This window comes from Actinoplanes sp. NPDC026623 (assembly GCF_040638275.1).
GTDB lineage: Bacteria > Actinomycetota > Actinomycetes > Mycobacteriales > Micromonosporaceae > Actinoplanes.
Window position 1 is genome coordinate 1 of the sequence record NZ_JBEZXZ010000008.1, and the last position, 56,454, is coordinate 56,454.

A 56,454-nucleotide genomic window follows, 5' to 3' on the forward strand; every position below is an offset into this window, starting at 1 on the left:
TATGTTTGCTGCGCGTTTTTCATTTTCGCCGCCCCCCCACATTAACCCCCTAAAAACACCTAAAAACCCCCCCCCGGTCAAAACTCGGGGGGGGGGGGCTCCCCCCCCCCCCCCTGGGCCCCCCCCCCCCCACCGCAGTGGGAGCTGGTGCCGTCCGATGGCCCGGACGGCACCGGGATGCCTGGTGCGTCAGGCCGACTCGGCCAGCGTGGCCTTGACCGTCTCCCGCTGGCCGTTGCGGGTGAAGTCGATCGTCAGCTGGTCGCCGACCTTGGCGCTCTGAATGATGGCGACCAGGTCGTCGGAGTCGTTGACGGGCTTGCTGCCCACGGAGAGGATCACGTCGCCCTGCTCGATGCCGGCCTTGGCCGCCGCGCTGTTCGGGGTGACCTCCTTGACCAGCGCGCCGCCGCCCTCGGCCTCGGTGACGCTCACGCCGAGCGCCGGGTGGCTGACCTTCTCGCCCTTCATCAGCGACTCGGCCACGGCCCTGGCCTTGTCGCTCGGGATGGCGAAGCCGAGGCCGATGTTGCCCGAGCCCGAGCCCGAGGTGGCGATCGCGGAGTTGATGCCGATGACCTCGCCGTTGGTGTTGACCAGCGCGCCGCCGGAGTTGCCCGGGTTGATCGGGGCGTCGGTCTGCAGCAGGCCCGACATCGAGGTCGCGCCGGAACTCTGCTGCTGCTGCTCCTGGCCGCCGAACGGGTTCTGCGGGGTCTGCTGGTCCTCGCCGCCGGCCCGGATGGTGCGGTCCTTGGCGCTGACGATGCCCTCGGTCACCGAGCCCTCGAGGCCGAGCGGGCTGCCCAGCGCGAGAACCGTGTCGCCGACCTGCATGTTGGCGCTGGAGCCGAACTTCGCCGCCGTGAGGCCGGAGACGCCGTCGGCCTTGATCACCGCAAGGTCCGTACGCGGGTCGGTGCCGACGATCTTCGCCTGGGCCTTCTTGCCGTCCGCGAAGATCACGGTGACCGTGTCGCCCTGCGCGGTCGCGACCACGTGGTTGTTGGTGACGATGTAGCCGTCCGCGGTGAGGATGACGCCGGAGCCCTCGCCGGTCTGTGTGGTGATGGACACAACGCTGTCCTTGACGGCCGCCACGATCTCGGCCATCGACGAGTGGTCGACCACGCGGGTGACCGCCGAGTTGCTGGTCTGCACCGAGCCCGGGGCGTCGTCGTGCAGCGCGAGCGCGGAGGCCGCGCCGACGCCGCCGGCGGCGAGGGCGATGAGGACCGCGGCCGCGCCGGCCACGAAGATCTTGCGGCCCCGGCCGGACCGCGCGGGGTCGCGCTCCTCGGTCCCGACGGCCTGCGCCCAGGCCGGGACCTCCGACTGCGGCGGTACGCCGCCGCCGGGCGCCCAGGTGCCGGGCATGCCGGCCGGGCCGTGCGCCGAGGGCTGGGACTGCGGGGCGTAGGGGCCCGGGTAGGGGTGCTGGTGCGGCTGGGCGGTCTGGTAGGGCTGCTGGCCGTAGGGAAGCTGCTGGGTCGGGTACTGCCCGGTGTGCTGCCAGGGCGACGCCTGCCACCCGCCGGACTGAGGAGCACCCGACTGCGGGATGCCGGACTGCGGCGCGGCCGACTGCGGCGCGGCCGGCTGCGGGATGCCGGGCTGCGGTGCCGCCGGCTGGATCGGTGCCTGCTGCTGGGCCGTGACGTCGGACTGTTCCCGCTCCGGGTTGCTCTCGCGGGAGGTGTCCGCCGGCCGGTGCGACTGCTCCTCTGACGGGGAGTTCTCGTGCCGCTGCGGGTTGGTCTCGTACTCGCTCATGGGAACAACCATGCCCTCACCCGCTCCGATTGACCTGTGTTGACCCTGAATGTTCTCTGTGAATGGGGCAGGACGGCGGAAGTCATGATTCGTCGGGAACCAGCGCGGGCACCGAGACCCGGAAGGTCGCGCCCTCGCCCGGCTCGCTGAGCACCTCGACCGTGCCGTGGTGCGCCCGTACGATCGCCGCCACGATGGCCAGACCCAGGCCCGTACCGGTGGCGCTGCGGTCCGTGCGCCGGGTCCGCGCCTCGTCGGCCCGGTAGAAGCGTTCGAAGACGTGTTCGCGCTGCTCCGAAGAGAGCCCGGGACCGGTGTCCCTGATCTCGACAACGGCCCGGTTGCCCGTTTCCGGATAGAGCGAGAGCGTCACCGACGCCTCCGGCGGCGTGTGCACCAGCGCGTTGGTCATCAGATTGCCGATGACCTGCCGCAGGCGCGCGTCGTCGCCGTAGGCGACCAGCTTCTCCGGCGACTCCCGCACATCCAGCTCGATCGTGCGCTCGGGCGCGGTGGCCTGCGCGGCCTGCACCGCGTCGACGGCCAGCACCGTCAGCTCCACGGGCGCCAGCGCGATCGGCCGCTCCCGGTCCAGCCGGGCGAGCAGCAGCAGGTCCTCGACGAGCAGGCCCATCCGGGCGGCCTCGTCCTCGATCCGGCGCACCAGCTTGGCGACGTCCTCCGGGTCGCCGACCGCGCCCTGGCGGTACAGCTCGGCGAAGCCGCGGATGGAGGTCAGCGGGGTACGCAGCTCGTGGGAGGCGTCCGCGACGAACTGCCGCATCTTCTCCTCCGAGCGCACCGCGCGGGCCTCCGACGCCCGAGCGGCCTCGGCGGCGTCGCGGGACTGCGACTCGGCGGCGCGGGCCGCGGTCTCGGACAGCGCCCGGGCGGTGAACGCGGCCTCGATCTGGGCGAGCATCCCGTTCAGGGCCCGGGAGAGCCGGCCCAGCTCGGTCCGCGGCTCCTCGACATCCGGTTCGGGATCGGGTACGCGCTGAGTGAGGTCGCCGGCGGCGATGGCGGCCGCGGTCCGCTCGATCTGCCCGAGCGGAATGAGGCTCTGCCGCACCACCGCCGCGCCGACCGCCGCGAGCGCGAAGAGCACGCCCGCGCCCACCAGCGTGTCGACCCAGATCAGCCGGCTGATCGCCGCGTCGATGCCCTGCAGCCGCTGCCCCACGTGCAGCACCGTGCCGTCCTTCATCCGGGTGATCAGCATCCGCCACACCACGCTGCCGTCGGTGGACCTGACCGTGAACGGCTTGTTGAGGTGCTTGGCGACGTCCTTCTGGCCCTTGACCAGCGGCGGCAGCTGGGTGCCCCGCAGCGAGTTGTCGTACTTGAGGTCGCCCGGGTCGCCGATGCCGTCGACCGAGGTCGCGTACACGTAGTAGTCGGCGGGCATGATCACCCGCTCGTCCCCGACGAGGCTCTCCAGCGTGACCGTGAACCCCACCAGCCCGGTGTCCAGCCGGCTGATCATGTAGCTGTGCAGCGCGTACGTGCTGGCGGCGCTGATCAGGGTCAGCGCCGCGAACACCAGCGCGAGGACCGCGGCCACGAGCTTGGTGCTCAGCGGCACCCGGCGCAGGCTGTTTTGCAGCGGGACGTGGCCGCGGAGCCGGTCGGAGAGGGTGGCAGTCACGAGGTTGCTCAAGCCGCCGGTTTGCGCAGCACGTAACCGACGCCGCGGAGCGTGTGGATCAGCCGCGGCTGCACGTTGTCCACCTTGCGCCGCAGGTAGGAGATGTAGGACTCCACGATGTTGTCGTCGCCCCGGAAGTCGTACTTCCAGACGTGGTCGAGGATCTGCGCCTTGGAGAGCACCCGGTTGGCGTTCAGCATCAGGTAGCGCAGCAGCTTGAACTCGGTCGGCGACAGCTGCACGCGCTGCCCGGCCCGGTAGACCTCGTGGGTCTCCTCGTCCAGCTCCAGGTCGGCGAAGACCAGGCGCGAGGGCTCGTCGTCGCCGGCGGAGGTGCGGCGCAGCACGGCCCGGATCCGGGCGGTGAGCTCCTCGAGGCTGAACGGCTTGGTCACGTAGTCGTCGCCACCGAGCGTCAGGCCCCGGATCTTGTCCTCGGTGCCGTCCCGGGCGGTCAGAAAGACGACCGGCGTCCGGGTGCCGCCCTCGCGCATGAGCCGGATGACCTCGAAGCCGTCGAGGTCGGGCAGCATCACGTCGAGGACGACGAGGTCGGGAGTGGCGTTCTTGGCCGCGCTTACGGCGGCGCTGCCGCTGGTCGCGGTGCTTACATCGAATCCGGCGAAGCGCAGGCTGGCGGAGAGCAGCTCGAGGATGTTCGCATCGTCCTCGACGACGAGGAGCTTCGCCTCGCTCTGCTTTCCCTGGGTCTGAGAAGCGGCCATGGGACCATCTTCACCCAGTGGCCTGCACTTACGCTGCGCAGTACCTGAAAGTTTTCTGTGAGGCAGCTAGGCGGCAAGATCAAATGTGCCGAGCGGCAATCCGGTCGTCGCCTGCGCCGCCCTGGCCAGCGATCGCCGATCCGCGCCGGCCGCGGGGTGCAGCGGGGGCGCTCCGACGAGGGTGACCGTCAGCCCGCGCGTTCCCGCCACTCTCCGGACCGAGGACCACAGCGTGTCGTCGCCGACGAATGCCGCCGCCGGCGACGCGTACCGGATGGAGATTGGCACGACCGGGGCACCCGCGTCCACCGCCGCCTGGAACACGGCCGGCCGGAAGCGTCCGCTCTCGGCGCCGCAGAACGTCGTACCCTCCGGAAAGGCCGCGACCGAATGGCCGGCCCGCAGCGCCGCCGCGATCTCGGCGACCGTCGCCGGCAGGCGCTTCGGCCGGGTCCGGTCGACGAAGATCGACCCGCTCGCGACCGCGAGCGCGCCTATACCCGGCCAGCCGCGCACGTCGTGCTTGGCCAGCAGCCGGACCGGCGCCACCGTGTGCAGCGCGAGGATGTCGAGCCAGGAGACGTGGTTGGCCACGAGCAGGCTGCCGGGCCGCGGCGCGGGGCCGCGCCACACCAGCGAAACCCCGAGGGCCGCGAGGATGCCGCGGGACACCGCCCGTGCGGCGGCGTGCCGCCCGAACGGCGCCAGGACAAAGGCCCAGATGAGTACGCCGAACAGCGCCGACAACCGCAACACCCGGGTGGCGGCTCCCACGGTCCGCTCGCCCCCGGGCCGGCACCGCGGACCACACGCCGAGGTCGGCTGCCAGATCGCCGAGGTCATCGGATCGCCCCGAGGAAGTGCCGCCGGTAGCGCGGGTCCATCCGGTCCATGGAGAACAGCAGGTAGAAGTCGGCGGTCCGGAAGTCCGGGTCGTAGGCCGGCTCGCCGCAGACCCAGCTGCTCAGCCGCAGATAGCCCTTGAGCAGCGGCGGCGGCTGGGTCTTCGGGTCGCCGACGAGTTCGGTACGGGCGAGCCAGGAGTTGCGCGGCCGGACCCGTAGCGCGGGCGGCGAGAGGTGCCGGGCCGAGACCCGGGCCCAGACCCCGGCCGCGGTCGCCCCGCCGTCCTCGAGGCCGACCGACGCGCAGCCGCCGAGCCAGCGCAGGTTGTTGAGGTGCAGGTAGCGGGCGAGGCCGGCCCACATCAGGTTCACCACGGCACCGGAGCGGTGGTCCGGGTGCACGCAGGAACGCCCGGTCTCGACCAGTTGGTCGCGCAGCGGGCTCAGGCCGCTGAGATCGAACTCGCCGTCGCCGTAGCGCCGGCCGGCCCGCGCGGCGCCCCGGGGCGTCATCATCCGGTAGGTGCCCACGACCTGGCCGGTCGAATCGTCGCGGACGATGAGGTGGTCGCAGAAGTCGTCGAACTCGTCGACGTCGCGGCCGTCGGAGGTGGCCCCGCGCAGCGTCGCGCCGAGCTCGCCGGCGAAGACGTCGTGGCGCAGCCGCTGCGCGGCCGCGATCTCCTCGGCGCCGGCGGCGATGAGCAGTGAATAGCCGCTGGTCCCGGTGGAGGCGGCGGCGGTCATGAGTACCGTCATGAGACCTGTGTAAGGCCCGCATCTGCCGATGGCGTGTCGGTCCAGGTGGCGGCGGATGACCGGTACGTGAACGGATTTGTGCACGGCTCGTCCCGCGTGTCGCACCCGTGTGAGAGCGTCGGTGACATGCAGATCGCCTCCCGCTACAACGGTCCGCCCGGGTCGGGCAACGGCGGCTGGTCCGCCGGCGCGTTCGCCGTGGCGGCGGGCGCGGGCGCGGACGGCCGGGCCTTCGAGGTGACACTGCGGGTGCCGCCGCCGCTGGACACCCCGCTGACCGTCGCGGACGGCAAGGTCGCCGGGCCCGACGGCACGCTGATCGCCGAGGTGGTGCCGGTCCCGGACGCCGGCACCGGGGTGCCGCCGGCCTCTCTCGCCGCCGCCCGCGCCGCCGCCGACGGCTACCCGGGCTTCGCCGATCACCCGTTCCCCACCTGCTTCGTCTGCGGGCCCGAGCGCCCGGACGGCCTCCGGATCTTCGCCGGCCCGCTGGCCGACGGCCGGATGGCCGCACCCTGGGTGGTCCCGCCGGACGTGTGCGTGGAGACGATCTGGGCGGCGCTGGACTGCCCCGGCGGCTGGTCGGCGCTGCAGTCCGGCCAGGTCTACCTGCTCGGGCGCATCGCGGTTGCCGTCGACGCCCTGCCCGAGGCGGGCAGCACCTGCGTGGTTGTCGGCGCGGCGGCGGCGGTGCAGGGCCGCAAGGCCGTGGTCGATTCCTCGGTCTACGCACCGGACGGCGGCCGCATCGCCACCGCACGGGCCACCTGGATCGCGGTCAAGGCGGTAGGTTGAGCCACCCAGCCGAGCGGGAGGATTGAGCGTTGCCGACAGACTCCGAGGAGATCGTCGTCTCCAGCCTCACCAAGCACTACAAGGCGCTGCGCGCCGTCGACAACCTGTCCTTCACCGTGCACTCCGGGCGGGTCACCGGCTTCCTGGGCCCCAACGGCGCGGGCAAGACCACGACGCTGCGCATGCTGCTCGGCCTCGTCACGCCGACCGCCGGCACGGCCACCTTCTCCGGCACCCGCTACGCCGACCTCGACCAGCCGATCCGCCACGTGGGCGCGGTCCTCGAGGCGTCCAGCGCGCACAAGGGCCGCAGCGGCATCAACCACCTGCGGATGATCTGCATCGCCGCCGGGCTGCCGCCGGAGGCGGCCGACGAGGCGCTCGCCCGGGTCGGGCTGACCCCGGCGGCCAAGCGCAAGTTCAAGGGCTATTCGCTGGGCATGAAGCAGCGGCTCGGCATCGCCGCGGCGATGATCGGCAACCCGCGGGTGCTGATCCTCGACGAGCCGGCCAACGGCCTCGACCCCGAGGGCATCCGCTGGCTGCGCGACCTGCTCAAGGCGCTGGCCGCCGAGGGCCGCACGATCCTGGTCTCGAGCCACCTCCTCAGCGAGATGCAGCAGCTCGCGGACGACGTGGTGATCATCGCCGCGGGCCGGCTGATCCGGCAGGGCCCGGTCGGCGAGGTGCTCGGCTCCATGTCCGGCGACAGCCAGGTCCGGGTGCGCACGCCGCAACCCGGCGTGCTGACCGCCGCGCTCGCCGCCGAGCGGGCCGGCGTGACCACACTGCCCGACGAGGCGCTGCTGGTCACCGGCCTGGACGCCGCCAAGATCGGGCACATCGCCTTCACCGCGGGCGTCGAGTTGCACGAGCTGGCCGGGGAACGCGCCGACCTGGAACAGGTCTTCCTACAGCTCACGGCCGGAAAGGCGGGCATCCGATGAACCTCGTCAAATCCGAGCTGTTCAAGATCCGGTCCACCTCCACCTGGTGGATCTTCGGCCTGGTCACGCTGGTGCTCTGGGCGCTGGCCCTGCTGGCCAACTGGGCCAGCAGCAGCATCAGCGCCGGCGTCGACCCGGCCGAGCAGGGGCTGAACCCCGACGAGACCGAGCAGCTGCGGGTGGCGAACGCGGCCGTCAACGTGGCGACGAACCTCTACACGAGCGGCCAGTTCTTCGGCGTTCTGATGGTGATGTTGCTGAGCGCCATCGTCGTGACCAACGAGTTCTTCCACCTGACGGCCACGACAACCTTCCTGGTGACGCCGCGCCGGGAGCGGGTCGTCTACGCCAAGCTGGCCGCCTCGGTGATGTTCGGCGTCGGCTTCTGGCTCGCCTCCACCCTGCTCAACCTGCTCTTCGTGCCGTTCATCCTCAAGGCGCTTGACATCGGCACGCAGCTGGGCGAGCCCGCGATCTGGCGGGCGATCGGCCTCAACGCCCTCGCATACGCCCTTTGGGCGATTCTCGGGGTGGGCGCTGGGGTGCTGATCCGCAGCCAGCTCGGCGCGACCATCACGCTGACCATGGTCTACGTGGTCGGCTCCTTCGGCGCGTCCCTGTTCTTCGCCCTGCTCTCGCCGCGGCTCGGCGACTGGTTCAGCAAGCTGCAGGTGCTGGTCCCGCCGCTGGCGTCGCAGCTGATGATCTCCGGCACCGAGCTACCGGGCAATCCGCCCCGCTGGGTCGGCGCCGTCGTGCTGATCGGCTACGCGGCGTTCGCGGGCGTTCTCGGCACGTGGCTGATAAAGAGGCGCGATATCACCTGATCGTGTTCGGCAGGTAACACGTCTCCCCTGCGCCCTGGCAGTTCGTCACACACTGGACGTCCGGATGGCCGCGCGAATCTCACGGCGTAGCCTTGACGGCGATTCCTTTCGTCCCGTGTGACGAATCGTCGCGTGCTGACAACATGGTGAAAGAGGCGAACACGGCAGTGTCGACCCAGCAGACTTCGAATGACAATCCACTCGCGGACTTCGGACCCAACGAGTGGATCGTCGACGAGATGTACCAGCGCTACCTGGCCGACCCAGCCAGCGTCGATCCCGCCTGGCACGATTTCTTCGCCGACTACAAGCCGGCCATGGCCACGGGCTCGATCGCTACCCCTGACGAGGCGACCGCCGCCAACGCGAAGGCGACCGCCGCGAAGGCGGGCACCGACGCCCCCGCGGCCGCGACCATCGCGCCGGAGAAGCCGACGGTCCCGCCCGCACCGTCACCCGCCGCGGCCGCACCCGCCAAGCCGGCGGCCACGCCGAAGTCGGTCGCGGCGAAGACCCCGGCACCGGCGGACTCCTCGAAGGTCACCACGCTGCGCGGCGTCGCCGCCCGCATCGTGCAGAACATGGACGCCTCCCTCGAGGTGCCCACCGCGACGTCCGTGCGCGCCGTCCCGGCGAAGCTGCTGGTCGACAACCGCATCGTGATCAACAACCACCTGGCCCGCGGCCGCGGTGGCAAGGTCAGCTTCACCCACCTGATCGGCTGGGCGCTGGTCCGCTCCGTGATGGCCCACCCGGAGATGAACAACTCGTTCGCCGAGGTGGACGGCAAGCCCGCGCTGGTGCAGCCCGAGCACATCAACCTGGGCATCGCCATCGACCTCGCCAAGAAGGACGGCAGCCGCGCCCTGGTCGTGCCGTCCATCAAGAACTGCGAAAAGATGGACTTCCGCAAGTTCTGGCAGGCATACGAGGACGTGGTCCGGCGCGCCCGCCGCAACGAGCTGACCATGGACGACTACGCCGGGACGACGATCTCGCTGACCAACCCCGGCGGCATCGGCACCGTGCACTCCATCCCGCGCCTGATGACCGGCCAGAGCGCCATCATCGGCGTCGGCGCCATGGAATATCCGGCGCCCTACTCCGGCATGTCCGACGAGACGCTGACCGAGCACGCCGTCAGCAAGGTCACCACGCTGACCAGCACCTATGACCACCGGGTCATCCAGGGTGCGCAGTCCGGCGAGTTCCTCAAGGCGATGCACCAGTTCCTGCTCGGCGAGCAGGCCTTCTACGACGACATCTTCACCTCGCTGCGGATCCCGTACGAGCCGGTGCGCTGGGTTCGCGACGTCGCCCGTACCTCCGAGGGGCAGATCGACAAGGCCGCACGGGTGGTCGAGCTGATCCACGCGTACCGGGTGCGCGGTCACCTGATGGCCGACACCGACCCGCTCGAGTTCGAGATCCGCCGGCACCCCGACCTGGATGTGCTCCAGCACGGGCTGACCCTGTGGGACCTCGACCGGACGTTCCCGGTCGGCGGCTTCGCCGGCAAGCAGAAGATGAAGCTGCGCGACGTGCTGGGCGTCCTGCGCGACACCTACTGCCGCCGGGTCGGCATCGAGTACATGCACATCCAGGGCCCCGAGGAGCGGCGCTGGATCCAGGACCGGATCGAGATCAAGTACACCAAGCCGGACCCCGAGGAGCAGAAGCACGTCCTCAACCGGCTGAACGCCGGCGAGGCGTTCGAGACGTTCCTGCAGACCAAGTACGTCGGGCAGAAGCGCTTCTCGCTCGAGGGCGCCGAGTCGCTGATCCCGCTGCTCGACGAGGTGCTGCAGGCGTCAGCCGAGGGTGGCCTCGACGAGATGGTCATCGGCATGGCGCACCGCGGCCGGCTCAACGTGCTCGCGAACATCGTCGGCAAGCCGTACGAGAAGATCTTCAACGAGTTCGAGGGCCAGATGGACCCGAAGTCGGCTCACGGCTCCGGCGACGTCAAGTACCACCTGGGCCAGACCGGGAAGTACACGACGCCCGACGGCACGAGCTCGACGACGGTCAGCGTGGTGGCGAACCCGTCGCACCTCGAGGCCGTCGACCCGGTGCTCGAGGGCATCGTCCGCGCCAAGCAGGACCGCCTCGACCTCGGCCTGCACGGCTACACGGTGCTGCCGGTCCTGGTGCACGGCGACGCCGCGTTCGCCGGCCAGGGCGTGGTGGCCGAGACGCTCAACCTCTCCCAGCTGCGCGGTTACCGCACCGGCGGCACGATCCACGTGGTCGTCAACAACCAGGTCGGCTTCACCACCGCCCCGGAATACAGCCGCTCATCGCTCTACTCGACCGACGTGGCCCGGATGATCCAGGCGCCGATCTTCCACGTGAACGGCGACGACCCCGAGGCCGTCGTCCGGGTGGCCCGGCTGGCGTTCGAATACCGCCAGGCGTTCAACAAGGACGTCGTGATCGACCTGGTCTGCTACCGCCGCCGCGGACACAACGAGGGCGACGACCCGTCGATGACCAACCCCCGGATGTACCAGATCATCGACACCAAGCGCTCGGTCCGCAAGCTCTACACCGAGGAGCTGATCGGCCGCGGCGACCTCACCGTCGACGACGCCCAGGAGCAGTTGCGCGACTACCAGGCCCAGCTCGAGCAGGTCTTCAAGGCCACCCGGGACTCGGCCGGATCCCCGCCGCGCCCGCGGCCGGCCCGGACCGACGAGCCGGAGCCGCAGGTCGACACGGCTATCGACGCCGCCGGCGTGCGTGCGGTCGGCCAGGCGCACCTGGATCTGCCGGAGGGCTTCACCCCGCACAAGCGGGTCCAGCAGCTGCTGGACCGGCGCGCCAAGATGTCCGCCGACGGCGGCGTCGACTGGGGCATGGGCGAGCTGATCGCGTTCGGCTCGCTGCTGAACCAGGGCGTCACCGTCCGGCTGGCCGGCCAGGACTCGCGCCGCGGCACGTTCACCTCGCGGCACGCCGCGATCGTGGACTCCGAGACCGGCAACGACTTCCTGCCGGTGTCGACGCTGGCCACCGGCAACGCCCGCTTCTTCGTGCACGACTCGCTGCTCAGCGAGTACGCGGCGATGGGCTTCGAGTACGGCTACTCGGTCGAGAACCCCGAGGCGCTGGTGCTCTGGGAGGCGCAGTTCGGCGACTTCGTCAACGGCGCCCAGTCGATCGTGGACGAGTTCATCTCCTCCGGCGAGGTGAAGTGGGGCCAGCAGTCGTCGCTGGTGCTGCTGCTCCCGCACGGCCAGGAGGGGCAGGGCCCGGACCACTCGTCGGGCCGCCCGGAGCGGTTCCTGCAGCTCTGCGCGCAGGACAACATGCGGGTCGCCAACCCGACCACCCCGGCGAACTACTTCCACCTGCTGCGCCGCCAGGCCCTGTCCCCCAAGCGCAAGCCGCTGATCGTCTTCTCGCCGAAGTCGCTGCTGCGGCACAAGCTGGCGGTGTCGTCGGTCTCCGACTTCACCACGGGCAGGTTCCAGCCGATCGTCGGCGACGCCGGCGTGAACGGCACGCCGCTGAGCGACGGCGAGGTGAAGCGGGTCCTGCTCTGCTCGGGCAAGGTCTACTACGACCTGTTCCAGGCCCGGGCGGAACGCGGCATCACCGACACGGCGATCATCCGGATGGAGCAGATCTACCCGCTGCCCGTCGAGGAGCTGAAGGCCGTGCTGAACCAGTACCCGAACGCGGAGGACTTCGCGTGGGTGCAGGAGGAGCCGGCCAACCAGGGCGCCTGGTCGTTCGTGGCACTCAACCTGCTCGAACACCTCGACGGCGTACGCCTGCGCCGCATCTCGCGCCCGGCGGCGGCCGCACCGGCCGTCGGCTCGGCGAAGATGCACGAGGCCGAGCAGTCGGCCCTGGTCGAGGCGGCGCTCCCGCGCCCGTGACCGTCTGTTAGAAAAAGGGCGCCCCGCAACACGCTGCGGGGCGCCCTTTCACCTGTTGGGAGAGACCGTGTACTTCACCGACCGTGGCATCGAGGAACTGGTCGAGCGGCGCGGCGAGGAATCCGTGACGCTGGAGTGGGTCGGCGAACAGCTCCGGAACTTCGTCGACGCCCACCCGGAATTCGAGACGCCGATCGAGCGCTTCGCGACGTGGCTGGCCCGCGCCGACGATGACGACGAGGAGTAGGCCGCGAGACCGGGCCGCGCGACTGTGCCGGGCCGCGACTGTGCCGGGCCGCGACTGTGCCGGGCCGCGACTGTGCCGGGCCGCGACTGTGCCGGGCCGCGACTGTGCCGGGCCGCGACTGTGCCGGCCGCGCGACGTTGAGCGGGGCGCGACGTTGAGCGGGGCGCGACGTTGAGCGGGGCGCGACGTTGAGCGGGGCGCGACGTTGAGCGGGGCGCGACGTTGAGCGGGGCGCGACGCCGGGAGCCGGGGCCGATCCGCCGCGTCGAGGCGGACCTCGGCGCGGAGATCGACCGCGATGCGTGGTGGGCGAAGATCCCGGCGATCGCGGCCATCCTGGAGCACGGCCTGAACATCCCGGCGGGCGTGACGTTCCTGGTCGGCGAGAACGGCTCGGGAAAGTCGACGCTGATCGAGGCCCTGGCCGCGGTGCACGGCCTCAACCCGGAAGGCGGCTCGCGCGGCGCCCGGCACAGCACCCGGGTGACCGAGTCGCCGCTGGGCTCCGCCCTGCGGCTGATCCGGACGCCGGGCCGGACGGTGAACTCCTACTTCCTGCGCGCGGAGACCACGCACGGCCTCTACACCTATCTGGAGGAGCTGCCGGGCCCGCACCCGGACACCGACCTGCACGACCGCAGCCACGGAGAAGGCTTCCTGGAGCTGCTGGACCGCAAGTTCCGGGGCTACGGCTTCTACCTGATGGACGAGCCGGAGGCTCCACTGTCGTTCACGTCGACGCTCGGCCTGCTCGCCCGCCTGGACGCGTTGCGCGAGAAGGGCGCGCAGGTCGTGGTGGCGACGCACTCGCCGGTGCTGACGGCGCTGCCGGGCGCGACGATCCTGGAGCTGGGCGCGCACGGAATCCGGCGGGTGAAGTGGGACGAACTGGAGATCGTCGCGCACTGGCGCCGCTTCATGGAACGCCCCGACGGCTACCTCCGCAACCTGCTCCAGTAACCGTCGCCGGGATCGCGATCCCACCGTGAGCCGGCAGCTGCCCAGCCACGGCGGCGACCCCACGCTCGGCCCTTGCCATCACACCCCGCCCAGCCACGCCGTAACCCCGTCCCCCGCCCCCCGCCCCCGGCCCCGGCCCGGCCCCGGCCCCGCGCTCAACCCGCGTCCAGCCACGCCGTGACCCGCGCCAGACCTCGACCCCGACCCAACGCTCAGCCCGGGGCCAACCATGCCGTGACCCGCGCCCGCCCCGGCCCCACGCTCAACCCGCGTCCAGCCACGCCGTGACCCGCGCCCGCGTCCGCGCCGACCCAGCCTCACGCTCAACCCGGGTCCAGCCACGCCGTGACCCCGCGCCCGGCCCTAGGCTTCTGCCCCGGGCTCGCCCTCGCGCGACGCGGTCTCAGCGGTAGGCGGCTGCCTGCAGGGCGAACAGCTCCGCGTAGAGGCCGTCCCTGGCCATCAGGTCCCGGTGGGTGCCGGCCTCCGCGATGCGGCCGTCCGCCACCACCAGGATCAGATCCGCCATGCGCACGGTGGAGAAGCGGTGGGAGACCAGCACCGTGATGCCGCCCGTGCGGCCGCCCACCTCGCGGGCGGACTGCGCGTAGCGCTCGAACAGCGCGTGCTCGGTCAGCGGATCCAGCGCCGCCGTCGGCTCGTCGAGCAGCAGCAGGAGCGGTTCCTCACGCATCATCGCCCGGCTCAGCGCCACCCGCTGCCACTGACCGCCGGACAGCTCCTCGCCGTCCTCGTATGCCTTGCCCAGATGCGATTCGAGGCCGTCGGGAAGGCGGTCGATCACCATCTGCGCGTCCGCCCGATGCACCGCCGTGTGCACCGCGCCGGGGTCGTCGACCCGGGGCAGGTCGCCGACGCCGATGCTCTCCCGGGCCGGCGCGTCCAGCTTGACGAAGTCCTGGAAGCCGGCCGCGATGCGCTCGAGCCACCGGTCCGGATCGATGCGGCGCAGGTCGACGCCGTCCACGGTGATCTCGCCCGAGGTCGGGCGGTAGAACCGGGACAGCAGCTTGACCAGGGTGGACTTGCCCGCGCCGTTGTCGCCGACGATCGCCACCGTGGTGCCGGGCGGGATGTGCACGGTGACGTCGCGCAGCACGTCCGTGTCGGTGCCCGGGTAACGGAACGCCACGCCGTCGAAGTTGATCCCCTCGGCCAGCACCGGCGGGACCGGCCGGTCCGGCACGATCGGGTCGGCCGCCAGCGCCGTGGCCCGGCGCAGCCAGCGGACCCTCGCCAATGTCCTGGCGTTGCGCTGCAGCGCGCCCGCAACCGCGACCACGCCGGCCGCCTGCGCATTGGTCTGCACGGCCAGGGTGATCACGAGGACCACGTCGCCGACCGATCGCTGCCCCGCGATCGCCGAGCGGACCACGACCACGACCGCGGCCACGTAGCCGATTGCGAAGACCAGCTGCCCGACCAGACGCAGGCCGAGCCCGAACACCTCGGCCCGGCGCAGCCGGACCTCCTCCTCGCGGCGGGCGCGGGCCTGGCGCTGCCGCAACACCTGCTGCAATCCGAACAGGCGGATCTCCTTGGCCGCGGCCGAGCTGACCGCCAGCTCGAGCAGATGCCAGCCGAGCCGCCGCACCTCGGCCGTCGCCAGCTCGGCGCGCTCCAGCCGGGCCTCGGCGATCCGTCCTGCGATCAGCGGCGGCACGGCGAACAACGGCAGCAGAAGCAGCCACGGCTCGAGCCGTGCGAGCAGGAAGGCGGTCAGCAGGATCTGCGCGGAGAGCGTGATGGCCGTGAGGACGGTCTGCACGCCGCCGGCTATCTCCCAGCTCTCCTTGCGCAGCAGCTCCATCCGGTCGGCGTAGTCCTGCCGCTCATGCTGGTCGATCGCGGTCGTGCCGTGGGCGAGGCCGCCGATCTCCCGCTCCACGCGCAGGTGGTGCAGGTCGGCCAGCTCGAAGAAGAAGATGTGCGCGAAGTGCTCCATCGTGAGGCTCAGCAGCGCGACCAGTGCCACGGCGACGGCCGACCAGACCGCGACGGTGGTGTCCCCGCCGAGCGCCGCATCGGTGGCCACCGAGAGGAAGACCGCGATCAACGGCGCGCTCACGTTGCCGATCAGCATCAGGAGCGCGGAGATCAGCAGCCGTTCGCGGCTCGCCTTCCAGGAGGAGCCGAGCACACCGGTGATCCCAAGCCATAGGTCACGCATCGGCGGCCTCCTCGATCAGATCGTCATCGGCGCTTCCGGCCCGCGGACCGATCGCGTCGCCGCCCGGCCCGACGCCGCCCGCGGCCGCGCCCTCGCCGCCCCGCCCGACGCCGCCCGCGGTCGCACCCTCGCCGGCGAGGGCGGGGTCGTCGGCGAGCGCATCGCCCTCGGGCGCGCCGTCGGCGAAGCGGGCGGCCTGAAGGGTGAACAACTCCGCGTATCGGCCACCCGCGGCGAGCAGTTCTCCGTGGGTGCCGGACTCGATCACGCGGCCGTGCTCCAGGACCGCGATCCGCTTCGCCCGGCGGACCGTGGAGAAGCGGTGCGAGATCACCACGCTGGTCGCGCCGCGGGTCAGGTCGAGGAAGCGTTCGAAGAAGGCCACCTCCGCGCGCGCGTCGAGGCTGGCCGTCGGCTCGTCGAGCACGAGAACCCGGGCGCCGCCGTCGACCGCGATCAGCGCCCGGGCGATGGCGATGCGCTGCCACTGGCCGCCCGAGAGGTCGGCGCCGTCGGTGTATTGCCGGGAGAGCGGGGTGTCGAGCCCGGCCGGCAACCCCGTCACGAACTCGAGGGCACCGGCCCGGCGCAGCGCGTCCTCGATCGGCGCGTCGTCTCGCAGGCCCCCCGCGCCGAAGCCGACGTTGTCGCGGACGGGGAGTTCGAAGTGGACGAAGTCCTGGAAGATCGCGGCGATCTTGCGCTGCCAGGCCGCGCCGTCGAAGGTCCGGATGTCGACGCCGTCGACCGTGATCCTGCCGGACTCGGGCTCGTAGAGGCGGGCGAGCAGCTTGACCAGGGTCGTCTTGCCGGCGCCGTTGAGCCCGACGATGGCGAGCGAGTCGCCGGCCGGGATGACCAGGTCCAGCCCGTCGAGCACCGGCGGCGCGTCCGGGGTGTAGCGGAAGGTGACGCGCTCGAACCGGATCTCCCTGACCGGCAGCTCGGCCGGCGGGAGCTCGCTGCCGCCCGGGTCGGCGGCCGCGGCGGTCAGCTCTCCGAGGCGGTTCAGCGCCTTCTGTGCATTCATTCCGTACTCGGTCTGGACGTCGGACTCCGCGATGAACGCGCCGATCCGGATCGAGGAGAGCGCCGCCTGCATCACGATCATGAACGCGCCGATGCCCAGCACTCCGGTCGCGGTGGCGCCCGCCGCGGCCGCCAGGGCGCCGCCGAGCAGCACGAACGCGCTCAGCGTGTAGAGCACATACGGCCCGTAGAAGATCCGGCGACGCTGCTGCCAGACTGGCAACGAGCTCGCCATGAAGGCCCGCGCATAGCGCTCGCCCACCCAGTCGAGAAGGCCGAAGATGCGGATCTCCTTGGCCGCGACGGCGGTGAAGAGCAGGTCCCGGAAGTAGAAGCGCTGCCGGCGGACCCGCTGATGCGACATGAAGATCCGGCCGAAGACGGAGAGGCCGACCCGGTAGCCGAAGCGGATGATCAGGCCGGCGAGCAGCACCGCGGCGCCGGCCCACGGGGCGTACACGATGGCGACGACCACCGCGGCCGCGACCGTCTGCAGGTAATGGGAGAGCAGGGCGACGAAGCCCGCGCAGGCCGCGCCGGGTGACCAGGTGGCCATGCGCAGCATGTTGACGCCGTCGGCGGCCTGGTCGAGCACCTCGGGGTCCTCGAGGATGGCGATGCCCGGGCCGGCGAAGGAGTCGGCCATCAACCGGTCGCGCACCCGGTCGTCGATCCGCCGGCGCAGCACGTCACCGAGGAACGCCTGCACCGGCAGCAGCAACTGGACGGCGAAGAAGAGCGCCGCCGCGGTGATCAGGTGATCGCGCAGCTGCTGCCAGGCCGGCGAGTCGACGCCGCCCTCGACCGCGGCCGGGACGCCGGCGATGACCCCGGCCGTGGCCAGCACGAAGCCGATGGGCAGCAAGCCCGCGAGGACCTGGAGCAGCGTCGCGCTGCCGAGAGCGGCCGCACCGCCGCTGGGCAGCAGCCGGACCATGACGCGGCGCTGGGACCAGCGCCCGCGCATCCCGCTGGTGAACTCGCGCCACACCGACCTGCTGACCAGGTCGTCCACGCTTTGATCGACCATCACCACCCCCGAGGTATCGATCAGGAGCACGAACCTACCGGTTACCACCGACGAGAATCGCCCCGATTTCGTCGGCACCGACCGGCGGACCCATTCAAGGAGATCGAATTCGGCGCCGCGGAACCGGCGGCGGCGCGGTGAGGACGGCGAACGGCAGTTATCCACAGGCTCGAGCGACCCCGGGGTGGGATCATGTGCTGCCCGGTAGGTTGAGGGCGTGGCAAGCAGCGTCTATGTTGCCGGGCTCGGCCCCGGCGTCGGCAAGGGCACGGTCGCACTCGGGCTCGTCGAGCTCCTGTCCCGGCAGGTCGCCCGGATCGGTGTCTTCCGGCCGCTGGTGCACGGCGCCGGCGCGGACCCGCTGCTGACCCTGCTCACCACCCGCTACCCCGTCGTCGCGCCCTACGCGGAGTCGTTCGGCGTCACCGCGGCCGAGGCCGGCGCGCTGGTCGCCGACGGCCGGCGCGAGGAGCTCATCTCCCGGATCGTCGAGCGTTACCGCGAGCTCGAGCGGCACTGCAGCTCGGTGGTGGTGATCGGCAGCGACTTCTCCGACGGGCAGGACGACGGGCACGACGAGCTGCCCCGCGAGCTGGCCTTCAACGCACGCCTTGCGACCGAGTTCGGCAGCGTGGTCGTCCCCGTCGTCGGCTGCCAGGGCCGGCGCACGGATCTGAACGCGACGGTCCGCTCGGCCTACCACTCCCTCGTCGACCTGAACGCGACGGTCCTGGCGGTCATCGCCAACCGGGTGCCCGACGGGGTGGCGCCCCCGGGCGGCCTGCCGGTCCCCGTCTGGGCCATTCCCGAGGTTGCCGCGGTCGCCGCGCCGACCGTCGCGGAGGTCGCGGTCGCACTCGATGCGACAGTCGTGACCGGCGGCGAGGCGGCCCTCGACCGCGACGTCCTCGACTACGTGGTCGGCGCCGCTCACGTTCCGGCCCTCCTCGACCATCTGACCGACGGCGCGCTGTTGATCACCTCGGGCGACCGGGCCGACCTGCTCGTCGCGGCGAGCGCCGCACACGCCGCCGGCAACGTGACGCTCGCGGGCCTGGTGCTGACCCTCGGGGAGCTTCCCGACCCCCGCGCCGTCCGGGTGATCGAGCGGCTCAACACCGGCCTGGCGATGCTGGTCGTGCAATCGGACAGTTACCACACCATCAGCGCGGCGGGCCGGATCGAGGCCGAGCTCAGCGCCGGCACCCCCCGCAAGGTGGAGGCCGCGCTCGGCGCGTTCGAGACCCATGTGGACATCGCCGAGCTGACCCGGCTCCTCGACGTCACCCGGTCCAGCAGGGTGACGCCGCTGATGTTCGAAAACGACCTGATCGACCGGGCCCGCACCGACCGCCGCCACCTCGTGCTGCCGGAGGGCACCGACGAGCGCATCCTGCGCGCGACCGAGACCCTGCTGCGGCGCGGCGTCGCCGATCTGACCCTGCTCGGCGACCCGGACGAAATCGCCAGGCGGGCCCGCGAGGTGGGCGTCGAGATCGGCGCGGCACGGCTGGTCGATCCGGCCACCAGCGGATGGCGCGACGACTTCGCCGAGCGGTATGCGGAGCTGCGCAGGCACAAGGCGGTCACCCTCGACCTGGCCTACGACGTGGTCCGTGACGCCAACTACTTCGGCACGATGATGGTCGCCGCCGGACTCGCCGACGGCATGGTCTCGGGTGCCAGCCACACGACCGCCGCGACGATCCGGCCGGCATTCGAGATCATCAAGACGGTGCCCGAGGTGTCGGTCGCGTCCAGTGTGTTCTTCATGCTGCTGGCCGACCGCGTGCTGGTCTACGGCGACTGCGCGGTCAACCCCGACCCGGACGCCGCGCAGCTCGCCGACATCGCGCTGTCGTCCGCGCAGACGGCGGCCGCGTTCGGGATCGAGCCGCGGGTGGCCATGCTCTCCTATTCGACCGGCAGCTCGGGCTCGGGCGCCGACGTGGAGAAGGTGGCCGCCGCGACCGCCCTGGTCCGTGAGCGCCGCCCCGACCTACCCGTGGAGGGTCCCATCCAGTACGACGCGGCAATCGATCCTCAGGTGGCGGCCACCAAGCTGCCGGACAGCGTGGTGGCGGGCAAGGCGACGGTGTTCGTCTTTCCCGACCTGAGCTCGGGCAACAACACCTACAAGGCGGTGCAGCGCTCGGCGAACGCCGTGGCGGTCGGGCCGGTGATGCAGGGCCTGCGGAGGCCGGTCAACGACCTGTCCCGGGGCGCGACGGTCAAGGACATCGTCAACACGGTGGCGATCACGGCGATCCAGGCCGCCTCATGAAGATCCTGGTGATCAACAGCGGCTCCTCCTCGGTGAAATACCGGCTCTTCGACGGCACGGCGACGCTGGCCAAAGGCCTGATCGAGCGGATCGGCGAGGAGGGCGGCGAGGTGGCCGACCACGAGGCGGCCCTGCAACGGGTCATGGCCTCGGTCGACCTCGCCGGGCTCGACGCGGTCGGGCATCGTGTCGTGCACGGCGGCACCGAGTTCGCCGACGCGACGGTCATCGACGACAACCTGGTCGCGGCGGTCGAGCGGCTCATCCCGCTCGCGCCCCTGCACAATCCCGCGGCGCTCAGCGGCATCGCGGTCGCCCGCAAGCTGCTGCCGGACGTGCCGCAGGTGGCGGTCTTCGACACCGCGTTCCACCAGACGATCCCGCCGGAGGGCTCGGCCTACGCGATCGACACCGCGCTGGCCGAGCGGTGGCAGATCCGTCGCTACGGATTCCACGGCACGTCGCATGCCTACGTGGCGCGCAAGACCGCCGAGCTGCTGGGCCTGCCCTCGGCCACGGCAAAGGTGATCACGCTGCACCTCGGCAACGGGGCGAGCGCCTGCGCGGTCGACGGCGGCCGCAGCATCGCGACCTCGATGGGCATGTCGCCGCTGGCCGGGCTCGTGATGGGCACCCGCAGCGGCGACATCGACCCGACGGTGATCTTCCATCTGCACCGGGTCGCGGGCCTGCCGATCGACGAGATCGAGCGGTCGCTGACCCGGTCCGCCGGCATGCAGGGTCTCACCGGCGACAACGACATGCGAGCGGTGGAGCATCGCCGGGAGCAGGGAGACCGCGCGGCGACGGTCGCCTTCGACCTCTACTGCCGGCGCATCAAGGAATACGTGGGCATGTACCTGGCGGTGCTGGGCCGCGCCGACGCGATCACGTTCACGGCCGGCATCGGGGAGAAGTCCCCGGAGGTCCGCGCGGCATCGCTGGCTGGGCTGGCGGCGCTGGGCATCGCGATCGACGAGGACCGCAACGGACGCGGCGACCGGATCATCTCGCCGGAGGGCGCGGCGGTAACGGTGTGCGTGGTCCCGACCGACGAGGAGCTCGAGATCGCCGAGCAGGTGGCCGCCATTCTCCCCCGCTGAGCAACGCCCGGCCAGCCCCGACCGCCCGTGCGGCCCGCGCCCGTGCGGCCCGCGCCCGTGCGGCCCGCGCCCGTGCGGGTCTGGGGCAGCTCGGAAGCGGGCAGCGCGAACAGGGAGACACGGAAAGGCGACGCGGGCGAGGCCCGCAGGCCGGAGCCCGCGATCAGCCCGGCCCGCGCCCAGCTGAGGATCAGGTCGGCAGGGTTCCGGTCAGCCCAGCGCCAGCCAGGCGATCAGCGCGATCAGGACGATCGCGGCGACGCCCACGCCGATGATCAGCGGGGTTTTGGACGGGGCTGGCGGCTCCTGCGGAGTCTTCTGCGTGAAGGCGCGGAACGCCTCGGTGTTGCCGCTCGGGTCGACGGTGTTGTCTGGCATGCGCACGACCATAGCGAAGCCGGGCGGCTCCGCGACAGGCCGTCCTGCTCCGTAGCAGGGCCTTCGCCCTTCGGCCGGGAATTTCACCCGTCCGTGGGAGTGTCCCTCGCCGTCCAGGCTGACCTGACGAGGACCGAAGGGACCGGAGGACACCGGCGGGACTGCAGGGAACGGCGGGGCCGGCGCCCGCCGTCGCGCCTGGGTGACGGCACGCGCGATCACGCCGGTCCGGTTCGCCTGGCCAGGCACAATTGGCGCATGAGACGCCAGGCAGTCGCGCTGTTGCTCAGCGCCGCGGCGCTGACGTCCTGTTCGGCCGAGCCGAGTTCCGCACCGGCGGAGACCCGGCCGACGGCAGCCGCGACGGCGGCCACAGAGCCGGCCACGAAGCCGGCCACGGCGGCGCCCGCCGGGAAGGCGCCCAGCGGCAAGTTTCCCGTCAAGGTCAGGAAGCTGGAGCTCAGCCGGGGCAAGGACCGCCCGTTGCCGACCACCGTCTGGTATCCGGCCACCGGCAAGGGACCGTTCCCCGTGATCGTGTTCAGCCACGGGCTCACCTCCCGGCCCGAGGCCTACAGCCGGCTCCTCACCCGCTGGGCCGGGGCGGGCTTCGTGGTAGCCGGCGCGGCCTACCCGCACACGTCCGCGGGCGTCGCCGACTTCGACGTGATCGACCTGATCAACCAGCCCGCCGACGCCTCGTACGTGCTGACCGAGGTGCTCGCCCTCGATATCAAGGCCGGCGATCCGCTGCGCGGCCGGCTCGACGAGCAGCACGTCGCGGCGGCCGGGCACTCCGGCGGCGGCATCACCACGATCGGCATGCTCAGTGGCGGCCGGGACGACCGGCTCGACGCCGCGGTCGTGCTGGCCGGCCGCCAGGTGCTGCCGGTGCCGTTCTCCGGCCCGGCGGTCCCCGTGTTCTTCGTGCACGGCCGGCTCGACCGGACCATCCGGTACGCCGACGGCCTCGCCGCCTTCGAGGCGGTGCCCTGGCCCAAGGCGATGCTGACCATCCCGGACGGCGGACACGTCACCACCGACGGCAGGGACTTCAACCTCGTCGCCTCGGCCACCACCGACTTCTGGCGCTGGAGTCTTTACGGCGACGCCGACGCCAAGCGGCGGCTCGAACGCCACAGGAACCTCGAGAGCGACCTGTAGCCGCCGCCTAGTGGAGGTGGTCGACGGCCACCTTGCCGAAGATGTCGCCCGAGTTCAGCCGGGCGAAAGCGTCACCGATCGCCGAGAAGCCGTACGTCGAGTCGATCACCGGGCGGATGTCGCGGTCCACGCACAGTTCGAGCAGTTCGGTCAGCTCCGCCGCGGTGCCCATCGTGCTGCCGAGGATCTCGAGCTGCATCATGAAGACCCGGCGCAGGTCGACCTTGGGGAACGGGCCGCCGGTCGCCCCGCAGACCACGATCCGGGCGCCCGGCGCCGAGCCCTTCAGCGAGTGCTCGAACGTGGGAGCTCCCACCGACTCGATCACCACGCCGACCCGTTCCGGGAGGCGGGCGCCGGGTTCGACAGCCACGGCACCGAGCTCGGCGACCTTGGCGCGCTTGGCGGCGTCGCGGCTGGTCGCGTACACGCGCTTGCCGAGCGCGACGGCGAGCACGATCGCCGCCGTCGCCACCCCGCCGCCGGCGCCCTGCACCAGCACCGATTCGGCGTCCGCGACGCGGCCCCGGGTCATGAGCATGTGGTACGCGGTCAGCCACGCCGTCGGCAGGCACGCCGCGTCCAGGAACGAGATGCCGGCGGGCTTGGGCACGAGGTTCTCGGCGGGCACCGCCACCCGCTCGGCCAGCGTCCCGGGCCAGCGTTCGGAGAGCAGCGAGAAGCCGCGCGGGTCCTGCGGGTCCCGGATGACCGGGTAGACGACCACCTCGTTGCCGTCGGTGTCCACTCCGGACGCGTCGCAGCCGAGGATCATCGGCAGCCGGTCGGGCGGCAGGCCGACCCCGCGCAGCGACCAGACGTCGTGGTGGTTGAGCGAACTCGCCCGCACGTCGACAGTCACCCAGCCTTCGGGCGGGGACGGCTCGGGCAGGTCACCGACCGTCAACGCGGCGAGTGGCTCGTCGGGCTTGGTCGCACTGGCATAAGCGGCTCGCATACCGGCAGCTTAAAGCGAAACCCCCGGACCCCGCGGGGCCGAGGCACATTGAGCACCTCGGCCCCGCGGGATCACGAGGATCCGGCGGACCGGCCCGGGACCGGCGGGTCCGCTACAGCGACGACGAAACGACCTCGGGGGCGGGTGAGGTCAGCGACGAGGCCAGGGAGGGTCCGGCGGAGGGCGCCGGCGCGGGCGGGGCGGGGCGGAACCGTGCGACGCCGTCACGCTCGGCGGCGCGCGCGACCGCCGCGGCCACGGCGGGGGCGACCCGCGGGTCGAGCGCCGACGGGACGATCGCGTCCGCCCGTAGCTCGCCCGCAACGACCTCGGCGATCGCCTCGGCCGCCGCGACCCTCATCCCCTCGGTGATCCGGGTGGCCCGGGCGTCCAGCGCGCCCCGGAAGATGCCCGGGAACGCCAGCACGTTGTTGATCTGGTTGGGGAAGTCGCTGCGTCCGGTCGCGACGATCGCCGCGTACCGGTGTGCCAGGGCCGGCGGCACCTCCGGGGTGGGGTTGGCCAGGGCGAAGATGATGCCGCCCGGCGCCATCCCGCTCAGCGCGCTCTCGTCGATCTGGCCGCCGGAGACCCCGATCAGCACGTCGGCGCCGATCAACGCCTCCTTGATGCCACCGGTACGCCCGGAGTAGTTGGTCGACCCCGCCAGCTCCAGCTTCGCGCCGGACAGGCCGGGGCGCTCGGCGTGGATGATGCCCCGGGAGTCGCAGACGATGACGTTCGCGCCCTGGATGCCGGCCGTGATCAGCGTGTTCGTGATCGCGACCCCGGCCGCGCCCGCGCCGCTGATGACCACCCGCAGGTCGGTGAAGCGGCGGCCCAGCAGGGAGGCCGCGTTGCGCAGTGCGGCGAGCACGACGATCGCGGTGCCGTGCTGGTCGTCGTGGAAGACCGGGATGTCCATCGCCTCGTCGAGGCGCCGCTCGATCTCGAAGCAGCGGGGTGCGCTGATGTCCTCGAGGTTGATGCCGCCGAAGGACGGGCCGAGCGCCTTGACGACGGCGATGATGCCCTCGACGTCCTGGGTGTCGAGGCAGATCGGCACCGCGTCGACGCCGCCGAACTGCTTGAACAGCACGGCCTTGCCCTCCATGACCGGCATTGCCGCTTTTGGACCGATGTTGCCGAGGCCCAGAACGGCCGAGCCGTCCGTGACCACGGCGACGGTGTTACCGGTCCAGGTGTAGTCCGCGGCGAGTTCGGGAGATTCGGCGATCGCCTCGCAGACCCGGGCGACGCCCGGGGTGTACGCCAGCGACAGGTCGTCACGGCTGGAGAGCGGAACCGTGCACGAGATGGCCATCTTGCCCTGCTTGTGCAGGTCGAAGACGGGATCCGCGGCCAGGGCAGGGTCGAGCTCAAAACTGAAGAAAGACACGAGGGCTCCAGACAACGCATCGAAACGTCGGATTGCCAGCCGGTCGAGAAGCGCGAGTCTGCGCGGACCGACGTGCGATGCGGGGGTCACCCGGGATAAAGCAACCGCAAGACTTCGGTGTGCTGCGGTTACTGGACATTAACTTAGCCGACCCGGGCGGGGCCAGTAGCGAAACGCCACGAGGCCGATGACATCCGCCACCCCGAACGCTCGGGAGTCGTCCGTCACGAACTCGTTGTCACCCCGCAGCCACCATCCGCCGTCCTGCTCGTGCAGCGCGCGTTTCACGACCAGCAGGTCCGGCCGGGTCCGGAAGCGGGCGACGACGACGTCGCCCGGCCGGGCCCGGGTCGAGCGCCGGACCAGCAGGGCGTCTCCGGTCCGGAGGGTGGGTGCCATGGACGGCCCATGCACCTGTACGGCGAAGAGCGGCAACTGCCAACTCATGGCATCACTCCCGCGTCGAGTGTGGGCACAACAGAAAGGGGTAATGTCAGCATCGGATCATCGCAAACGTATGAAGGGGTCCTGATGCGACTTCCGCGTATTTTCACGCCGCGCACTCTGGTCAGCGCGCACTGCGACCTGCCCTGTGGGGTGTACGACCCGGCGCAGGCACGCATCGAGGCGGAGTCGGTGAAGGCCATCGCTGAGAAGTACCAGGCGAACACCGACCCCGAGTTCCGCACCCGCGCCATCCTGATCAAGGAGCAGCGCGCCGAGCTGGTCAAGCACCACCTGTGGGTGCTCTGGACCGATTACTTCAAGGCGCCGCACTTCGAGAAGTACCCGAACCTCAACCAGCTCTTCAACGAGGCCACCAAGCTCGCCGGCGCCGGTGGCGCCAAGGGCTCGATGGACCCCGCGGTTGCAGAGCAGCTGCTCGGCAAGATCGAGGAGATCTCCAAGATCTTCTGGGAGACCAAGCAGGCGTGAGTTCCGCAACGGTCCGGCCGGCACGTCCTGAGGACGTGCCGGCCGTTGTCGCAATGGTGCACGAACTCGCCGATTTCGAGCGCGCCGCCGAGTCCTGTCACCTCACCGAGCAGCAGTTGACGACCGCCCTGTTCGGCCCCCGGCCCGCCCTCTTCGGGCACGTCGCGGTCGACGCGGACGACGTTCCGCACGGCATCGCGCTGTGGCATCTCAACTTCTCGACCTGGGTCGGTACCCACGGCATCTACCTGGAGGACCTCTACGTCCGCCCGCAGGCCAGGGGCATGGGCGCGGGTGGTGCCCTGCTCGCGGCGCTCGCCGCGGAGTGCGTGGCGCGCGGCTATCAGCGCCTCGACTGGGTGATGCTGGACTGGAATCCGGCCGCCGAGTTCTATGCTGCGATCGGGGCGAAAGTGATCGAGGGCTGGTTGCCGTACCGACTGACCGGCCCCGCGCTCCTGCAACTCGCCGAGCGCTCCGTCCCGGTCAGGGGCTAGAGTTCCGACCATCGGGAGGATGGGGTCGGTGACTCAGCTGCAGACAACGCATCCGGAGCCGGCGTTCGGTGACGACGTCGTGCTGCTGACAGTGCCCGCCGACGGCGGTTACCTCGGCGTGCTCCGCACAGCCACGGCCGGCCTCGCCGCGCGCCTGCACTTCGCGCTCGACGAGATCGAGGACCTTCGCATCGCGGTCGACGAGGCCTGCGCGATGCTGCTGGCCATCGCCACCCGCGGCGCGGAGCTGGAGTGCCGCTTCGCGGTCACCGACGACGCCCTCACGGTCGAGGTGACGGTGTCGACGGTGCGCGGGGCGCGGCTGCCGTCCGAGTCGTCGTTCGCCTGGAAGGTGCTGACCGCGCTCACGACGCTGGCCTCCGCGGAGGCGACCGGCCGGCACGCGACCATCCGGCTGCTCACCCGCCGCACGGAGATCTGATTTCGTACGGGCCGAGCCCCCGCACGGGCCGGATTCAGCGTGCGTTCGCCATCGCGATGTAGTCGAGGTGCCGGCGGCCCACGTCCATCGCGGCCTCCGAGTCACGGCCCTTCACGCAGGTCAGCAGCTCGCGATGATCGGCGTCGACCCGCGCCCAGTAGCCGTCGGGCAGGCTCTCGACCAGCTCCTCGCCGTAGGTGACGTGGTAGAGCGGGCGCGTGACCAGCTCGAAGAGCGGGTTGCCGGTCGCCGACGCCACCGCGGCGTGGAACGCGGCATGCGCGGTCAGCATCGTGGCGAGCTCGTCCAGGTCGGGGTCGAACATCGCCCCGCGCAGCTCGACCAGGTTCTCGTCCGTGCGCCGCATCGCCGCCAGTCCCGCGGCCGGGATCTCCAGCGCCCTGCGCAGCTCGAGCAGATCGGCCATGCCGACCTCCGCGGAGTTGCTCAGCAGGGTCAGTCCGGTGGAGAGCGCCTCCGACAGCTGATCGGCGTCGGGATGCGCGACGAAGCTTCCGCCCGTGACCCCCCGGGTCGTGACGATGAGGTGCTGGCTGGCGAGCAGGCGTAACGCCTCGCGTACGGTGCTGCGGCTCACGCCGGAGCGCACGCACAGCTCGGGCTCGGGCGGCAGGCGCTCGCCCGGCTGCAACCGCCCTGACGTGATCTCCTCACGAAGCTCGTCCGCAAGGAGCTGGTACGCCGGTGGACGCACCGTCGATCCCGCCACTTCCCTCACCCCCCTCGTGATCCGCCCACTCAGAGTAGGCCTTGAAACGCGAACGGGGAGTGGCGTTCAGTCGAGTCCGAGGGCCCGGGTGGTCGGCGGCAGCACGCAGAGCAGTCCCACCGCTACGCCGAAGGCCATCATCGGTGCGCCGATCCACGCCGAGTCGGTCTGCAGCAGGAAGCCGCCGGCGGCGATGACGAAGAGCTGCACGACGATCGCGGGCCCGCGGGCATGCGCGGAGCGGCGCCCGAGCGCCCGGGCGACGAGGAACACGGCGACCGCGCCGACCGCCGTGAATCCGGTCAGCGCCACCGCGATCGCGATGCTGCTGAGATCGGCCGTGAAATCCAGCACCATCAGGTACGCGGTGAGCACCACAAGCGCGACGGCCTCCGCCAGAAGCAGGCGTACCGCCCAGACGAGCGTCGCCGGGGAATCCAGTTGTCGGGGAGTCACCGCTGTACGATACCGGCCTGTTCGGAGGCCCCCTGGGAGGTACAGTGCCGCCCATGCGAGCGTTACTGGTGGTCAATCCCAAAGCCACCACGACGAATGAGCGCAGCCGTGACGTGTTGGTGCGGGCCCTGCGCAGCGAGGCCGACCTGACGGTCGAATACACCCGCAAGCGCGGCCACGCGGCGGCGCTGGCCAGGTCCGCGGCCGAGAGCGGCGTGGACGTGGTGGTGACGCTCGGCGGCGACGGAACCGTAAACGAGGCAGTGAACGGGCTGATGACCTCGGAGCCCGGCCTCGCCGCCCGCGGCACCTCTCCGGCGTACCGGCTGCCCGCGCTCGCGGTGGTGCCGGGCGGCTCGACCAATGTCTTCGCCCGCGCGCTCGGCCTGCCCCGCGACTGGGTCGAGGGCGTCGGTGTGATCCTCGACGGGTTGCGCTCCGGCCGGCACCGGGTCATCGGGCTCGGCCGGGCCGACGACCGCTACTTCACCTTCACCGCCGGGCTGGGTCTGGACGCCGCGGTGACGCGCCGGGTCGAGCAGGCACGGCTCCGCGGGCGCAAGTCGACCCCTTCGCTCTACGTACGCTCGATGATCGGGCTGATCTTCTCCGGCGAGGACCGCAGGTCGCCACCGCTCGCGATCGAGCGACCCGGCGAGGAGCCGGAGACCGGGCTGGGCACCGTCATCGTCCAGAACACCGCACCGTGGACGTACGTCGGCGACCGCGCGATCAACCCCAACCCCGACGCCTCGTTCGACCGGGGGCTCGACCTGCTGGCCGTCCGTAACCTGCATATAACAAGCACAACACGGACAGTGACCCAGATGGTGGCCCGCAACTCCGAGCCACACGGCAAGCACGTGCTGCGGCTCCACGACCAGGCCGAGTTCACCGTCATCGCCAGCCGCCCCCAGGCGTTCCAGCTGGACGGGGACTACCTGGGCGAGCGCCAGAAGGTGCACTTTCTGTCCGTCCCCGAAGCCCTGCGTGTGATCTGCTGAGGGATCGGGCAAGCCTGGCCCCGGGCGTCCTCACGATCCGTTACAGAAAGACGGGCAAAAGGTCGGCAAGAGGCTGCGCACCGTACTACATTGATGGGAGCGTTCGTCCGCGGGTCCTGGGACATGCCTCAGAACCGGACAAAGGGGTCGTGAGTTAGCTCACGCGCTCGGAGAATTTCCGAGCGCTACCCTTGACATCGTGGGAGTTCGTGAAAGCATTCACAAGCGATAAGAAGTAACCCGATGCCGCTCGCGCACGTTCCTAATCCAGAAGGCGCGGAACGGCTTCACGAACAAAGCTTGCTCACGCACCGGTAGTCGAACGGACGCTCTCCGTCGGTCCTGTGCGGACGCAGATAAAAGTAAGTGGCACCATTTTCTCTACCCAATCCGAAACAAGGAGTGTTGCCGCCATGGACTGGCGTCACCATGCGATCTGCCGCGACGAGGACCCGGAGCTGTTCTTCCCGATCGGGACGTCAGGCCCCGCACTCCTGCAGGTAGAGCAGGCCAAGGCCGTTTGCCGGCGCTGCACCGTGACCGAGTCGTGCCTCTCCTGGGCGCTCGACTCCGGTCAGGACGCCGGCGTCTGGGGCGGTATGAGCGAGGACGAACGGCGCGCCGTGAAGCGCCGCGGTGGCCTTCGGGTCAGTGCCCCTACCGCCTGAACAATCCCCTCACAGCATTCACGCCCCGGGCCGGTTCGGCACCGGGGCGTCGTGCTGTCCGGCCCGGGTTCATGACCGAGTCCGATCATGCGCCGTTTCCGATCGATTACGCCGAGCAATGGTGACGCACGGCATGAATAAGATCACGGGCATCGCGAAATGATCTCGAAATCATCGTTATCGTCGACACCATTGGTGGGCCTGCTCACGGTCCACCGGGGCGACGGTCGCCAAGCGATCACTCTGTGTCGCAGCGAAGATCGCGGCGACCCGCGCCGACGGCGCTCAGCCCACAGCGGCTCGAGGACAACACGCTGTAACACCTCAATGCACAGACGGCCGAGGCCGAGTCACGCCCGAGGCCCAGCTCACGCAAGAGGCCCAGCTCACGCCCCGGGGCCGAGGTCACGCCCTGAGGCCCAGCTCACGCCCGGAGGCCAAGGCCACGCCTTGAGGCCCAGCTCACGCCCGGAGGCCCCGCGCACGCTCGGAGGCCGAGGCCACGCCCTGAGGCCCAGCTCATGTCAGAGGCCAGGTCCCGCCCAGAGGCGCGGATCACGCCAGCCCACGCAAAGGCCACGCCCAAGAGGCGAGCCACAGCCGAGGCAGCCCCACCCCTTCAACGGCCACACCCAAAGGCGAGCCACGACCGGGCAAGCCGCGCCCTCCCCCCTCAACGGTCCCACCCGCAAGCGGGTCACGGCCGGAAGCGGGTCACGGCCGGAAGCAGGCCACAGCCGGAAGCAGGCCACAGCCGGAAGCAGGCCACAGCCGGAAGCAGGCCACAGCCGGAAGCGGTCACCCAGGCCGCGCAGGGGGCGTCAGAACGCCCGTCACATCCCGCGGGCGGGGTCAGGCGGTGCGGGCGGCCGCGGTGCGGTCCGTGGCGGGACGGGCCGCGGCGGCCCGGATCCGGCCGGCCACGAGGCGAACCAGCCCCGCCGCGTCCCCAAGGGGCTCCGCAACGGCCGTGACTCCGCCCTCACGGGCCGATCGAACCGTGTTGTCGTAGAGCAACCCCGGCGCCAGGAAGTACGACGCGAGGCCCACCCGGGCGAACCCCTCGGCGCGCAACTCCGCCACCGCGTCTCCCGAGAGCGGCGCGGCCGCCGAGGCATAGGCGACCCGGCACGGCACGCCCAGGCGCTCCCCCAGCGCCGTAGCGGCCCGCACCACCGTCTGCCGGGCACCGGCATCCCGGGTGCCCGCCGCGGCGAGCACCACGGCGTCCAGCCCGCCCGTCGCGGCCTCGGTCAGCCGGGTCTCCAGCCCGTCGAGCAGCAGCGGCGAGACCCGGCCGTCGAACGGGCCCAGGACGTCCGCGGTCTCCACGTCCATGCCCAGGCCGTCGGCCCGGGCCGCCGCGATCTCACCCGGCACGTCGACCCGGCCGTGGTACGCCGCCGTCAGCAGCAGCGGCACCAGCACCGCGCGCCCGTGGCCGCGCGCCTCGAACCCGGCCAGGACCTGCCGGGGACGAGGCACGCTGTGGTCCAGGTAGGCGGCCCGGACGTCCCACAGCGGGTACGCCTGCCCCACCGCCCGGGCCAGCGCCTCGGTGGCCTGGGCGGCGCGGGGATCGCGGCTGCCGTGCGCGACCAGGACGACAGCTAGACGTGCAGACCGCATTCGGTCTTCTCGAACATGGCCCAGCGGCCCGCGCGCGGGTCCTCGCCGGCCTTCGTGCGCCGGGTGCACGGCCAGCAGCCGATCGAGGAGTACCCCTTCTTGAAGAGCTCGTTGACCGGCACGTTCCACCGCGCGATGTAGCGGTCGACGTCCGCCTGCGTCCACGCCGCGATGGGGTTGACCTTGACCTTGCCCTTCTTCGCGTCGAACGCCACCACGGGGGTGTTCGCGCGGGTCGGGGACTCGTCGCGGCGCAGGCCGGTGGCCCAGGAGTCGTAGTCGGAGAGGGCGCGCTCCAGCGGCTCGACCTTGCGCAGGAAGCAGCACTCGTCGGGGCTGCGGGCGAAGAGCCGGGGCCCGAACTCGCCGTCCTGCTGGCCGACGGTCATCCGCGGGCGGATCGAGCGGACGTTGACGTCCATCGTCCGGGCGACGGTGTCGCGGATCTTGAGGGTCTCCGGGAAGTGCAGGCCGGTGTCGAGGAAGACGACGTCCACGCCCGGCGAGACGCGGGAGAACAGGTGGGCGACGACGGCGTCGGCCATCGAGCTGGTGACGCAGAAGCGGTCGCCGAAGGTGTCGGTCGCCCAGCGGGCGATCTCCTCGGCGGGTGCGCCCTCGAGCGCCATGCCTGCGGCATCGGCGAGGGCCTTGAGTTCGGCGGCGGGTCGGCGGGTCGGGTCGGCGGGGGCGGCGGGCGCCCCGAGGGACACCAGTCCCAGGCCGACAGCGGTCACCACAGTCATCGGTTCACTCCCTTGGCGAGCAGTCCGTTGAACTTGACCGTGAAAACACGGGCGCAGGAGTGGCACTCCCAGGCACCGTGTGAAGCCTCGTTGGGTCGCAGGTCCTCTTCGCCGCAGTACGGGCAGTACAGCGGGGCCGATCTGGCGTCGCTCATCGCAGCAGCTCCTCATCAGCGCGGATCACCCAGTCGGCGAAGGACTCGCCGTCGCCGCGCCCCGCGAGGTAGTTGCGGGCGAGGCGCTCCACATAGCCCGGAAGCTCCTCGGCGGTCGCCTTGAGGCCGCGCAGCTTGCGGCCGAAGCCGGCGGTCTGGCCCTGGGCCATGCCGAGACCGCCGCCGAGGTGCACCTGGAAGCCCTCGACCTGCTCGCCGTGCGAGTTCATGACCAACATGCCCTTGAGGCCGATGTCGGCGACCTGGGTCCGGGCGCAGGCGTTGGGGCAGCCGTTGATGTGGATCGAGATGTCGGTGTCGAAGTCGCGCAGCTGCTCCTCGAGCCGGGCCACCAGCTCCTCGCCGCGGGCCTTGGTCTCGACGATCGCGAGCTTGCAGTACTCGATGCCGGTGCAGGCCATCGTGCCGCGGCGCCAGGCCGACGGCCGGGCCTCCAGCCCGATCCCGCGCAGGCCCTCGACCAGCGACTCCACCTTGTCGTCGGCGACATCCAGGACCAGCAGCTTCTGGTACGGCGTGAGCCGCACCCGGTCCGAGTCGTGCGCCGCCGCGAGGTCGGCCAGCCCGCTCAGCTGCGTACCGGAGGAGCGGCCGACGACCGGGGCCGCGCCGACGTAGTTGCGGCCGTCGGTCTGCTTGTGCACTCCGATGTGGTCGATCGGCTTGCCCGGCAGGTCGGCCGACGGTCCGTCGAGGAGCGCCCGGCCCAGGTATTCCTTCTCCAGGATCTCCCGGAACTTGGCGACGCCCCAGTCGGCGAGCAGGAACTTCAGCCGGGCCCGGGTCCGCAGCCGGCGGTAGCCGTAGTCGCGGTAGAGGCCGACGACGGCCTCCCAGACGTCCGGGATCTCCTCGAGCGGCACCCAGACGCCGAGCCGCTCGGCCAGCCGCGGGTTGGTGGAGAGGCCGCCGCCGACCCAGAGGTCGAAGCCGGGGCCGTGCACCGGGTGCTCAACGCCGAGCAGGGAGATGTCGTTGACCTCGTAGGGCGTGTCCGCCAGCCAGGAGATCGACGTCTTGAACTTGCGCGGCAGGTTGGAGTAGCGCGGGTCGCCGACGTAGCGCTCGAGGATCTCGTCGATCGCCGGGGTGGGGTCGACGACCTCCTCCGTCGAGACGCCCGCGACCGGGCTGCCCAGCACGACGCGCGGACAGTCGCCGCACGCCTCGGTGGTCTGCAGGCCGACCGCTTCGAGTCGCCGCCAGATCTCCGGCACGTCCTCGACCCGGATCCAGTGCAGCTGGATGTTCTGCCGGTCGGTGATGTCCGCGGTGTCGCGGCCGAACTCGGTGGAGATCTCCGCGATCGTGCGCAGCTGCGCGAGGTTCAGCGCGCCGCCGTCCACGCGTACGCGGAGCATGAAGTACTCGTCCTCGAGCTCGTGCGGCTCGAGCACCGCCGTGCGGCCGCCGTCGATGCCCGCCTTGCGCTGGGTGTAGAGGCCCCACCAGCGGAAACGCCCGCGCAGGTCCTGCGGGTCGATGCCCGCGAACCCGGTGTGCGCGTAGATGTTCTCGATCCGGGCCCGGACGTTGAGCGGGTTGTCGTCCTTCTTGATCCGCTCGTTCGGGTTCAGTGGCTCGCGGTGTCCGAGCGCCCACTGGCCTTCGCCGCGCGCCTTGCGGGGTGCGGGTGCTGGCTTGGTGGCCGGGGTGCTGTCCAGCGCCATGTCGGCGTTCCTCCAGATATTTCAGCCGTGGTGAGCGCGCTCAACGCGATCGGCCGCCTGGGAAGGCTCGCGACATCAGTGTCTGGAGAAGGCCGGCGCGTCTTGCGCGCCCGAAACAGAAGGTCGGGCGGCGTTAGGAAGCCGGACACATCGCGCTGCGGACACGGCCGTAGTCCACGTGGCGCCGGGCCACGAAGCGGCGGTCAACTGCAACGGTCATGTCGGTAAGCCTCTCACGCTGGACCCTTCTCGGCCAGCCCGGTCCAGATTGCGGGAGTGTGGCGACGGACACCGCCCGCCGGGCAGTGCCGGGCCCTCCCCGGCCTCGGCGGTGACCCCAGGCCACCGCCGGGCGGACCGGGCGGGACGGACGGCCGGCCTCGGTGCCGCCGGAAGCACCGAGCGGGACGGCCCCGGTGCCGCGCCGGCAGCTCCGGGTGCCGCGGGCAGCGTCTGCCGAGCGGGACCACCAGGACGGCCTCCGTGCCGCCGGTCGCTCCGGGTGCCGTGGTCAGCGTTTGCCGAGCGGGACCACCAGGACGGCCTCCGTGCCGCCGCCGGCCCGGTTGCGCAGCTCGATGCTGCCGCGCAGCTCGCCGGTGGCCAGCGCCCGGACGATCTGCAACCCGAGCCGCCCGCTGGCGTCGGCCACGAAGTCGTCGGGCAGGCCCCGGCCGTTGTCGGCGACCGTGACGTGCAACTGCTTGCGGAACCGGTGCGCGGAGACCACCACCTCGCCGGTCGGCGCCGGCGGGGTCAGCGAGGGCTCCGGCGGCGGGGCGTCCTCGTCCGGCGCCGGGAAACCGTGCTCGACCGCGTTGATCAACAACTCGTTGAGGACCATCACCAGCGAGGTCGCGATCTCGGCCGGCAGCACGCCGAAGGTGCCCTCGCGGCGCATCTTCACGGTGATCTCGGTGGCGGCCACCTCGGTCGCGGCGGTGGCGACCCGGTCGACGATGCCGTCGAAGTCGACGGCCTCGTCGCTCGACATCGACAGCGTCTCGTGCACCAGGGCGATCGACGCGACCCGGCGTACGGATTCCTGCAGGGCGACCCGGGCCTCGGGGGCGTCCACCCGGCGGGCCTGCAGGCGCAGCAGCGCCGCGACCGTCTGCAGGTTGTTCTTGACCCGGTGGTGGATCTCCCGGATGGTCGCGTCCTTGGTCATCAGCGCGCGGTCGCGGCGGCGGACCTCGGTGACGTCGCGGGCCAGCACGAGCGCGCCGATCGGCACCCCGGCGGGCATCAGCGGCAGCGCCCGGATCAGCACCGTCGCCCCGCGGGCCTCGACCTCCTTGCGCGGCGGTGCCTCGCCGCGCAGGGCGGTGAGGATGCGCTCGGCCGCGTCGGTGCCCTCGAGCGGGTCCGCGGCGAGCCGGCTGGAGAGCGCCGAGAGCTCCTCGCCGACCAGGTGGGCGTTGAAGCCGAGCCGGCGGTACGCGGACTGCGCGTTCGGGCTCGCGTAGGTGACCTTGCCGCCCGCGTCGAGGCGGATGAGGCCGTCGCCGACGCGCGGCGCCGACGTGGTCTCGCCCGGGTGCGCCGGCGGCGGGAAGGTGCCGTCGGAGACCATCTGTGCCAGGTCGTCGGCGGTGGTCAGGTAGTTGAGCTCGAGCTGGCTGGGCGTACGCGCGGTGGACAGGTTGGTGTCCCGGCCGATGACCGCGATCACCTCGATGTTCTCGTCCGGCCCGCGCAGCCGCACCGGGATCGCCTCGTGCCGGGCCGGCGTGTCGCCGTACCAGACCGGGTCGCCCTCGCGCCAGATCCGGCCCTGCACGTACGCGATGTCGAGGTGGGCGACCTCCGGGCCGCCGACGATCTTGCCGACCTGGTCGTCCTGGTACGCCGTCGACGAGGTGTTCGGCCGGACCTGCGCGACGCAGAGGAACGTGCGCTGGCCGGCGCCCCCGGACCGGATCGGGACCCAGAGCAGCAGGTCGGCGAAGGACAGGTCGGACAGCAGTTGCCAGTCGCCGGCGAGCCTGGTGAGGTGGTCGATGTCGGGTGGGCCGAGGTCGGTGTGCTCTTCGGCGAGATCGCGCAGCGTGGACACGGCACAAGCGTGCCACGCCCACACCGCGGGCTCACCGGATCAGAGCGTTGAAGTGATCTTCTTAAGGCCGCGCGGTGCGTCCGGGTCCTCGCCGCGGGCCAGCGCGAGGGCGAGCGCGAGCCGCTGCAGCGGCAGGATGTCGAGCAGCGGGGCGTAGCGCTCGTCGACGCTGGGCACGGCCAGCCGGCCGGACGCGCCGGGGATGTCGGCGGCGCCGACCGTCACGACGTCGGCGCGCCGCTCGCCGAGGCGGGTGACCACGTCGGCCATCGACCGGCCGCCGGGTCCGGCGCCGACGACCGCCAGCACGGGCACGTCGGGGTCGGCCATGGCGAGCGGGCCGTGCAGCAGGTCCGCGCCGGAGAAGGCCAGCGCCGGCAGGTACGAGGTCTCCATGAGCTTGAGCGCGGTCTCCCGCGCGGTCGGGTACGCGTACCCCCGGCCGGTGGTGACCAGGCGCGACGCGAAGCGGTAGCGCTGGGCGAGTTCGTCCGCGCCGCTGCCGCCGAGCGCGTCCTGCGCCAGCCGCGGCAGCTGCTCCAGCGCGGCCCGCTCCTCGGCGGGCAGCGTGCCGTCGCCGTTGCGGACGCCCTCGACGAGCAGGAGCAGCGCGAGCAGCTCGGCCGTGTAGGTCTTGGTGGCGGCGACGGCGCGCTCGTGCCCGGCGGCGACGTCGATGGACAGCTCGGCGGTCTGCGCGAGGGTGGAGGCCGGGTTGTTGGTCACCGCGAGGGTGAGCGCCCCGCTCTCGCGGGCAACCTTGAGCACCTCGGTGAGGTCCGGCGAGCCGCCGCTCTGGCTGACGCCGACGACCAGGGCGCCGGCGAGGTCGGGCCGCGCGCCGTAGAGGGTGATCGCGCTGGGCGACGCGAGACCCACCGGGATGCCCAGCCGGATCTCGGTCAGGTACGCGGCGTAGAGGGCCGCGTGGTCGGAGGTGCCCCGGCCGACGAAGACGGCGTGGCGTGGGCGCCGCTCGGCCACCTGGGCCGCGACGTCCGCGATCGCCTTGGCGGGCGCCCCCTCCAGCAGCCGTGCGTAACCCTCCGGCTGCTCTGCGATGTCGTTCGCCATGCCCTGGCCTCGCTGAGTCACTGAACCGTCCCCTCGTGCGCACTCTCGCTCATTTCATGCGCAGTCTTGCACGTAAGTGCTTCCAATCGCAACGTTTCGAGCATCAGCGCGCACAACTCGCGGACTGACATATCGAGATTCGTCGCCTAGGCTCGCGTCGTGGCACACGGGGTGCCAGGCAGGAAAGGCGTGGTCATGGATGACTCCCGGCGTTCCGCCGACCGCGACCTCGAGCAGGCCCGAGCGGCCCTCGAACGCGGTGAGATGCACCACGCCGCCGATCACCTGGCCGGCGCGATCGCGCACGCGCCGACCCTGCCGGAGACCCATGAGCTGCTCAGCCGCCTCGCCGCCCGCGCCGACGGCGGCCTGGAGCTCTTCCCGCTCGAGCAGCACGCGTTCGTTGGCACCGTGGTGGCCCGGGCCCACCTGCTCGCCGCCGCGGGCCGCCCCGAGGACGGCCTGCCGCTGCTGGTCGCCGCGAGCGGGCACACGCCCGGCGTCGACTGGGCCGGCGTGCCCTGGGTCATCGCCCCCGAGCTGGGCGTGCGGATGGAGCCCGGCCTGCTGGCCCAGATCGTCATGCAGCTCTGCACCGCCATCGGCGACCCCGCGCCCGACGCGGGGCGCGAGGCCCTGCGCCCCTACCTGACGCTGGTCCGCCACGCCGTCGACGCGCACCCCGAGCAGGCCATGCTGCTCGGCGCCGGTTCCGCGCTGGCCCGCCGGCTCGGCGAGACGAGCCTCGCGGTGCAGTGGGCGGTGCGCGGGGCCCGGCTCCGGCCGTCCAAGCTGGCGGAGATCTGGCTGGGCTACGCCTACCGCAGCGCCGGCCGCATCCCCGAGTGCCTGGCCGCCCTGCGCCGCGCGGTCATGTACGACCCCGAGGACCTCTCCGTCTACGCCGACATCGCCGGCACCCTGGCCGACCACGGCCGCCTCGACGACGCGCTGGCCTGGGCCGACCGGGCGCTGGCCAAGGATCCGGAGTTCGACTGCGCGGTGCACACCGCGCACCGGCTGCGTTACCGCGCCGACGGCGACCTCGCGCACCTGGTCCGGCTCGCCGACTTCCAGCGCGACCACCCGGACGCCACCCACGAGCACACCGACCTGGCCGACTGCTGCGCCGACCAGCCGTGGCTGAGCCGGGTGCCGACCGCGCCCACCATGACCACCGACCCGGCCCGGCCGCCGTTCGCCGCGGGACGGCCGACCGAGGCGGCCGTGCAGCGCCTGCACCGGCTCGCGCACCCGTTGTGGCCGCACCCGCCGGCCGCCTACGACGCGGCGCTGGGCTTCGTGCTGGTCGAGCCGGAGGATCTGCTGGCGCTCATCGCGCTACCGCCGGCGGCGCCGGACGACGAGGTCGGCCGGGCGCTGGCCGCACACGACCCGGCGCTGTGGGCGCGCTGCGCCCAGGTGTGGGCCTGCCTGGGGCTGCTGCACCACCGCACGGACGAGCCCTGGGCCCGGTCGGCCCGGCGCCGGATGCTCGTCGACCTGGCCGATGGCGGCACCGATCAGATCACCGAGGCGGCGCTCTTCGCGCTGGTCACCAGCGCCTGGGTCGAGCCGGACGCGCGGGCCGACGTGGCGGCGCTGATGACCCGCCGGCTCGGCGAGGTCGCGGCCGCCCATCACCCGATCGCCTGGTCGGTGGCGCACCTGGCGCTGACGACCCCGGATCTCGAGCCGAACGTCCGGGAGCGTGCCTCGGCCATCGTGCTGGCGGAGGAGGACTTCACGGCGCCTCCGGTGCCGCGCCAGCGCCGGCTCGGCGTCCGCCTCCGGCGCTGGCTGTCGGGCCGCGCTACTCGATGACGGCGATCAGGTCGCCTTCCTGGACCACGTCACCCTCGTTGACCGCGAGCTGAGCCACGACGCCGTCGGACTCGGCGAGCACCGGGATCTCCATCTTCATGGACTCGAGGATCACCAGGGTGTCGCCCTCCTCGACCTCGGCACCGGCGGCGGAGACGACCTTCCACACATTGGCCACCATCTCGGCTCGGATCTCATCGGCCATGGTGAAGTCCTCCTAGTCGGCGCTACTCGGGTGAACGGTATCCAATCATGGGGGCGCCGTGCGGGCATATGGGGCGTGCCGGGGCGAGGTTCCGCAGCGGTCTACCATCGGCGGGTTGACGCGAGCACGAAACGGAGATCGATATGGCGAAGAAGTCTCGTAAGAAGAAGGCCCGGAAGAAGAGCGCTGCCAACCACGGCAAGCGCCCCAACTCCTGAGCCGTGGACAACGAGAAGGGCCGGAAGCGTTCGCTTCCGGCCCTTCTTCATCGCTGTCGGTCTCAGGGTAGGTACTCGCGGGTCTCCACCTCGACCACGTATTCGCTGAGCTTGCTCCGGAGCCGCTCCCGCAGCTCCTGCGGCGCGGTCTCGTCGCCGCAGCAGCGGGCCACGAGCGCCTTGACCTCGTGCTCGATGCCGTATTCCCGCAGGCAGTCCGAGCAGTCGTCGAGGTGCTTGTGGATGAGCTCCCGCCGGTCATCGCTGCACTCCAGGTCGAGGTACAGGTAGACCTCGCTGATCACTACGCTGCAGTCGGTCTTGTGCTCGTCGTCGTTCACGTCGCTCACGCCTCCTTCGCGGCGCTCGCGCCGGAGCTACGGGTGATGCCACGGTCGGCGGCGTACTGCTCGAGCATCTTGCGCAGGTTGCGCCGCCCGCGGTGCAGGCGGGACATGACCGTGCCGATCGGCGTGTTCATGATGTCGGCGATCTCCTTGTACGAGAAGCCCTCGACATCAGCGAGGTAGACGGCCAGCCGGAAGTCCTCGGGCAGCTGCTGCAACGCGTCCTTGATATCGCTGTCGGGCAGCTTGTCCAGCGCCTCGGTCTCGGCCGAGCGCAGGCCCGCCGAGGTGTGCGACTCGGACGAGGCGAGCTGCCGGTCCGAGATCTCCTCGGTCGGCGCCTGCACGGGCTGACGCTGCCTGCGCCGATAGGAGTTGATGTACGTGTTGGTGAGGATGCGGTAGAGCCACGCCTTGAGGTTCGTACCCTCCTCGAACTGGTGGAAGGCCGAGAAGGCCTTGAGGAAGGTCTCCTGCACCAGATCCTCGGCGTCGGCGGGGTTGCGCGTCATGCGTAGGCCCGCCGCATACAGCTGGTCGACGAACGGCAGCGCGTCCCGCTCGAAGCGCGCGCGGCGCTCCTCGGTCTTCTCGCTGCGTTCGGTCCGTTCCGTCCGCTCTGCTGGCGTCACCCGTGCTTCTCCCCTCGACCGCCACGCCGAGAATACGGGTTGTCCCTCGCTCGTAGATTCAAAAACCGCCGGTGTGCTGACCCTCACCGATGATCGGACGGGCGCCGGGGCCGCCGCGGGCCACTCGGGCGAGCGCAGCACGCCGCGCATCTGACGAGCCCGCAGAGCGTCCTGCTCCACGGATCCGATTTCGGCTCGCACTTTCGGGTACCCCTTCCGATACACAGCCTTCCGGCTGGTGCAACGGCGACGGTGCTGTCCGCATTCCGACTCAGCGGGCCCAGCTGTTGGCCGTCAGCCAGGCGGCCACGATCTCGGCCGTTCCGGCAAGATCACGGCGCAGGTCGTGCACCGCGCCCGGGCGGACGGCGACCCGCACCGGGCCGCCCGGTTCCGGGACGCCGAAGGGGTCCCGGTCGCCGTTGACCACCAGGGTCGGCACATCCGACGGCAGTTCGGCGGCGCGGCTGCGCTCCGGCCTGCCGGGCGGGTGCAGCGGAAAGGCCAGGGCGAGCACGCCGGCCGCGCCGAGCGCCGGCGCGGTGCGGCAGGCGACCCGGGCGCCGCTCGAGCGACCGCCGACGATCAGCGGGAGGCCGTCCGCGCGGATCTCGCGCACCACCGTCGTCCAGGCCTCGTCGAGGTGGCCGGCGGGCGCGGGCGCGCGCCGGCCGGCGACCCGGTAGGGCTGGGTCACCAGCGCCACCCGGACCCCCGCGGCGACCGCGACGTCGTGCACCGCCGTCAGGTCGGGCGCGTCGACGCCGCCCCCGGCACCGTGGCCGAGGACGAGCAGACTGACGGGCGCGCCGGCCGGGTCCGTGATCCGGATCCCAGCCGGCCCGCGCGGCGTTTCGATGAAGGAGTTGTGCACAACTCCCATTGTCTAGCGGCTTATCGGCACCAGCGTCAGCAGGCGACGATCTTCCTCGTCCGGCCCGTCGTCGACCTCCGCGCCGTCGGGCTGCACCCGTTCGCGCCAGGCGACGAGCATCGCCCGTCGCTCCCGGGGCGTCGTCCCGCCCCAGACTCCGTGGCAGTCGCCGACCTGCAGCGCCCAGGCCAGGCATGGCCCCTGGACGTCGCAGCCGCCGCAGAGCGAAATAGCGCTCTCCGATGGTTCGTTCGGGGCCGGAAAGAACGTTTCCGGATCGACCGTCCGGCAGGCGCCGCGGGTCCGCCAGGCCTCGTCGGACCTGCGTTCCTCGATCGCGCTGAGCAGCCTCGGGTCACGCCTTGCGATTGCGACCTCATGCGGCCGCGGCATTCGAGCACGTGTCATCAGCCCACCTCCCCCGTGGGTGCCGGTAGGGCCGTGACGGGCGGTCCGCACCGTGCGGACCGACATCACACCGGCGCTGGTTTCTATCGCACGGAGGAAGATCAGAACAAGGGTCTTATCTATCTCGCAACAAAGTTTGCAGATAGAAGTGCCTGCATTTGCGGCATAACGACCCCCCGCTTCGTCACGAAGCGGCAATTCAGACACGCGATCGACACCACATTTTCGCTCAGAACAGGGTCGCCTCCGCCTCGATCACCGGCTCGGGAGCCGTCAGCAGCTGCGGGCCGTTGTTGCGCACGTTGCCGACGTCGGGGCGGACCGGGCGAACCTCGATCGCGGCAAGCTCGGCGGGCGACATCGGCCGCAGCAGATCGGCCGCGTCACCGCCGCCGGCCAGCCACCCGGACCAGCGCTCGCGCGGCAGGATCAGCGGCATCCGGTCGTGCACGGCGGCGAGGCCACCCAGCGCGGTGGTGGTCAGCACGCTGCAGGTCAGTGTCTGCTCGCGCCACATCGTCCAGATGCCCGCGAACGCGAGCACCGACGAGTCGGCCGGCGTCATGTAGTAGGCCTGCCGCTTGCCGCCGTCGCGGACCCACTCGAACCAGCCGTCGGCCGGCACCAGGCAGCGGCGGCGCTGGAACGAGGGCGCGAACGCCCGCGACGTCGCCACGGTCTCGGCGCGGGCGTTGATCATCCGGGCGCCGGTGCGCGGATCGTCCGCCCAGGGTGGAATCAGGCCCCAGCGCGCGGTGTCGACGACCCGGGCGTCGTGGCGCTGCGACATCCGGACCACCGGCACCGGATCGGTCGGCGCGACGTTCCAGCTCGGCCCCAGCTCCTCCGCGACGGCCACCGCGTCGAAGAGCAGGCTGAGGTCGGCCTCGCTCCGCGTCGTCGCGTACCGCCCGCACATGGCAGCGACCCTACGCCGGTCGTGTCTTTCGTGTTGCCCCGCGCGGGCTGTCGTACCCGACCGGCAGAATGGGGGCCGTGACTACTCAAGCGCGCCCGTGGACGGCTCCCGTCGCCGGCTCCGCGGTGACGAGCACGGTGCGGCTGCCGGGGTCGAAATCCATGACCGCGCGGGCCCTCGTGCTGAGCGCGCTCGCCGACGGGCCGTCCGAGATCCGCCGCCCGCTGCGCGCCCGCGACACCATGCTCATGGCCGCGGGGCTGCGCGCGCTCGGCGTCACGGTCGACACCGGCTCCGACGAGTCGTGGCGGGTCGAGCCGGGGCCGCTGCGCGGCCCGGCAAGCGTCGACGTGGGGCTGGCCGGCACGATCATGCGTTTCCTGCCGCCGGTGGCCACGCTGGCCGACGGCACGGTGACCTTCGACGGCGACCCGCACGCGCGCAACCGGCCGCTGCGGCCGATCATCGAGGCGCTGCGCGCCCTCGGCGCCGACATCGACGCGTCGCCGGCCGGCGGGCTGCCCCTGGTCGTCCGCGGCACCTCCCAGCTGGCGGGCGGCGAGGTGATCATCGACGCCTCCGGGTCCAGCCAGTTCGTCTCCGGGCTGCTGCTCTCCGCGCCCCGCTTCGCCAAGGGGCTGGTCCTGCGCCACGTGGGTCCGCCGGTCCCGTCCGCCCCGCACCTGCGGATGACCACGCACATGCTGCGCGCCGCCGGCGCGTCGGTCGACGAGAGCGTGCCCGACGTGTGGACGGTCGAGCCGGGCGCGCTGCACGGGCGCGCCTGGGACATCGAGCCCGACCTGTCCGGCGCGGCGCCGTTCTTCGCGGCGGCCATGGTCACCGGCGGCGCGGTCACGCTGGCCGGCTGGCCGCGCGACAGCTGGCAGCCCGTCGGCCGGATGAGCGAGCTGCTCACCGCGCTCGGCGCCGAGGTCAGCCAGGGCGACGACGGCCTCACCGTGCGCGGCACCGGCGCGCTGCACGGCATCGAGGCCGACCTGTCCGAGGTCAGCGAGCTGACCCCGGTGATCGCGGCGCTCGCGGCCCTGGCCGACTCGCCCACCGCGCTGCGCGGCGTCGCACACATCCGCGGCCACGAGACCGACCGGATCGCCGCGCTCGCCACCGAGCTGAGCAAGGCCGGCGCCGGCATCGTCGAGCACCCGGACGGGCTGGAGATCACCCCCGGCCCGCTGCGGCCGTCCGAGTTCGAGACCTACGCGGATCACCGCATGGCCCACGCGGCGGCGGTGATCGGCCTCGCCGTCGAGGGCGTGCGCCTCACCGACGTAGCGTGTACCTCCAAGACCCTGCCCGAGTTCCCCGAGCTCTGGGCGCATCTCGTGACGGGGAGCTGAACCTGCCGGCCAGACAGCGTGAGTACGACGAGGACGACGTTCGGATCAGACCGGGCCGGTCCTCGCGCCCACGCACCCGGACCAGGCCCAAGCACGAGGACGCCGTCGACGCCCTCGTGATCACCGTGGACCGCGGCCGCTACGGCTGCGTGCGCGAGGACGCCGAGCACCTCGACGAGCTGATCACCGCCATGCGGGCCCGCGAGCTGGGCCGCAAGTCCGTCGTGGTCGGCGACCGGATCGCGCTGGTCGGCGACACCTCCGGCGCGCCGGGCGCGCTGGCCCGGATCGTGCGGATCGCCGAGCGCACCTCGGTGCTGCGCCGCACCGCGGACGACGACGACACCACCCCCGAGGGCCGGCTCGAGCGGGTCGTGGTCGCCAACGCCGACCAGTTGGTCATCGTCAGCGCGCTGGCCGACCCGCAGCCGCGGACCGGCTTCATCGACCGCTGCCTGGTGGCGGCCTACGACGCGGACGTCGAGCCGCTGCTCTGCCTCACCAAGGCCGACCTGGCGGGCCCCGCGGCGGTGCTCGACTACTATGCCGAGCTCGACCTGCCCTACGTGCTGGTCAAGCCCGACAGTGACCTGACCGAGCTGCGCGACCGGCTGGCCGGGCGGATCTCCGTCATGGTCGGTCACTCCGGGGTCGGCAAGTCCACCCTGGTCAACCGGCTGGTCCCGGACGCGCTGCGGGCGGTCGGCGTGGTCAGCGCGATCGGCAAGGGCCGGCACACCTCGACCAGCGCGGTGGCGCTGCGGCTGCCCCGGGTCCGCAAGAAGGGCGACCCGGGCTGGATCATCGACACCCCCGGCATCCGAAGCTTCGGGCTCGCGCACGTGAGCGCGGAGAGCCTGCTGCACGGCTTCCCGGACCTGGTCGAGGGCACGGTCGACTGCCCGCCCAACTGCGGGCACACCGCCGGCGACGCAAACTGCGCCCTGGACGCCTGGATCGCGGCGGGCAAGGCGGACCCGCGCCGCCTGGCCTCGTACCGGAGGCTGTTGAGCTCGCGTGCCGGCGAGCCGGACGGCCGCGATCAGATCGAGTGACGCGGGCCGGGGCGGGCCCGCCCTTCGGCGCCCGGGGTGACCGGATCGGCTAGCGTGCCCGCATGGCCTCGTATGCCGATGATCTTTCCCTTGCCCACCTGCTCGCCGACACCGCCGACTCGATCTCCATGGCCCGGTTCCGCGCGCTGGACCTGCACGTCGAGGCCAAGCCCGACCTGACGCCGGTCTCCGATGCGGACACCGCCGTCGAGCGGGCGATCCGCGGGGCGCTGTCGCGCGCCCGGCCCCGCGACGGCGTGCTCGGCGAGGAGTTCGGCGTGTCGACCCCGCCCGCGGGGCAGGGCAACCGGCACTGGGTGATCGACCCGATCGACGGTACCAAGAACTTCATCCGCGGCGTGCCGGTCTGGGGCACCCTGATCGCCCTGATGGAGGGCGAGCGGCCGGTCGCCGGCCTGGTGTCCGCGCCCGCGCTGGGCCGGCGCTGGTGGGGCGCGGCGGGGCACGGCGCCTACGCCGGCCGGCACCAGCGGGCCGCCACCAGGATCTCCGTCTCCGCCGTGCGGAAGATGGGCGACGCCAGCTTCTGCTACGCGAGCCTGCCGGCCTGGGAGGAGGCCGGCCGCCTCGATCCGATGCTCGACATCATGCGGGACGCCTGGCGCAGCCGGGCCTACGGCGACTTCTACGGCTACATGCTGCTCGCCGAGGGCGCCGTCGACATCATGGTCGAGCCCGAGCTGTCGCTCTGGGACGTGGCGGCGCTGATCCCGATCGTCACCGAGGCCGGCGGCGCGTTCACCGACCTCGACGGGCAGCGCGCGCCGGGCGACGGAAGCGCCATCGCCACCAACGGCCACCTGCACGAGGAAATTCTCGGACGGCTGGGCCCACCCGCGGCGGAAACCCAGGCAACTTCGTATGAGTCACCAAAAAGCCTGACGCACCGATTGCCCTGAAGGGCTCCCCGGGCTGGTCTATTCTCGCCGGGTGATGTCGTCGGGCTGGCTCTACCTCGCTGCGATGATCGCCGCGTATGGGGTCGCCAACCTGCTGCAGTCCATGGCTGCGGCGCGTACGACCGTGCATCACACCTTCGACCCGCAGCTTCTGGTCCGGCTCGCCTGTCACCGCACGTACCTGCTCGGGCTGTTATGCCAGGTCCTCGGCTTCGTGCTGGCCTTCCTCGCGCGGCGGGACCTGCCGCTGTTCCTGGTGCAGGCCAGCGTCGCCGCCGGGCTCGGCGTGACCGCGCTGCTCGGCGTCCTGCTGCTGAAGTGGACCCTGCCCGTCGCGGAGGTCGCGCTGCTGGTCCTGCTGCTGGCCGGGATCACCGCGCTGGTGCTCTCCGCCAAGCCCGCGCCGTCCAGCCCGCTGGGGGCGGCGGGGATGGTCGGGCTGGCCGTCACGCTCCTGCTCATCTCGGTGATCGGCTTCTTCGCGGTCCGATTGCACGGGGTGGTCGGCTCGGTGGCGCTCGGTTCTCTGGCCGGCATCGCCTTCTCGGCGGCGGCGATCGCGGCCCGCCCGCTGGCCAACGAGCACACGCTCGGGGGCTTCGGCACCAATCCGCTGCTCTATCTGCTGGTGGCCCACTCGCTCGTGGGTCAGTTGCTGCTCGGGCTGGCCATGCAGCGGGGCTCGACGACCGCCGCGGTGGCCGCGATGGACGCCGCCGGCGCCGTGCCCGCGGCCATCGTCGGCCTGTTGTGGCTCGGCGATCAGATCCATCCGGGCCGGGAGTGGATGGCCGCGGTCGGCTTCGTGGTCACGCTCGGTTCGGTGATCGCCATGACCCGCTACGCGGAGCCGCAGCACCACCACGCGACCGCGCGCCCCCACTCCGGCCGGGCAAGGGGCAGCACGCGTCTGCACCCCGCGGGTCGCTGAGGTGCATGAGTCCGGGACCACGGGGTATGACCAGCCCGGGACACTCCGGACCGAATCGGGCATATAGTCCGAGAAATCGCGCAATGGGACACCCTCGCGCCAGAATGCGAGGTCGGCCCGCGTTATGCACAATGGAGCGATCATGCCGAGCGAGGTCCGACACCTGGTGGACGGCGGGCAGACCTATCCGGTCGTCCGGCTGGCCGGGGTGCTCGACGCGGTCACCGCGCCGCTCGTGCGATCCGTGCTGCTCGATGTCCTGGCCGGCCAGCCGGAGGCGGTCGTCGTCGACGTGGCCGACCTGAGCGTCCGCGATCCGGCCGCGGTCGCCGTGCTGAACGAACTCGCCGCCGAGGTCGTCGACTGGCCGGGCAGCCGCCTGGTGCTCTGCGCGATCCCGGAGGGCGGGTCCTGGAGCGGCACCGGGCTGCCGGTCCTGCCGACCCCGGCGGACGCCTTCACCGCGCTCGGCGCCCCGGCACCGGGACACTTCCTCAACCTGGCGATGGAGCCCCAGGTCGGCGCGGCCCGGCGCTCGCGAGAGCTGGTCAGCGAGGCGTGCGGCCGCTGGCGGCTGCCGGAGCTGGCCGGGCCCGCCTGCACGGTGGTCACCGAGATGGTCAACAACGTCGTCGCGCACGCCCGCACGCCGATGACGGTCCTGCTCGGGCTGCACGGCAACGCGGTGACGGTGGCCGTGCGCGACCACTCGGCCGGCGTGCCGCGCTTCACCGGCGACCCGGTGCCGGTCACCTCGTACGGGGGCCGCGGCCTGCTGTTGATCGACTCGATGTCCCGGCGCTGGGGCAGCCTGGCGCTGGCCGACGGCAAGGTCGTCTGGGCGGTGCTCGACGGCGAGCACGAGCAGCCGACGGAAGTCTCCAGCACGGGCATGGCCGGGCACCGCCGCGGGTAGATTGCGGGACATGCGAGACAACGACTACCCGACCGAAGTCTCCGACCCGGAGGCATCCGGCCTGCCCGAGACCGCCGACGACGACTCGAACGCGTACGACTCCGTGACCAGCACCCGGTGGGCCGACGGCGCCGATCCCGCCGCGCTGCCGGGCGTCGGGCCGGGCGGCTCCAACCGCTTCGGCGACACCCCGGCGGAGGCGCGCCAGGGCGAGTCCCTCGCGTACCACCTGCGCCAGGAGGAGCCCGACGTCGGCGCCAAGGACCCGTCGCCGGACGCCGACCACGCGTACGACGAGACCGTCGAGGACTCCGAGCAGCTCCGCTTCGACGCGGACGTGTGGGGCGCGAGCCCGACCTCGGACCCGAAATCGGCGGTGTCGCTCTACGACGACGGCCAGTTGGACGAGGAGGCGCCGCAGCCGGTGGGCCGCCTGGTCGCCACGGACGAGGGCTACGGCTTCGACGACGAGGCCGACAGCGTCGCCTACGACGCCGGCGCGGCGGGCGGCGGAGCCAGCGCGGAGGAGCTGGCCATGCACGAGACCAACGCCCCCGACTACCGCTAGGGGCGCCCTAGTCCAGGCCCTGCTCGATCGCGTATCGGGTCAGCTCGACCCGGTTGTGCAGCTGCAGCTTGCCGAGCGTGTTCTGGACGTGGTTCTGCACGGTGCGGTGGCTCAGGACGAGCCGCTCGGCGATCTGCCGGTAGGACAGGCCCTTCGCCACCAGGCGCAGCACCTCGGTCTCGCGCTCGGTCAGCTTCGGCGTCATGCCGTCGGCCGTCGCCGGCTCGACGGCGAGCCGGCGGAACTCGCCGAGCACCAGGCCGGCCAGGCCCGGCGTGAAGACGGTGTCTCCCGCGGCGGTGCGGCCCACCGCGTCGAGGAACTCGGCCTGCGCGGCGGACTTCAGCAGATAGCCGCTCGCGCCCGCCTTGACCGCGTCGAGCACGCTCTGCTGCTCCCCGCTGGCCGAGAGCATCAGCACCCGGACGCCGGGAACCGCCTCGAGCAGGCCGTTGATCACCTCGACGCCGGAGACGTCCGGCAGCTGCAGGTCGAGCACCACGACGTCGGGGCGCGCGGCCGCGGCGATGCGGACCGCCTGCCGGCCCTCGCCCGTCGTGGCCACCACGTCGTAGCCGGCGGCCGTCAGGTCGCGGCTCACGCCCTCACGCCACATCGGGTGATCGTCGACGACCATGACCCGCGTTCTGGGTGCGTCTGTCACGGGCTCAGCCTATCGACGCGGGAGGGTGAACTCGACCTCCGTACCCTGCCCCGGAGCCGAGATGATCCGGACCGTGCCGCCGAGATCGATGATCCGGCCGCGGATCGACTGTGCCACGCCGAGCCGGCCCTGCTCCTCCGCCTCGGCGAGCCGCTCGGGCGCGATGCCGCAGCCCTCGTCGCGCACGCTGACCGTGACCTCGGCCGGCTCGTCCTCGACCAGCACCCAGGCCTTCGTGCCGGGTTCGCAGTGCCGCACCACGTTGTCCAGCGCCGCCGCGACCGCCGCGGCGAGCTCGGCGGCGACGCGGGCGGGCAGCCGGACCGCTCCGGCCGGGGCCGCGACCGAGACCGTCGCCGACGCGTACGGCTCCAGCAACGTCATCAGGTCCGCCTCGGCGTGCTCGTCCTGGTGTTCGGAGCTGCGGCCCGTGACGAGGGTGCGCAGCGCCGCCTCCTGCTCGCCGGCCAGCCGCGCCAGCTCGCCGGCCTCACCGTCCAGCCCGGCACCGCGGCGCTTGACCAGGGCCAGCACCTGGAGCACCGAGTCGTGGATGCCGCGGGCGAGCCGCTCCCGTTCCCTGGTCGTCGCCTCCAGCTGGATGGCGCGCTCGAGCCGCTGCTGCGACACCTCGGCGAGCCCGACCAGGTATCCGACCGCGGTCGCGGCCAGCACCATCAGCACCGTGCCGGTGAACGCGGCCTGGTCGTAGTGCGCGCGGACCATCAGATCGGTGGCGCCCATGGCCAGCGCGGCGGTGATGCCCCAGCGCCGGCCGCCCGCGACGGCCCACGCGATCACCGGGGCCACGTGCCAGGCCACCGCGAGGGTCGGCCGGCCGTCCTCGAGCGCGGCCCGCCCGACCACCCAGACGCTGGCGGTCATCACCGCCATGGTGATGAGCAGGTCGGCGATGAGCAGCGGGGGCCGGCGGCGGCCGGGCACGGCGTACGCGTACGTCGTGAAGACCGTCCAGCCCGCCATCACCGCGAGCACCGGCCAGGCGAGCACCGGCCGCTCGTACGCGCCGACGTTGCGGACCACCAGGACGGCCACGTACACGAGCGCGGCGATCCGGAACACGGCGATCGCACGCCAGAGTGGGGTCTGCAGCCCACTCGATTCCGTCATGCGGTGACGATCCCACACCGCGGCCGGCCGGGCGGGATCACCGGGCTCCACCGCCGTCGATGACCGGCCGGCGCCGCCGCGATCAAAAACGGACTCCAAGGCACGCCCGCATTCATTTCGATCGTCTCGGCGGCTCGAATTCTGAATCTTCGTTTAATTTACTCCGGCCCATCTTGACGTTTCGACGCAGATCTTCTTAGGTCTCTGCTGACGCATCAGCACCTTTGGCCCCGGAGGTATCCCCGTGCCGCGACACAGCCTGCCGCAGCAACCCACGTGGTTGCGCCCTCGACTCGTCGTCGCCTTCGTGGTCGCGGCGGCGGGACTGACCACCGCGATCTGGCTGCCGACCCGCAACGACACCGCGGACGCCTCGGAGCGCAACCGCAACTCCGACGGCTTCCGCGGGGACCGCGACCGGGCCCAGTCGCTGAGCACGTTCGACGACGACTTCGACGGCGGGCGCGGCAGCACCGTCGACCCGGCGAAGTGGTCGCTGAACACAGACCGGGCCGACAACGGGCTGGCCTTCAGCGAGAGCACCCGCAACGCGCGGCTGGACGGCGACGGCAACCTGACGATCATCCTGCGGCGCCAGGACGGCGGCGGGTTCTCCTCGGCCCGGCTGCTGAGCAAGGCGACGCTGCGCGCGGCCTCCGGGCACGCCGAGGCCCGGATCAAGACGCCTGAGGGCGACGGCACGCGGCCGGCCTTCGAGCTCATCGGGGCGGGGCGGCGCAGCTTCGGCTCGTTCGAGGTGCTGACGGAGCCGCTCTCCGACGACTTCCACACGTACGCGGTCGACTGGACGCCCGACGGCGCGACCCTCTCCGTGGACGGCGAGCAGGTCGGCGAGGCCTCCACCGAGAGTGGCCTGGGCACGGATCAGCCGTTCCGGGTGGCGCTGAGCCTCGCCGTCGGCGACGACCGGTCGGGCACCGGCTTCCCGGCGCGCATGGTGATCGACTCGGTCAGCTTCTCGGCCGCCGGCGCCACCGCGCCGCCGACCACCGCACCCACGACCGAGCCCCCGGCGGAGCCGACGGCCACGCCCACCACGGCGGCACCCACGACGGCACCCACGACCGAGCCGCCGACCGCCGCACCGACCACCGCCGCCCCGACGACGACCGCGCCGCCCACCACGCCGCCGACGACCGCGCCCGCCACCAAGGAGTGGGCGCCGTTCACCGATTACGTGGCCGGACAGCTCGTGGTCTTCAAGGGTGTCGAGTACCAGGTGCTGGAGACGCACACGTCGTTGCCCGGCTGGGAGCCGACCGCGCTGCCCAATCTTTTCAAGAAGTTGTAACAAAGGGCGCCTCCGGGGGTTCCGGAACCGGTCTCTATTGACTGGTGACGGTCTATCTGTAAACACTGCTAAAAGTGTTAACAACCTCTTCCCCCGGAGGCCTCATCCCCATGCGTAAAACCCGAACGCTCCTCGCCGCGGCGGTCGTCGCGGTGACCCTCGCCGGAGGCCTGGTCAGCGCCTCCCGCAATGACAGCGCCGACGCCGCCATCGGCGGCATCACCTGGCAGGACGAGTTCAACGGCGCCGCCGGCGCCCCGGTCGACGGCTCGAAGTGGAAGTTCGACATCGGCGGCGGCGGCTGGGGCAACAACGAGCAGGAGTACTACACCAACTCCACGAGCAACGTCTCGCAGGACGGCCAGGGCCACCTCGCGATCACCGCGCGCAGGGAGAACCCGGCGAACTACCAGTGCCACTACGGCACCTGCCAGTACACGTCGGGCCGGATCCTGACCGCCGACAAGTTCAGCCAGCGCTACGGCCGGTTCGAGGCCAGCATCAAGGTCCCCAAGGGCCAGGGCATCTGGCCCGCGTTCTGGATGCTCGGCGGCGGCAACTGGCCCACCACGGGCGAGATCGACATCATGGAGAACGTCGGCAACCAGCCGAACACGGTCTACGGCACCGTGCACGGCCCCGGCTACTCCGGCGCGGAGGGCATCGGCGGCAACCGCAACATCGGCGCCCCGCTCAGCAACGCCTTCCACAACTTCTCCGTGGAGTGGTCGCCCAATCTGATCGTCTGGTTCGTCGACGGCAGCGAGTACTTCCGGGTCACCCCGGCCAGCCTCGGCGGCGACCAGTGGGTCTTCGACCACGCGTTCTTCATGATCCTCAACGTGGCCGTCGGCGGATACTGGCCCGGCTACCCGGACGCCAGCACGGTGTTCCCGCAGACGATGCTCGTCGACTACGTCCGCGTCTCGGCGTGGACCGACGGCGGCACCACGCCGCCGCCCAGCGGCAGCACCGCGCTGCGGTCGAACTTCAGCAACCGCTGCATCGACATCCCGTCGGGCAACGCGACCGACGGCGCCCGGCTCCAGCTGTGGGACTGCAACAACACCTCCGCGCAGAAGTGGTCGTTCGAGAGCGACGGCACCGTCCGGGGCCTCGGCAAGTGCATGGACCCGGCCGGCGGCGCGCTGGCCAACGGCACGCCGATCCAGCTGGTCACCTGCAACGGCAACCCGGTGCAGCGCTTCACCCTCTCGAGCACGGGTGACCTGGTGAACGTCTCCGCCAACAGGTGCGTCGACGTCAAGGACTGGAACAGCGCCAACGGCGCCCAGCTGCAGCTCTGGGACTGCGGCGGCACCACGAACCAGAAGTGGACCAAGGCCTGACCCAGGCCGTATCCCGACGATGGCCGGCGGCAGCAGACAGCCGCCGGTCATTCGTTTGCGCTTGATCGCTAAAGTCCACCGGGGTCGCCGCCCTCGCGGCGCACCGAAGCCTGCGAACGGACTGCCTGATGCGTGGACGCGATCACCACTTCGTCACGAACGTGACCTCGCTGCTGATCTGTGGCCTATTGGCCGGTATCGCGGTGGCCGCGGCCGCCTTCCCCGCGGTGGCCATGTCCGGCCTCGCGGCCAAGGCCGGCAGCGAGGGCTTCGCGAGTCTGCCCAGCGAGCTCAAGCAGGCGACCGCGCCGCAGCTGACCCGGGTGCTCGCCTCCGACAACAAAACGCCCATCGCGGTGTTCTACGACGAGTTCCGCAGCGATGTCCCGCTCAAGGACATCTCGGTCAACATGCAGAACGCGATCGTCTCGGCCGAGGACCACGAGTTCTACAAGCACAACGGCGTCGATCTCAAGGGCGCCGCCCGCGCGGCGGTCAGCAACAGCGGCAAGAAGAACTCGAAGCAGGGCGCCTCGACGCTGACGATGCAGCTCGTCCGCATGTCCCTGTCGTACTCGGCGACCACCCCGCAGGAGGTCGTCGACGCGACCAAGGACACGCCGACCCGCAAGATCACCGAGATGAAGTACGCGATGCAGATCGAGAAGGAGCTGACCAAGCAGCAGATCCTCGAGCGCTATCTCAACGCGGCACCCTTCGGCAACGGCGCGTACGGCATCTACGCCGCCAGCCAGGTCTACTTCCGCAAGGCGCCCAAGGACCTCACCGTCCCCGAGGCCGCGCTGCTCGCCGGCATGGTCAAGGCACCGACGGGCTTCGACCCGACCACCGCGATCGGCTACCCCAAGGCGCTGGACCGGCGCAACTGGGTCATCGGCAACATGCGCGACCTCGGCTACATCACGCCACAGGCGGCGACCGACGCCGTCAAGGTCAAGCTCGGCCGGACCACCCAGCGCACCGGCAACGGCTGCGCAGCCGTGAAGTCCAACAGCTGGGGCTTCTTCTGCGACTACTTCTACCGCTGGTGGCTCGGCCGGCCCGAGTTCGGCTCGAACTCGTACGACCGCGAGCGCCGGCTCAAGAGCGGCGGCTACCGGATCCAGAGCTCGCTCGACCTCAAGGCGCAGGCCGCGGCCCGGGAGAACATCGCGGATCAGATCGGCATCAAGGACCGCGACGCGCTGCTGCTCGCCGCCGTGCAGCCGGGCACCGGCCGGGTGCGCGCGCTCGCCGCCAACCGCCGGTTCAAGCTCGACGACGGCCACAACAAGCTGTCCTCGGACCCCGCCAAGAAGAAAAAGAACATCCGCGGCAGCTACCCGAACACGACGAACCCGCTGCTCACCGGCGGCGGCGACATCACCGGCTACCAGGCCGGCTCGGTCTTCAAGATGTTCACCATGGTGGCCGCGCTCGAGAACGGCTTCCCGCTGGCCTACCCGATCAACACGACGTACCGCTACAAGTCCGGGTACCGCGACTCCGGTTCGCCGGCCGGGTGCGGCGGCTACTACTGCCCGTCGAACGCGTCGAAGAGCGAGAAGGGCCCGTACAACATGTGGACGGGCTTCGGCAGCTCGGTCAACACGTACTTCGTCCCGCTGGAGGAGCGCGTCGGCGCCGACAAGGTCGTGGACGTGGCGGAGCGCTTCGGCATCCAGTTCCGGGCGCCACAGGACCAGGACCTGGCGACGCATTACGCGAAGGACTGGGGCGCGTTCACCCTCGGCGTCTCGGCGTCGACCCCGCTGGACATGGCGAACGCGTACGCGACGCTGGCCGGCGACGGCAAGTACTGCACGCCGACGCCCGTTCAGCAGATCACCACGCATTCCGGCGAGAAGCTGGACGTCGGCAAGCCGAACTGCCGGCAGGTCGTCGACAAGGACGTGGCCCGCGCGGCCCTCGACGCGGCCCGCTGCCCGGTCGGTGACTCGGCCCAGCTCGGCAGCTGCCACGGCTCGACCGCCGGGGCCGCCCACGGCATCGTCGGCCACCCGATCTTCGGCAAGACCGGCACCACCGACAACGACAAGACGGCGTCGCTGATCGTCGGCACCAGGACGATGGTCGTCGCCGGGTACCTGGTGAACCCGGACTACCAGAATCACCCGTACCGGCTACGCCACGACGTGGTGAACCCGGCGGTCGAGAAGACCCTGCGCGACGTCATGAAGGGCAAGCCGCGGCTCCAGTTCAAGCGGCCGTCCGGCGACAAGATCGCCCAGGGCGAGCAGCACTCGATCCCGGGCGTCGAATGCATGAGCGTGGCTGCCGCGACCGCCCGGCTGGAGAATGCCGGCTTCACGGCGACGCCGGGCGCCGAGGTCGAGTCGGGCTGCCCGAAGGGTCAGGCGGCCGGGACGGAACCCTCGGGCCGGACCATCAAGGGCGGCTACGTCAGCATCCAGATCAGCAAGGGCACGAAGGAGAAGGACAAGCCGGGAGGGAACACGCCGGGCGCCCCGCGCTAGCGGATCGAGAAGTCGTCGCCGTAGACCTGCCAGGTCAGCGGGGTGTTCAGGTCGAGGTTGGAGTCGCGCAGGAAGGCTCGCTGCGCGGTCTCCACCCGGGAGACGTCGCTGTGCGCCGGCTCGGTCCGCATCTCCGCGACCCGCGCGTCCAGGAACGCGTTCAGCCAGTCGATCTCGTTGCCGGACTGCTCCTTCGGGACCTGCGCCTTGCCGAGTGCCGCGGCACGGATGCTGCGCAGGCCGGACATGCCGTGCATGACGGCCGCGTCGTAGTAGGCGAACTGGCCGAGCGCCCGCAGCCCGTCGGCGGTGGCCAGGGCGACCGCGGGGTCGAAGTACATCCGGTCCCGCTCGTCCTCCTGCGTCTTCTGGAAGACGGGGTCGGCGGCGGCGGCCCGCCACGCGTCCGGGTAGCCCGGGTCCAGACCCGCGTGCGAGTCCGACCCGTCCACCGCGCGCAGCGCCGGCAGGTACGGCGCCAGCTTGTTGCCCGGCGACCGCCTCGTGTACTCGGTCACCAGGGCCAGCATGTCCGAGGTGCCGGAGGTGAAGCCGACGATGCCGCCCGTGTAGCCGCGACCGTCGTGCAGGTCCTCGATGTAGTCGAACTCGCCGCGCCAGTCCAGCGTCGAGTTCTCCGCGCTGGAGACGAGCTGCAGCGCGGAAGCCTTCTTGTCCGGGTCGTGCAGCCCGGCGGCGAGCGACGCCGCCGGCAGCGACCCCTCGGCCGTCCTGGTGACCGGCGCGGCCGGGCCGGGACCGTAGCTCTGCATCTCATACAGCGTGTAGCCCTGCGGCGTGCCCCGCTGCAATCCGAGCACCCGCAGGTACCGTCCGGTGCCGTCGAGCATCTTCAGGTCGTCGGTGCCGCCGTCGCCGTCCGTGGTGGCGTAGAGGTCCCGCCAGGAGGCGGCGTCGTCGGAGACCTGGACCCGGTACGCCTTCGCGTACCCGCCGTCCCAGTGCAGCTTCACCCGGGTGACGTCCTGCGCGTGGCCCAGGTCGACGAGCAGCCACTGGCTTCCGGCCGCGGTGGTGGCCGCCCACCAGGTGCTCGCGAAGCCGTCGGTGGCCTTCGCGGCGTCGTGCCCGGCGCCGGTCACGGACGACGCGAGGATCGGGCGTCCCTTCGAGAGCAGCACATCGGGGGCCGCGTCGGCCGTGACCGAGATGACCAGCGGCAGCGTGCACACCGCGGCGATCCCGGTGCCCAACGCGATCGCCTTGGCACGGATGCTCACCCTTCCAAACCTAGGCGGGTGAGATCAGCGACGTTTACGGTTCCG

52 protein-coding genes (1 of these 52 only partly in view) are annotated in these 56,454 nt (G+C 71.6%); 24 read left to right on the plus strand and 28 right to left on the minus strand.

Annotated elements, in window-relative coordinates:
* Positions 1 to 189: 189 nt before the first annotated feature.
* From AB0F10_RS03945 to AB0F10_RS03965, 5 genes are all read right to left on the minus strand, one after another.
* Positions 190 to 1,773, minus strand: a complete 1,584-nt coding sequence (locus tag AB0F10_RS03945; RefSeq protein ID WP_360620300.1) for a trypsin-like peptidase domain-containing protein — start codon at positions 1,771 to 1,773, stop codon at positions 190 to 192.
* Between the two features lie 82 nt (positions 1,774 to 1,855).
* Complete coding sequence (locus AB0F10_RS03950; RefSeq protein ID WP_360620375.1) at positions 1,856 to 3,421, minus strand: HAMP domain-containing sensor histidine kinase; 1,566 nt, start codon at positions 3,419 to 3,421, stop codon at positions 1,856 to 1,858.
* Positions 3,422 to 3,429: 8 nt separating this feature from the next.
* Entirely contained in the window at positions 3,430 to 4,146 is a 717-nt protein-coding gene (locus tag AB0F10_RS03955; protein WP_360620301.1) for a response regulator transcription factor, read from the minus strand.
* 66 nt (positions 4,147 to 4,212) lie between these two features.
* Positions 4,213 to 4,920 carry a lysophospholipid acyltransferase family protein gene (locus AB0F10_RS03960; protein WP_360620302.1) on the minus strand — a complete coding sequence of 236 codons (708 nt, stop codon included), beginning with the start codon at positions 4,918 to 4,920 and terminating at the stop codon, positions 4,213 to 4,215.
* A 65-nt stretch (positions 4,921 to 4,985) separates the two neighbouring features.
* Positions 4,986 to 5,750, minus strand: a complete 765-nt coding sequence (locus tag AB0F10_RS03965; protein ID WP_360620303.1) for a GNAT family N-acyltransferase — start codon at positions 5,748 to 5,750, stop codon at positions 4,986 to 4,988.
* A gap of 126 nt (positions 5,751 to 5,876) precedes the next feature.
* Between AB0F10_RS03965 and AB0F10_RS03970 the strand changes: the two genes are divergently transcribed.
* The 6 genes from AB0F10_RS03970 to AB0F10_RS03995 all read left to right on the plus strand — a co-directional run bounded on the left by AB0F10_RS03970 (position 5,877) and on the right by AB0F10_RS03995 (position 13,413).
* The gene (locus AB0F10_RS03970; RefSeq protein ID WP_360620304.1) at positions 5,877 to 6,545 is read left to right on the plus strand and encodes a hypothetical protein; all 669 of its coding nucleotides are present in this window, start codon (positions 5,877 to 5,879) and stop codon (positions 6,543 to 6,545) included.
* A 29-nt stretch (positions 6,546 to 6,574) separates the two neighbouring features.
* Positions 6,575 to 7,492, plus strand: a complete 918-nt coding sequence (locus tag AB0F10_RS03975; RefSeq protein WP_360620305.1) for an ATP-binding cassette domain-containing protein — start codon at positions 6,575 to 6,577, stop codon at positions 7,490 to 7,492.
* On the plus strand, positions 7,489 to 8,319 hold the full coding sequence (locus AB0F10_RS03980) for an ABC transporter permease (protein WP_360620306.1): 831 nt from the start codon (positions 7,489 to 7,491) through the stop codon (positions 8,317 to 8,319). The genes AB0F10_RS03975 and AB0F10_RS03980 overlap by 4 nt, the downstream gene beginning before the upstream one ends.
* Positions 8,320 to 8,486: 167 nt before the next feature.
* Positions 8,487 to 12,206, plus strand: a complete 3,720-nt coding sequence (locus AB0F10_RS03985) for a multifunctional oxoglutarate decarboxylase/oxoglutarate dehydrogenase thiamine pyrophosphate-binding subunit/dihydrolipoyllysine-residue succinyltransferase subunit (protein WP_360620376.1) — start codon at positions 8,487 to 8,489, stop codon at positions 12,204 to 12,206.
* 52 nt (positions 12,207 to 12,258) lie between these two features.
* Entirely contained in the window at positions 12,259 to 12,453 is a 195-nt protein-coding gene (locus tag AB0F10_RS03990; RefSeq protein ID WP_360620377.1) for a DUF6104 family protein, read from the plus strand.
* A 222-nt stretch (positions 12,454 to 12,675) separates the two neighbouring features.
* Positions 12,676 to 13,413, plus strand: coding sequence for an AAA family ATPase (locus AB0F10_RS03995; protein WP_360620307.1), 738 nt, complete (start codon positions 12,676 to 12,678; stop codon positions 13,411 to 13,413).
* A 403-nt stretch (positions 13,414 to 13,816) separates the two neighbouring features.
* Here AB0F10_RS03995 and AB0F10_RS04000 read toward each other — a convergent pair whose 3' ends face one another.
* Positions 13,817 to 15,604: an ABC transporter ATP-binding protein gene (locus AB0F10_RS04000; RefSeq protein WP_360620308.1), complete on the minus strand. Its 1,788-nt coding sequence runs from the start codon at positions 15,602 to 15,604 to the stop codon at positions 13,817 to 13,819.
* Positions 15,597 to 17,693, minus strand: coding sequence for an ATP-binding cassette domain-containing protein (locus tag AB0F10_RS04005; protein ID WP_360620309.1), 2,097 nt, complete (start codon positions 17,691 to 17,693; stop codon positions 15,597 to 15,599). The genes AB0F10_RS04000 and AB0F10_RS04005 overlap by 8 nt, the downstream gene beginning before the upstream one ends.
* A 187-nt stretch (positions 17,694 to 17,880) precedes the next feature.
* Here AB0F10_RS04005 and pta point away from each other — a divergent pair, with 187 nt between their 5' ends.
* Positions 17,881 to 19,947: a phosphate acetyltransferase gene (pta, locus tag AB0F10_RS04010; protein ID WP_360620310.1), complete on the plus strand. Its 2,067-nt coding sequence runs from the start codon at positions 17,881 to 17,883 to the stop codon at positions 19,945 to 19,947.
* Positions 19,944 to 21,050, plus strand: a complete 1,107-nt coding sequence (locus AB0F10_RS04015; protein ID WP_360620311.1) for an acetate kinase — start codon at positions 19,944 to 19,946, stop codon at positions 21,048 to 21,050. Before pta ends, AB0F10_RS04015 begins: the two co-directional genes overlap by 4 nt.
* 210 nt (positions 21,051 to 21,260) lie before the next feature.
* Here AB0F10_RS04015 and AB0F10_RS04020 read toward each other — a convergent pair whose 3' ends face one another.
* Entirely contained in the window at positions 21,261 to 21,428 is a 168-nt protein-coding gene (locus AB0F10_RS04020) for a hypothetical protein (RefSeq protein WP_360620312.1), read from the minus strand.
* A 258-nt stretch (positions 21,429 to 21,686) separates the two neighbouring features.
* Here AB0F10_RS04020 and AB0F10_RS04025 point away from each other — a divergent pair, with 258 nt between their 5' ends.
* On the plus strand, positions 21,687 to 22,592 hold the full coding sequence (locus tag AB0F10_RS04025; RefSeq protein ID WP_360620313.1) for a chlorophyllase/cutinase-like alpha/beta fold protein: 906 nt from the start codon (positions 21,687 to 21,689) through the stop codon (positions 22,590 to 22,592).
* A gap of 7 nt (positions 22,593 to 22,599) precedes the next feature.
* Here AB0F10_RS04025 and AB0F10_RS04030 read toward each other — a convergent pair whose 3' ends face one another.
* The 3 genes from AB0F10_RS04030 to AB0F10_RS04040 form a co-directional block, all read right to left on the minus strand.
* Complete coding sequence (locus tag AB0F10_RS04030) at positions 22,600 to 23,550, minus strand: zinc-binding dehydrogenase (RefSeq protein WP_360620314.1); 951 nt, start codon at positions 23,548 to 23,550, stop codon at positions 22,600 to 22,602.
* Positions 23,551 to 23,662: 112 nt separating this feature from the next.
* On the minus strand, positions 23,663 to 24,949 hold the full coding sequence (locus tag AB0F10_RS04035) for an NADP-dependent malic enzyme (protein ID WP_360620315.1): 1,287 nt from the start codon (positions 24,947 to 24,949) through the stop codon (positions 23,663 to 23,665).
* 138 nt (positions 24,950 to 25,087) lie between these two features.
* A complete protein-coding gene (locus AB0F10_RS04040) occupies positions 25,088 to 25,396 on the minus strand; it encodes a S24/S26 family peptidase (RefSeq protein WP_360620316.1) in 309 nt (102 codons plus the stop codon).
* A gap of 84 nt (positions 25,397 to 25,480) precedes the next feature.
* Between AB0F10_RS04040 and sodN the strand changes: the two genes are divergently transcribed.
* The 3 genes from sodN to AB0F10_RS04055 are packed head-to-tail and all read left to right on the plus strand — an operon-like array spanning position 25,481 to position 26,824.
* Positions 25,481 to 25,885, plus strand: a complete 405-nt coding sequence (sodN, locus tag AB0F10_RS04045) for a superoxide dismutase, Ni (protein WP_360620317.1) — start codon at positions 25,481 to 25,483, stop codon at positions 25,883 to 25,885.
* Between the two features lie 53 nt (positions 25,886 to 25,938).
* Positions 25,939 to 26,382 (plus strand): GNAT family N-acetyltransferase, encoded by a 444-nt coding sequence (locus AB0F10_RS04050; RefSeq protein WP_360620378.1) that lies wholly within the window; start codon positions 25,939 to 25,941, stop codon positions 26,380 to 26,382.
* A 37-nt stretch (positions 26,383 to 26,419) separates the two neighbouring features.
* Positions 26,420 to 26,824: an ATP-binding protein gene (locus AB0F10_RS04055; protein ID WP_360620379.1), complete on the plus strand. Its 405-nt coding sequence runs from the start codon at positions 26,420 to 26,422 to the stop codon at positions 26,822 to 26,824.
* 34 nt (positions 26,825 to 26,858) lie between these two features.
* On the opposite strand, the gene AB0F10_RS04060 is transcribed toward AB0F10_RS04055, so the two are convergent.
* Positions 26,859 to 27,539, minus strand: a complete 681-nt coding sequence (locus tag AB0F10_RS04060) for an FCD domain-containing protein (protein ID WP_360620318.1) — start codon at positions 27,537 to 27,539, stop codon at positions 26,859 to 26,861.
* A gap of 81 nt (positions 27,540 to 27,620) precedes the next feature.
* Positions 27,621 to 28,010: a hypothetical protein gene (locus AB0F10_RS04065; RefSeq protein ID WP_360620319.1), complete on the minus strand. Its 390-nt coding sequence runs from the start codon at positions 28,008 to 28,010 to the stop codon at positions 27,621 to 27,623.
* 53 nt (positions 28,011 to 28,063) lie between these two features.
* Between AB0F10_RS04065 and AB0F10_RS04070 the strand changes: the two genes are divergently transcribed.
* Positions 28,064 to 29,014 (plus strand): diacylglycerol kinase family protein, encoded by a 951-nt coding sequence (locus AB0F10_RS04070; protein ID WP_360620320.1) that lies wholly within the window; start codon positions 28,064 to 28,066, stop codon positions 29,012 to 29,014.
* A 413-nt stretch (positions 29,015 to 29,427) separates the two neighbouring features.
* Positions 29,428 to 29,682 carry a WhiB family transcriptional regulator gene (locus AB0F10_RS04075; protein WP_360219596.1) on the plus strand — a complete coding sequence of 85 codons (255 nt, stop codon included), beginning with the start codon at positions 29,428 to 29,430 and terminating at the stop codon, positions 29,680 to 29,682.
* 852 nt (positions 29,683 to 30,534) lie between these two features.
* Here AB0F10_RS04075 and AB0F10_RS04080 read toward each other — a convergent pair.
* The 5 genes from AB0F10_RS04080 to AB0F10_RS04100 all read right to left on the minus strand — a co-directional run bounded on the left by AB0F10_RS04080 (position 30,535) and on the right by AB0F10_RS04100 (position 37,036).
* A complete protein-coding gene (locus tag AB0F10_RS04080) occupies positions 30,535 to 31,311 on the minus strand; it encodes a CbiX/SirB N-terminal domain-containing protein (RefSeq protein WP_360620321.1) in 777 nt (258 codons plus the stop codon).
* Positions 31,293 to 32,057, minus strand: a complete 765-nt coding sequence (locus tag AB0F10_RS04085) for a phosphoadenylyl-sulfate reductase (RefSeq protein WP_360620322.1) — start codon at positions 32,055 to 32,057, stop codon at positions 31,293 to 31,295. The genes AB0F10_RS04080 and AB0F10_RS04085 overlap by 19 nt, the downstream gene beginning before the upstream one ends.
* Positions 32,058 to 32,208: 151 nt before the next feature.
* Positions 32,209 to 33,903 carry a nitrite/sulfite reductase gene (locus tag AB0F10_RS04090; protein WP_360620323.1) on the minus strand — a complete coding sequence of 565 codons (1,695 nt, stop codon included), beginning with the start codon at positions 33,901 to 33,903 and terminating at the stop codon, positions 32,209 to 32,211.
* Positions 33,904 to 34,414: 511 nt separating this feature from the next.
* The gene (locus AB0F10_RS04095; protein WP_360620324.1) at positions 34,415 to 35,962 is read right to left on the minus strand and encodes a histidine kinase N-terminal domain-containing protein; all 1,548 of its coding nucleotides are present in this window, start codon (positions 35,960 to 35,962) and stop codon (positions 34,415 to 34,417) included.
* A 39-nt stretch (positions 35,963 to 36,001) separates the two neighbouring features.
* Positions 36,002 to 37,036 carry an SIS domain-containing protein gene (locus AB0F10_RS04100; RefSeq protein WP_360620325.1) on the minus strand — a complete coding sequence of 345 codons (1,035 nt, stop codon included), beginning with the start codon at positions 37,034 to 37,036 and terminating at the stop codon, positions 36,002 to 36,004.
* Between the two features lie 195 nt (positions 37,037 to 37,231).
* On the opposite strand from AB0F10_RS04100, the gene AB0F10_RS04105 reads away from it, so the two are divergent.
* Entirely contained in the window at positions 37,232 to 38,860 is a 1,629-nt protein-coding gene (locus AB0F10_RS04105) for a tetratricopeptide repeat protein (protein ID WP_360620326.1), read from the plus strand.
* Here the strand turns inward: AB0F10_RS04105 and AB0F10_RS04110 are convergent.
* The 6 genes from AB0F10_RS04110 to AB0F10_RS04135 all read right to left on the minus strand — a co-directional run bounded on the left by AB0F10_RS04110 (position 38,850) and on the right by AB0F10_RS04135 (position 42,463).
* Positions 38,850 to 39,065 carry a biotin/lipoyl-binding carrier protein gene (locus tag AB0F10_RS04110; RefSeq protein ID WP_212991140.1) on the minus strand — a complete coding sequence of 72 codons (216 nt, stop codon included), beginning with the start codon at positions 39,063 to 39,065 and terminating at the stop codon, positions 38,850 to 38,852. The genes AB0F10_RS04105 and AB0F10_RS04110 overlap by 11 nt on opposite strands.
* A gap of 280 nt (positions 39,066 to 39,345) precedes the next feature.
* On the minus strand, positions 39,346 to 39,624 hold the full coding sequence (gene rsrA, locus AB0F10_RS04115) for a mycothiol system anti-sigma-R factor (protein ID WP_360620380.1): 279 nt from the start codon (positions 39,622 to 39,624) through the stop codon (positions 39,346 to 39,348).
* Between the two features lie 5 nt (positions 39,625 to 39,629).
* Positions 39,630 to 40,412, minus strand: a complete 783-nt coding sequence (locus AB0F10_RS04120) for a sigma-70 family RNA polymerase sigma factor (protein ID WP_360620381.1) — start codon at positions 40,410 to 40,412, stop codon at positions 39,630 to 39,632.
* A 121-nt stretch (positions 40,413 to 40,533) separates the two neighbouring features.
* The gene (locus AB0F10_RS04125) at positions 40,534 to 41,145 is read right to left on the minus strand and encodes an alpha/beta family hydrolase (RefSeq protein ID WP_360620327.1); all 612 of its coding nucleotides are present in this window, start codon (positions 41,143 to 41,145) and stop codon (positions 40,534 to 40,536) included.
* Between the two features lie 3 nt (positions 41,146 to 41,148).
* Positions 41,149 to 41,544, minus strand: a complete 396-nt coding sequence (locus AB0F10_RS04130; protein ID WP_360620328.1) for a WhiB family transcriptional regulator — start codon at positions 41,542 to 41,544, stop codon at positions 41,149 to 41,151.
* A gap of 229 nt (positions 41,545 to 41,773) precedes the next feature.
* A complete protein-coding gene (locus AB0F10_RS04135) occupies positions 41,774 to 42,463 on the minus strand; it encodes an SOS response-associated peptidase (RefSeq protein ID WP_360620329.1) in 690 nt (229 codons plus the stop codon).
* A 68-nt stretch (positions 42,464 to 42,531) separates the two neighbouring features.
* On the opposite strand from AB0F10_RS04135, the gene aroA reads away from it, so the two are divergent.
* The 6 genes from aroA to AB0F10_RS04165 all read left to right on the plus strand — a co-directional run bounded on the left by aroA (position 42,532) and on the right by AB0F10_RS04165 (position 48,214).
* Entirely contained in the window at positions 42,532 to 43,824 is a 1,293-nt protein-coding gene (aroA, locus tag AB0F10_RS04140) for a 3-phosphoshikimate 1-carboxyvinyltransferase (RefSeq protein ID WP_360620330.1), read from the plus strand.
* 2 nt (positions 43,825 to 43,826) lie between these two features.
* The gene (gene rsgA, locus AB0F10_RS04145) at positions 43,827 to 44,879 is read left to right on the plus strand and encodes a ribosome small subunit-dependent GTPase A (RefSeq protein ID WP_360620382.1); all 1,053 of its coding nucleotides are present in this window, start codon (positions 43,827 to 43,829) and stop codon (positions 44,877 to 44,879) included.
* A gap of 62 nt (positions 44,880 to 44,941) precedes the next feature.
* On the plus strand, positions 44,942 to 45,799 hold the full coding sequence (gene hisN / locus AB0F10_RS04150) for a histidinol-phosphatase (RefSeq protein ID WP_360620331.1): 858 nt from the start codon (positions 44,942 to 44,944) through the stop codon (positions 45,797 to 45,799).
* A 64-nt stretch (positions 45,800 to 45,863) separates the two neighbouring features.
* Complete coding sequence (locus tag AB0F10_RS04155) at positions 45,864 to 46,730, plus strand: hypothetical protein (protein WP_360620383.1); 867 nt, start codon at positions 45,864 to 45,866, stop codon at positions 46,728 to 46,730.
* A gap of 142 nt (positions 46,731 to 46,872) precedes the next feature.
* A complete protein-coding gene (locus tag AB0F10_RS04160) occupies positions 46,873 to 47,646 on the plus strand; it encodes an ATP-binding protein (protein ID WP_360620332.1) in 774 nt (257 codons plus the stop codon).
* Positions 47,647 to 47,656: 10 nt separating this feature from the next.
* The gene (locus AB0F10_RS04165) at positions 47,657 to 48,214 is read left to right on the plus strand and encodes a DUF5709 domain-containing protein (protein WP_360620333.1); all 558 of its coding nucleotides are present in this window, start codon (positions 47,657 to 47,659) and stop codon (positions 48,212 to 48,214) included.
* Between the two features lie 7 nt (positions 48,215 to 48,221).
* Here AB0F10_RS04165 and AB0F10_RS04170 read toward each other — a convergent pair whose 3' ends face one another.
* Together AB0F10_RS04170 and AB0F10_RS04175 are read right to left on the minus strand one after the other, a co-directional pair.
* Entirely contained in the window at positions 48,222 to 48,851 is a 630-nt protein-coding gene (locus AB0F10_RS04170) for a response regulator transcription factor (protein ID WP_360620384.1), read from the minus strand.
* Positions 48,852 to 48,887: 36 nt separating this feature from the next.
* The gene (locus tag AB0F10_RS04175; protein ID WP_360620334.1) at positions 48,888 to 50,009 is read right to left on the minus strand and encodes a MacS family sensor histidine kinase; all 1,122 of its coding nucleotides are present in this window, start codon (positions 50,007 to 50,009) and stop codon (positions 48,888 to 48,890) included.
* A gap of 244 nt (positions 50,010 to 50,253) precedes the next feature.
* Here AB0F10_RS04175 and AB0F10_RS04180 point away from each other — a divergent pair, with 244 nt between their 5' ends.
* From AB0F10_RS04180 to AB0F10_RS04190, 3 genes are all read left to right on the plus strand, one after another.
* The gene (locus AB0F10_RS04180) at positions 50,254 to 51,321 is read left to right on the plus strand and encodes a family 16 glycosylhydrolase (protein WP_360620335.1); all 1,068 of its coding nucleotides are present in this window, start codon (positions 50,254 to 50,256) and stop codon (positions 51,319 to 51,321) included.
* Positions 51,322 to 51,431: 110 nt separating this feature from the next.
* A complete protein-coding gene (locus AB0F10_RS04185; protein WP_360620336.1) occupies positions 51,432 to 52,670 on the plus strand; it encodes a family 16 glycosylhydrolase in 1,239 nt (412 codons plus the stop codon).
* Between the two features lie 128 nt (positions 52,671 to 52,798).
* A complete protein-coding gene (locus AB0F10_RS04190; protein ID WP_360620337.1) occupies positions 52,799 to 55,168 on the plus strand; it encodes a transglycosylase domain-containing protein in 2,370 nt (789 codons plus the stop codon).
* Here AB0F10_RS04190 and AB0F10_RS04195 read toward each other — a convergent pair.
* Entirely contained in the window at positions 55,165 to 56,409 is a 1,245-nt protein-coding gene (locus AB0F10_RS04195; protein WP_360620338.1) for a chitosanase, read from the minus strand. The genes AB0F10_RS04190 and AB0F10_RS04195 overlap by 4 nt on opposite strands.
* Positions 56,410 to 56,433: 24 nt before the next feature.
* Positions 56,434 to 56,454, minus strand: the 3' portion of a protein-coding gene (locus AB0F10_RS04200; RefSeq protein WP_360620339.1) for a hypothetical protein. 231 nt of this gene lie beyond the right edge of the window; only the last 21 of its 252 coding nucleotides appear in the window; the start codon falls outside the window, past its right edge — the gene reads right to left on this strand; its stop codon occupies positions 56,434 to 56,436.

Coding starts and splice junctions, on each gene's coding strand:
- sodN (WP_360620317.1), top strand. CDS start 25,481: ATGCGACTTCCGCGTATTTTCACGCCGCGCACTCTGGTCAGCGCGCAC.
- AB0F10_RS04105 (WP_360620326.1), top strand. CDS start 37,232: ATGGATGACTCCCGGCGTTCCGCCGACCGCGACCTCGAGCAGGCCCGA.
- AB0F10_RS04120 (WP_360620381.1), bottom strand. CDS start 40,412: ATGCGCGGCGTGCTGCGCTCGCCCGAGTGGCCCGCGGCGGCCCCGGCG.
- AB0F10_RS03955 (WP_360620301.1), bottom strand. CDS start 4,146: ATGGCCGCTTCTCAGACCCAGGGAAAGCAGAGCGAGGCGAAGCTCCTC.
- AB0F10_RS03970 (WP_360620304.1), top strand. CDS start 5,877: ATGCAGATCGCCTCCCGCTACAACGGTCCGCCCGGGTCGGGCAACGGC.
- AB0F10_RS04155 (WP_360620383.1), top strand. CDS start 45,864: ATGATCGCCGCGTATGGGGTCGCCAACCTGCTGCAGTCCATGGCTGCG.
- AB0F10_RS04085 (WP_360620322.1), bottom strand. CDS start 32,057: ATGACTGTGGTGACCGCTGTCGGCCTGGGACTGGTGTCCCTCGGGGCG.
- AB0F10_RS04175 (WP_360620334.1), bottom strand. CDS start 50,009: ATGACGGAATCGAGTGGGCTGCAGACCCCACTCTGGCGTGCGATCGCC.
- AB0F10_RS04000 (WP_360620308.1), bottom strand. CDS start 15,604: ATGCGTGACCTATGGCTTGGGATCACCGGTGTGCTCGGCTCCTCCTGG.
- AB0F10_RS04160 (WP_360620332.1), top strand. CDS start 46,873: ATGCCGAGCGAGGTCCGACACCTGGTGGACGGCGGGCAGACCTATCCG.
- AB0F10_RS04030 (WP_360620314.1), bottom strand. CDS start 23,550: ATGCGAGCCGCTTATGCCAGTGCGACCAAGCCCGACGAGCCACTCGCC.
- AB0F10_RS04100 (WP_360620325.1), bottom strand. CDS start 37,036: ATGGCGAACGACATCGCAGAGCAGCCGGAGGGTTACGCACGGCTGCTG.
- AB0F10_RS04190 (WP_360620337.1), top strand. CDS start 52,799: ATGCGTGGACGCGATCACCACTTCGTCACGAACGTGACCTCGCTGCTG.
- AB0F10_RS04185 (WP_360620336.1), top strand. CDS start 51,432: ATGCGTAAAACCCGAACGCTCCTCGCCGCGGCGGTCGTCGCGGTGACC.
- AB0F10_RS04025 (WP_360620313.1), top strand. CDS start 21,687: ATGAGACGCCAGGCAGTCGCGCTGTTGCTCAGCGCCGCGGCGCTGACG.
- AB0F10_RS04080 (WP_360620321.1), bottom strand. CDS start 31,311: ATGCGGTCTGCACGTCTAGCTGTCGTCCTGGTCGCGCACGGCAGCCGC.
- AB0F10_RS04170 (WP_360620384.1), bottom strand. CDS start 48,851: ATGGTCGTCGACGATCACCCGATGTGGCGTGAGGGCGTGAGCCGCGAC.
- AB0F10_RS04020 (WP_360620312.1), bottom strand. CDS start 21,428: ATGCCAGACAACACCGTCGACCCGAGCGGCAACACCGAGGCGTTCCGC.
- AB0F10_RS04050 (WP_360620378.1), top strand. CDS start 25,939: ATGGTGCACGAACTCGCCGATTTCGAGCGCGCCGCCGAGTCCTGTCAC.
- aroA (WP_360620330.1), top strand. CDS start 42,532: ATGGGGGCCGTGACTACTCAAGCGCGCCCGTGGACGGCTCCCGTCGCC.
- AB0F10_RS03980 (WP_360620306.1), top strand. CDS start 7,489: ATGAACCTCGTCAAATCCGAGCTGTTCAAGATCCGGTCCACCTCCACC.
- AB0F10_RS04090 (WP_360620323.1), bottom strand. CDS start 33,903: ATGGCGCTGGACAGCACCCCGGCCACCAAGCCAGCACCCGCACCCCGC.
- AB0F10_RS04135 (WP_360620329.1), bottom strand. CDS start 42,463: ATGTGCGGGCGGTACGCGACGACGCGGAGCGAGGCCGACCTCAGCCTG.
- AB0F10_RS04015 (WP_360620311.1), top strand. CDS start 19,944: ATGAAGATCCTGGTGATCAACAGCGGCTCCTCCTCGGTGAAATACCGG.
- AB0F10_RS04075 (WP_360219596.1), top strand. CDS start 29,428: ATGGACTGGCGTCACCATGCGATCTGCCGCGACGAGGACCCGGAGCTG.
- AB0F10_RS03965 (WP_360620303.1), bottom strand. CDS start 5,750: ATGACGGTACTCATGACCGCCGCCGCCTCCACCGGGACCAGCGGCTAT.
- hisN (WP_360620331.1), top strand. CDS start 44,942: ATGGCCTCGTATGCCGATGATCTTTCCCTTGCCCACCTGCTCGCCGAC.
- AB0F10_RS04165 (WP_360620333.1), top strand. CDS start 47,657: ATGCGAGACAACGACTACCCGACCGAAGTCTCCGACCCGGAGGCATCC.
- AB0F10_RS04125 (WP_360620327.1), bottom strand. CDS start 41,145: ATGGGAGTTGTGCACAACTCCTTCATCGAAACGCCGCGCGGGCCGGCT.
- AB0F10_RS04040 (WP_360620316.1), bottom strand. CDS start 25,396: ATGAGTTGGCAGTTGCCGCTCTTCGCCGTACAGGTGCATGGGCCGTCC.
- AB0F10_RS04130 (WP_360620328.1), bottom strand. CDS start 41,544: ATGACACGTGCTCGAATGCCGCGGCCGCATGAGGTCGCAATCGCAAGG.
- AB0F10_RS04110 (WP_212991140.1), bottom strand. CDS start 39,065: ATGGCCGATGAGATCCGAGCCGAGATGGTGGCCAATGTGTGGAAGGTC.
- AB0F10_RS03945 (WP_360620300.1), bottom strand. CDS start 1,773: ATGAGCGAGTACGAGACCAACCCGCAGCGGCACGAGAACTCCCCGTCA.
- AB0F10_RS04070 (WP_360620320.1), top strand. CDS start 28,064: ATGCGAGCGTTACTGGTGGTCAATCCCAAAGCCACCACGACGAATGAG.